Annotated in this window: 48 protein-coding genes and 2 pseudogenes (1 of these 50 running past the window's edge); 11 read left to right on the plus strand and 39 right to left on the minus strand. The window is 48.9% G+C overall.

The window, feature by feature from the left end:
- The 6 genes and pseudogenes from C2M34_RS15985 to pmbA all read right to left on the minus strand — a co-directional run.
- Window positions 1–2,801, minus strand: a pseudogene (locus C2M34_RS15985) (hypothetical protein); the annotation flags it as partial.
- The gene (locus C2M34_RS01290; RefSeq protein WP_105257862.1) at window positions 2,791–3,444 is read right to left on the minus strand and encodes a hypothetical protein; all 654 of its coding nucleotides are present in this window, start codon (window positions 3,442–3,444) and stop codon (window positions 2,791–2,793) included. The gene C2M34_RS01290 and the pseudogene C2M34_RS15985, both read right to left, overlap by 11 nt.
- A complete protein-coding gene (locus tag C2M34_RS01295; RefSeq protein ID WP_105257863.1) occupies window positions 3,441–4,754 on the minus strand; it encodes an HlyD family type I secretion periplasmic adaptor subunit in 1,314 nt (437 codons plus the stop codon). The genes C2M34_RS01290 and C2M34_RS01295 overlap by 4 nt, the downstream gene beginning before the upstream one ends.
- Window positions 4,744–6,915: a type I secretion system permease/ATPase gene (locus C2M34_RS01300; RefSeq protein ID WP_105257864.1), complete on the minus strand. Its 2,172-nt coding sequence runs from the start codon at window positions 6,913–6,915 to the stop codon at window positions 4,744–4,746. The genes C2M34_RS01295 and C2M34_RS01300 overlap by 11 nt, the downstream gene beginning before the upstream one ends.
- A gap of 126 nt (window positions 6,916–7,041) precedes the next feature.
- Complete coding sequence (locus C2M34_RS01305; protein WP_105257865.1) at window positions 7,042–7,458, minus strand: VOC family protein; 417 nt, start codon at window positions 7,456–7,458, stop codon at window positions 7,042–7,044.
- Between the two features lie 136 nt (window positions 7,459–7,594).
- Window positions 7,595–8,944, minus strand: coding sequence for a metalloprotease PmbA (pmbA, locus tag C2M34_RS01310; RefSeq protein ID WP_105214890.1), 1,350 nt, complete (start codon window positions 8,942–8,944; stop codon window positions 7,595–7,597).
- Window positions 8,945–9,135: 191 nt separating this feature from the next.
- Here pmbA and yjgA point away from each other — a divergent pair, with 191 nt between their 5' ends.
- Window positions 9,136–9,648: a ribosome biogenesis factor YjgA gene (yjgA, locus tag C2M34_RS01315; protein ID WP_105200043.1), complete on the plus strand. Its 513-nt coding sequence runs from the start codon at window positions 9,136–9,138 to the stop codon at window positions 9,646–9,648.
- 62 nt (window positions 9,649–9,710) lie between these two features.
- Here yjgA and tldD read toward each other — a convergent pair whose 3' ends face one another.
- The 8 genes from tldD to C2M34_RS01355 are packed head-to-tail and all read right to left on the minus strand — an operon-like array spanning window position 9,711 to window position 20,216.
- A complete protein-coding gene (gene tldD, locus C2M34_RS01320) occupies window positions 9,711–11,150 on the minus strand; it encodes a metalloprotease TldD (RefSeq protein WP_105200042.1) in 1,440 nt (479 codons plus the stop codon).
- On the minus strand, window positions 11,147–11,974 hold the full coding sequence (locus C2M34_RS01325; RefSeq protein ID WP_442792774.1) for a carbon-nitrogen hydrolase family protein: 828 nt from the start codon (window positions 11,972–11,974) through the stop codon (window positions 11,147–11,149). The genes tldD and C2M34_RS01325 overlap by 4 nt, the downstream gene beginning before the upstream one ends.
- On the minus strand, window positions 11,974–15,822 hold the full coding sequence (locus C2M34_RS01330) for a YhdP family protein (protein ID WP_105257867.1): 3,849 nt from the start codon (window positions 15,820–15,822) through the stop codon (window positions 11,974–11,976). The genes C2M34_RS01325 and C2M34_RS01330 overlap by 1 nt, the downstream gene beginning before the upstream one ends.
- Complete coding sequence (gene rng, locus C2M34_RS01335; RefSeq protein WP_105257868.1) at window positions 15,822–17,294, minus strand: ribonuclease G; 1,473 nt, start codon at window positions 17,292–17,294, stop codon at window positions 15,822–15,824. The genes C2M34_RS01330 and rng overlap by 1 nt, the downstream gene beginning before the upstream one ends.
- Before the next feature lies 1 nt (window position 17,295).
- Window positions 17,296–17,853, minus strand: a complete 558-nt coding sequence (locus tag C2M34_RS01340; RefSeq protein WP_199878760.1) for a Maf family protein — start codon at window positions 17,851–17,853, stop codon at window positions 17,296–17,298.
- A gap of 2 nt (window positions 17,854–17,855) precedes the next feature.
- A complete protein-coding gene (gene mreD / locus C2M34_RS01345) occupies window positions 17,856–18,332 on the minus strand; it encodes a rod shape-determining protein MreD (protein ID WP_105200037.1) in 477 nt (158 codons plus the stop codon).
- Window positions 18,325–19,173 (minus strand): rod shape-determining protein MreC, encoded by an 849-nt coding sequence (gene mreC, locus C2M34_RS01350; protein WP_105200036.1) that lies wholly within the window; start codon window positions 19,171–19,173, stop codon window positions 18,325–18,327. The genes mreD and mreC overlap by 8 nt, the downstream gene beginning before the upstream one ends.
- A complete protein-coding gene (locus tag C2M34_RS01355; RefSeq protein WP_105200035.1) occupies window positions 19,173–20,216 on the minus strand; it encodes a rod shape-determining protein in 1,044 nt (347 codons plus the stop codon). Before C2M34_RS01355 ends, mreC begins: the two co-directional genes overlap by 1 nt.
- 377 nt (window positions 20,217–20,593) lie before the next feature.
- Between C2M34_RS01355 and C2M34_RS01365 the strand changes: the two genes are divergently transcribed.
- Window positions 20,594–21,502 carry a 1-aminocyclopropane-1-carboxylate deaminase/D-cysteine desulfhydrase gene (locus C2M34_RS01365; protein ID WP_105257871.1) on the plus strand — a complete coding sequence of 303 codons (909 nt, stop codon included), beginning with the start codon at window positions 20,594–20,596 and terminating at the stop codon, window positions 21,500–21,502.
- Here C2M34_RS01365 and C2M34_RS01370 read toward each other — a convergent pair.
- The 3 genes from C2M34_RS01370 to C2M34_RS01380 form a co-directional block, all read right to left on the minus strand.
- A complete protein-coding gene (locus C2M34_RS01370; RefSeq protein ID WP_105257872.1) occupies window positions 21,486–23,069 on the minus strand; it encodes an EAL domain-containing protein in 1,584 nt (527 codons plus the stop codon). The genes C2M34_RS01365 and C2M34_RS01370 overlap by 17 nt on opposite strands.
- A gap of 197 nt (window positions 23,070–23,266) precedes the next feature.
- Complete coding sequence (ssb, locus tag C2M34_RS01375; protein ID WP_105214913.1) at window positions 23,267–23,950, minus strand: single-stranded DNA-binding protein; 684 nt, start codon at window positions 23,948–23,950, stop codon at window positions 23,267–23,269.
- A 19-nt stretch (window positions 23,951–23,969) separates the two neighbouring features.
- Window positions 23,970–25,337 (minus strand): MFS transporter, encoded by a 1,368-nt coding sequence (locus C2M34_RS01380; protein ID WP_105257873.1) that lies wholly within the window; start codon window positions 25,335–25,337, stop codon window positions 23,970–23,972.
- A 208-nt stretch (window positions 25,338–25,545) separates the two neighbouring features.
- Between C2M34_RS01380 and uvrA the strand changes: the two genes are divergently transcribed.
- Both uvrA and C2M34_RS01395 read left to right on the plus strand, forming a co-directional pair.
- On the plus strand, window positions 25,546–28,371 hold the full coding sequence (uvrA, locus tag C2M34_RS01385; RefSeq protein ID WP_105214917.1) for an excinuclease ABC subunit UvrA: 2,826 nt from the start codon (window positions 25,546–25,548) through the stop codon (window positions 28,369–28,371).
- A 50-nt stretch (window positions 28,372–28,421) separates the two neighbouring features.
- Window positions 28,422–29,369, plus strand: a complete 948-nt coding sequence (locus tag C2M34_RS01395) for a hypothetical protein (protein ID WP_158681375.1) — start codon at window positions 28,422–28,424, stop codon at window positions 29,367–29,369.
- Here the strand turns inward: C2M34_RS01395 and C2M34_RS01400 are convergent.
- Complete coding sequence (locus C2M34_RS01400; RefSeq protein WP_105257876.1) at window positions 29,366–29,770, minus strand: acyl-CoA thioesterase; 405 nt, start codon at window positions 29,768–29,770, stop codon at window positions 29,366–29,368. The two genes, C2M34_RS01395 and C2M34_RS01400, sit on opposite strands and share 4 nt — an antisense overlap.
- A 28-nt stretch (window positions 29,771–29,798) precedes the next feature.
- Between C2M34_RS01400 and C2M34_RS01405 the strand changes: the two genes are divergently transcribed.
- Window positions 29,799–30,503, plus strand: a complete 705-nt coding sequence (locus tag C2M34_RS01405; protein WP_105257877.1) for a 2OG-Fe(II) oxygenase — start codon at window positions 29,799–29,801, stop codon at window positions 30,501–30,503.
- 57 nt (window positions 30,504–30,560) lie between these two features.
- Here the strand turns inward: C2M34_RS01405 and C2M34_RS01410 are convergent, their stop codons facing one another.
- From C2M34_RS01410 to C2M34_RS01425, 4 genes and pseudogenes are all read right to left on the minus strand, one after another.
- Window positions 30,561–31,799, minus strand: coding sequence for a cysteine desulfurase-like protein (locus tag C2M34_RS01410; RefSeq protein ID WP_105257878.1), 1,239 nt, complete (start codon window positions 31,797–31,799; stop codon window positions 30,561–30,563).
- Window positions 31,800–31,808: 9 nt separating this feature from the next.
- Window positions 31,809–32,441 (minus strand): 2OG-Fe dioxygenase family protein, encoded by a 633-nt coding sequence (locus C2M34_RS01415; RefSeq protein WP_105257879.1) that lies wholly within the window; start codon window positions 32,439–32,441, stop codon window positions 31,809–31,811.
- A 233-nt stretch (window positions 32,442–32,674) separates the two neighbouring features.
- Window positions 32,675–35,271: pseudogene (acnB, locus tag C2M34_RS01420) on the minus strand (bifunctional aconitate hydratase 2/2-methylisocitrate dehydratase).
- 259 nt (window positions 35,272–35,530) lie between these two features.
- A complete protein-coding gene (locus tag C2M34_RS01425; protein ID WP_105200018.1) occupies window positions 35,531–36,586 on the minus strand; it encodes an OmpA family protein in 1,056 nt (351 codons plus the stop codon).
- A 671-nt stretch (window positions 36,587–37,257) separates the two neighbouring features.
- Between C2M34_RS01425 and trmA the strand changes: the two genes are divergently transcribed.
- Window positions 37,258–38,355, plus strand: coding sequence for a tRNA (uridine(54)-C5)-methyltransferase TrmA (trmA, locus tag C2M34_RS01430; protein WP_105257880.1), 1,098 nt, complete (start codon window positions 37,258–37,260; stop codon window positions 38,353–38,355).
- 52 nt (window positions 38,356–38,407) lie between these two features.
- Here trmA and C2M34_RS01435 read toward each other — a convergent pair whose 3' ends face one another.
- From C2M34_RS01435 to ccoG, 4 genes are read right to left on the minus strand one after another with little or no spacing between them, the layout of a single operon-like run.
- Window positions 38,408–39,040 carry a thiol:disulfide interchange protein DsbA/DsbL gene (locus tag C2M34_RS01435; RefSeq protein WP_105200017.1) on the minus strand — a complete coding sequence of 211 codons (633 nt, stop codon included), beginning with the start codon at window positions 39,038–39,040 and terminating at the stop codon, window positions 38,408–38,410.
- Window positions 39,041–39,056: 16 nt separating this feature from the next.
- Entirely contained in the window at window positions 39,057–39,677 is a 621-nt protein-coding gene (locus C2M34_RS01440) for a thiol:disulfide interchange protein DsbA/DsbL (protein ID WP_105200016.1), read from the minus strand.
- Between the two features lie 34 nt (window positions 39,678–39,711).
- Window positions 39,712–40,689, minus strand: a complete 978-nt coding sequence (locus C2M34_RS01445) for a serine/threonine protein kinase (RefSeq protein WP_105200015.1) — start codon at window positions 40,687–40,689, stop codon at window positions 39,712–39,714.
- Window position 40,690: 1 nt separating this feature from the next.
- Window positions 40,691–42,124: a cytochrome c oxidase accessory protein CcoG gene (ccoG, locus tag C2M34_RS01450; RefSeq protein ID WP_105200014.1), complete on the minus strand. Its 1,434-nt coding sequence runs from the start codon at window positions 42,122–42,124 to the stop codon at window positions 40,691–40,693.
- 213 nt (window positions 42,125–42,337) lie between these two features.
- Between ccoG and C2M34_RS01455 the strand changes: the two genes are divergently transcribed.
- On the plus strand, window positions 42,338–42,679 hold the full coding sequence (locus C2M34_RS01455; protein ID WP_105200013.1) for a hypothetical protein: 342 nt from the start codon (window positions 42,338–42,340) through the stop codon (window positions 42,677–42,679).
- A 6-nt stretch (window positions 42,680–42,685) separates the two neighbouring features.
- Complete coding sequence (locus tag C2M34_RS01460) at window positions 42,686–42,883, plus strand: hypothetical protein (protein ID WP_105214933.1); 198 nt, start codon at window positions 42,686–42,688, stop codon at window positions 42,881–42,883.
- Window positions 42,884–42,917: 34 nt separating this feature from the next.
- Here the strand turns inward: C2M34_RS01460 and C2M34_RS01465 are convergent, their stop codons facing one another.
- Genes C2M34_RS01465 through gspC form a run of 13 tightly spaced genes read right to left on the minus strand, consistent with a single transcriptional unit; the run spans window position 42,918 to window position 54,916 of the window.
- On the minus strand, window positions 42,918–43,523 hold the full coding sequence (locus tag C2M34_RS01465) for a UPF0149 family protein (RefSeq protein ID WP_105257881.1): 606 nt from the start codon (window positions 43,521–43,523) through the stop codon (window positions 42,918–42,920).
- Complete coding sequence (locus C2M34_RS01470) at window positions 43,523–44,287, minus strand: type II secretion system protein N (RefSeq protein WP_105200010.1); 765 nt, start codon at window positions 44,285–44,287, stop codon at window positions 43,523–43,525. Before C2M34_RS01470 ends, C2M34_RS01465 begins: the two co-directional genes overlap by 1 nt.
- 2 nt (window positions 44,288–44,289) lie before the next feature.
- On the minus strand, window positions 44,290–44,760 hold the full coding sequence (gene gspM / locus C2M34_RS01475; RefSeq protein ID WP_105200009.1) for a type II secretion system protein GspM: 471 nt from the start codon (window positions 44,758–44,760) through the stop codon (window positions 44,290–44,292).
- The gene (gene gspL, locus C2M34_RS01480; RefSeq protein ID WP_158677981.1) at window positions 44,757–45,962 is read right to left on the minus strand and encodes a type II secretion system protein GspL; all 1,206 of its coding nucleotides are present in this window, start codon (window positions 45,960–45,962) and stop codon (window positions 44,757–44,759) included. The genes gspM and gspL overlap by 4 nt, the downstream gene beginning before the upstream one ends.
- Window positions 45,959–46,951, minus strand: a complete 993-nt coding sequence (gene gspK, locus C2M34_RS01485; protein WP_105214939.1) for a type II secretion system minor pseudopilin GspK — start codon at window positions 46,949–46,951, stop codon at window positions 45,959–45,961. The genes gspL and gspK overlap by 4 nt, the downstream gene beginning before the upstream one ends.
- A complete protein-coding gene (gene gspJ / locus C2M34_RS01490; RefSeq protein ID WP_105200291.1) occupies window positions 46,944–47,717 on the minus strand; it encodes a type II secretion system minor pseudopilin GspJ in 774 nt (257 codons plus the stop codon). The genes gspK and gspJ overlap by 8 nt, the downstream gene beginning before the upstream one ends.
- Window positions 47,717–48,124 carry a type II secretion system minor pseudopilin GspI gene (gene gspI / locus C2M34_RS01495; RefSeq protein ID WP_233997926.1) on the minus strand — a complete coding sequence of 136 codons (408 nt, stop codon included), beginning with the start codon at window positions 48,122–48,124 and terminating at the stop codon, window positions 47,717–47,719. Before gspI ends, gspJ begins: the two co-directional genes overlap by 1 nt.
- Entirely contained in the window at window positions 48,121–48,705 is a 585-nt protein-coding gene (gspH, locus tag C2M34_RS01500; RefSeq protein ID WP_105200006.1) for a type II secretion system minor pseudopilin GspH, read from the minus strand. Before gspH ends, gspI begins: the two co-directional genes overlap by 4 nt.
- 2 nt (window positions 48,706–48,707) lie before the next feature.
- Entirely contained in the window at window positions 48,708–49,130 is a 423-nt protein-coding gene (gene gspG / locus C2M34_RS01505; protein WP_105200005.1) for a type II secretion system major pseudopilin GspG, read from the minus strand.
- 44 nt (window positions 49,131–49,174) lie between these two features.
- The gene (gspF, locus tag C2M34_RS01510) at window positions 49,175–50,407 is read right to left on the minus strand and encodes a type II secretion system inner membrane protein GspF (RefSeq protein ID WP_105257883.1); all 1,233 of its coding nucleotides are present in this window, start codon (window positions 50,405–50,407) and stop codon (window positions 49,175–49,177) included.
- Window positions 50,407–51,903, minus strand: a complete 1,497-nt coding sequence (gene gspE, locus C2M34_RS01515) for a type II secretion system ATPase GspE (RefSeq protein ID WP_325034819.1) — start codon at window positions 51,901–51,903, stop codon at window positions 50,407–50,409. Before gspE ends, gspF begins: the two co-directional genes overlap by 1 nt.
- A gap of 52 nt (window positions 51,904–51,955) precedes the next feature.
- Window positions 51,956–54,022, minus strand: coding sequence for a type II secretion system secretin GspD (gene gspD / locus C2M34_RS01520; RefSeq protein WP_105200002.1), 2,067 nt, complete (start codon window positions 54,020–54,022; stop codon window positions 51,956–51,958).
- Window positions 54,023–54,046: 24 nt separating this feature from the next.
- The gene (gene gspC, locus C2M34_RS01525) at window positions 54,047–54,916 is read right to left on the minus strand and encodes a type II secretion system protein GspC (protein ID WP_233997925.1); all 870 of its coding nucleotides are present in this window, start codon (window positions 54,914–54,916) and stop codon (window positions 54,047–54,049) included.
- A gap of 267 nt (window positions 54,917–55,183) precedes the next feature.
- Here gspC and hslR point away from each other — a divergent pair, with 267 nt between their 5' ends.
- From hslR to C2M34_RS01540, 3 genes are all read left to right on the plus strand, one after another.
- The gene (gene hslR, locus C2M34_RS01530; protein WP_234000064.1) at window positions 55,184–55,585 is read left to right on the plus strand and encodes a ribosome-associated heat shock protein Hsp15; all 402 of its coding nucleotides are present in this window, start codon (window positions 55,184–55,186) and stop codon (window positions 55,583–55,585) included.
- A gap of 8 nt (window positions 55,586–55,593) precedes the next feature.
- Complete coding sequence (hslO, locus tag C2M34_RS01535) at window positions 55,594–56,442, plus strand: Hsp33 family molecular chaperone HslO (protein WP_105214947.1); 849 nt, start codon at window positions 55,594–55,596, stop codon at window positions 56,440–56,442.
- Between the two features lie 271 nt (window positions 56,443–56,713).
- On the plus strand, window positions 56,714–57,671 hold the 5' portion of the coding sequence (locus C2M34_RS01540; RefSeq protein WP_105199998.1) for a phosphoenolpyruvate carboxykinase. 581 nt of this gene lie beyond the right edge of the window; 958 of the gene's 1,539 nt are visible here — the first part of the coding sequence; the start codon lies at window positions 56,714–56,716; the stop codon falls past the right edge of the window.

A 57,671-nucleotide genomic window follows, 5' to 3' on the forward strand; every position in this document is an offset into this window, starting at 1 on the left:
ACAGTGTCGTAATTGTCAATCGTGGTATTGCCATCCCCCTTGGCAAACAGGTAGGTATCATTCCCGGCCTCGCCACGGAGGTAATCACCCTCGCCCGTACCACCGCGCAGCACGTCATCGCCATTGCCACCATACAGGTAATCTTTACCAGCCCCACCATCGAGACTGTCGTTGCCATTACCGCCATAGAGGTAGTCATTACCACTTCCAGAATGCGCTATATCGCGACCATCACCAAGGTGGAGTATATTGTCGTCACTCTTACCAAGAACAATATTGTCATCTCCATCAGCAGTGAAATTACCCTGAGCGTCAATAATTAAACTGTATTCATTTCGAATACTGTCTAGCACTTCTTGTGTTGTTGATGGATCCGTCAATAAATTGATGAGGTAACTTGAGGCGTCCCAGTGGCTATTCTTAATTGATTCAACATTATGAATTATATCTATTAAATCTTTGATAGCCTGACTTCTATCCAAAACCAAAAGCTCTTCAAAGTTTGCTTCAAACTGACTAAAATCGTAAGCAATACCTTCGGGATTAAAAACCACTGTGATCGAATCGAGTAGGGGTTTCAATCTAGTTTGAGCTGCCAAAGAAAAATACGTGCGTTTCTCTAATTCTTGAAAGGCTGCCTCTATGGATTCGTTAACTTGATCTTTTTGACCTGCTTGTATATTTGCGAATAAACTCCACGTTTCAATGGTATCGTACCCAACACGTGAAACTCTGGATTGATATAGCTCTGCATAACGACGACCGTAAAATGCCTCTAACATACTAATTTTAGAGGCAATACCGCCGTCGTGACTCAAGGCAAGATCGTTAAATATAAATTGACTGCTTTGTGTACTGCCATCACTCAAGGTAATAGATTCAAAATAAGATAAATTAATATCAGTGACTTCATAACCAAGGCTATATTTTGTACCTTCTTCGAAATACTCACGGTTATAATAGTCTTGCTGAGCTAGCTCAAGTCTATTCGATTGAAACTCGTATAAGGTATTGCTATTGGACGTTTTATGCCACTCCCACAGCAGCGCTTGGGTAAGTGCTTTTTGTTCATCTCGCGTCGTAGAAGCGCTAAACTGTTGAACAAGCTCAGCTAACTCTGAACTTAAAGTTGCTGACTCTCGTAGACTATGTAACCCGCCTGTGCCCTGCAACTCGGGTAAAGAAGCCAGCTCAGCACTAATTTCAATAGGGTCTTGCGCTTGTTGATAAAATGCTTCCTCGGCGAAGAAAACTGCAGATACCGTATTGGTCGTGCCATCTTCTAGAGTAAAAGTGCTGTTGAAAGCAAGCTGGTTACCATTTTGCAGGGTGCTTAGATTATCAAAGTTGAGGTTTATTGATTGAATTCCCAGCTCTTCAAGTGAATAGAGTTCATCAATTTGGCTAATACCGTCCTGATTAACATCTTGCCAGATCTGCAAGCTGCTGTAGATACTGTCTTGTGCGTCAATAACACCATCCAAATTTTCATCATGCACCTGCAACGCAGCAAAACCATGTTCTGCGCGCTCCCCTGTTTGCGCATCGATGATGGTGTTGTCACCGAATAACTCATGGCCATTATCTATTACGCCATTGTTATTTATATCAAGAACAAGCAGGCCATCCTCAGCAGATACCCAGCCGCTTCCCACACGAATACCATCACCGTTATGGTCAAACATAATGCCCGCATCAGCGCTCACTGTGCTGACGCCATCACCATTTAAATCAAATACAAGTGGATCTCTTCGTGGGCGCGCTGCATCGACGATATCATCGAAGAAATCTTTAAGGCTCTCTAACGCATTATCGGCATGCTCAGGTAAGTTGTTCAAGAAGTCAGAAAGACTAAGCAGATTATCAAGGGTATTTTTCTCGAACTCTTCAAGAGCGTCTTGCACCTTGCCATCTAATTCACCTAGCTTATCGGCTAGTTTTTCAAATTGGTCCTTCAGCCAAGCAGAAAATTGATCTGCCAGCTGATTAGCTTTTTCTCCGAATTGTTCAAATAGTGCATTTGCAGCCTCAGCAATACTATTCGCAACATCAACCAAGTCATCTACAAGATCATCTACAAACTTATCCTGCTCTGCCCCCCAATTATCAGCTACTAAATAAGATCCTAATAAACTAACTCCTAGAGCTATTCCCCCAACCACTACAGCTGGTAAAGCTACCGAAGCTAAAGCGAAACTGGCGAAAGCTCCAAGAGCGAGCCCTACGCCCGTGCTAACAACCGATTTCGCGAACCCAGATACTCCATCATTTGCTGCTTGTATACCTGCGTCAATCACAGCAAATGGAATAGTCTTCGTAATCAACTGAAGTGCTTTTAACCCTTTAACATCAATTTTAAGATGTTCTGCCTGATTTACATTATATTTTTTAAGTGCAGTTTCCGCCCCCTTAAAAGCGCCATCAAAGGATGCTCTAAGGTAATCCATTCCACCTAATAAAGGGGGATCCGCTGGATCATAATCACTATCAGAGCCTATAATGGGAACATCGGGATCGGTGTCGATAATTTCGGAAATAGGTTTTTCAACCGTCCACGTTTCATGGTTTAGTATGTCACCATCTAAGTTATGATATAATCCATCACATTTATTATAAAAAACAATCTCACCATATTCATTATAGCCACCAATTAAATTTGGTACTAGCTCACCTCCAACCTGCCCACCACTTCCGCTCGTATAAACTGAGCCATCATGATTTATCATAAACCGATAGGTCCCTCTAAAACTAACAAAAACAGGCTCAGAAGGGTAGGTTATAAGTAAAGAATTAGCTTCCATAGCACTTTCTCCAAATTATCAATAATGAAATATAAAAAAACCTTAACAATTGATTAAACAACACCCCAGCAAGTACTGGAAAGCCATAACCTATAAAGAATGAGAACCAAAAAAGCATAACTATTCTATTTTCATAGCTTGATATTATTATTCTAGCCCCTTTGGTACCCAAATCGTCATAACTTAAAAAAACACCAGGATTAACATAAAAAAAGCAAAAAGAATAAAAAACAAAAACAAAAAGAATAATCAAACTTAAATAATACTTAAAAATAGATAAAAGGTTATAAAAACCATGATAGAAAGCCCTTGTAAAACCACGAAAAAAGTAATGAAAAAAAAGAGCGAATGACGTAAAAACACTCATCACAAAGGAAACAAAAACCTCCTCCCCAAGACTTAAGCTAAATTCATAATGAAACTTAGAAGAAGGAATATATTCATAAATAAAATCATGTGAAAAATCATAAAAAAAATCAGAAAAACAAACCAAAAAATAACAAGATAATAGGTATAAAAATAAATAAAGACTATGCAAACTATCGTCACTCTCATGCCGCCTAAAATCAACCAACATCAACTTGGCCACTTTCCTATGAAAGTTAACAAATGCACTATATCTAACCGCTTTCTTAGAACTCATCGCTCTCTCGCCCCTTCATCAACATGCTGCACGATAGGCGATAACAAAAATTCAATGATTTTCCTTTGCCCCGTTTTAACCTCGGCAAAGACCGTCATCCCCGCTGATAAGGGGACTTTTCTACCATCCACTTGAATACTTTGTTGTTTTAAGGCAACTTTTACTGGGAAAATAAGGCCTAGTTGCTCATGCTCTACGGCATCGGTGGAGACATCAATAACCTCTCCTTCGATAATGCCGTACCGGGTAAAAGGAAAGCTTTCAATCTTGACTTCCACCGCTTGACCTGGGTAAGTGAAGCCAATGTCTTTATTTAGCAGGCCCGCTTCAACAATCAACTCGTCATCCTCTGGGACAATACGTAAAATCTCTTGAGCAGGAGTGACCACGCCACCGAGCGTTGTTACAACCAAATTTTCAACCGTTCCTGAAACTGGCGCTTCTAAACGCGTTTTACCTTCAAGGAATTCACTCTTTGTTAGCTCCTGAGAAACTTGATGCAAACGTGCAGTGAGTTCATGCTTGTGCGACAAAATACTCTGGAGTTGCTCTGCTTGTTGCTGAGCTAGGTTACTTGCCGCACTTTTTATAGCGGCTTTTAGACGTGCAATGTTTGCACCTTCTATGAGCAACTGCTGCTCCATGGTGATTGCGTCTTGCTTAAGGGCTAGATATTGCTCCCGGGCTACCATTTTTGTACTTTCTAGTTTGGCAAGCGAGTGTGTACGTTCTTGGATCAAAGGCAGTGTGAGTTTCACTTGTTGTTCGGCTAATGTCACCGCTTGTAATTCTGCATTGAGCCTTTGGATTTCGGCATTCAACGCATCAACCTTTTTATCATAGGTGTTTAGCTCGCTGTGTAAGAGAGCTTGTTGCTCAGTATTAAGCCCGTTAACATTTGGTCGTTGACCATTTTGTAAGTACTTAGCAAACAAAGTTAACCGTGAAATTTGTTGTGTAATGTCTGCCTTTTGCTCAGCTAAATTACGCGTATCTGCCGCATTAATGGCCGGGTCTAACTCAATGAGTAACTCACCTTTTTTTACTTTCTGTCCTTCAACAACATGAATGGCCCTGATCACGCCACTCTCTACTGGCTGAATCACTTTAACCTGTTGTTTTGGTGTAACTTTCCCTGTTGCCACGGCAACAATATCTACTTTTCCAATACAAGCCCAAAGAACAGCGATGATAAGTAGCGCCACTAGAGTCCATACAATACTACGAGCAAACTTAGGGGGCGGGGCTGACTGCACCTCTAATGCGGCAGGTAAAAACTCATAGTATGTTTTGCTTAATTCACGACTCATGGCTTGCTACCTTTACTGCTTTTGAAGGTGTGAATTGCATACTATGAAGGTAATGGTAATGACCCCTTTGGGTTAATAACTCACTATGGCTGCCAGCTTCAACGATGCGCCCTTTATCAAGCACGATAATACGGTTTGCTTGTTGAACTGCGCTGAGCCTGTGGGCTATGATAAACACCGTTCTACCTTTAGATATTCGCGCCATATTTTCTTGAATAATTCGTTCTGACTCATAATCTAAAGCACTCGTTGCTTCATCGAAAATAAGAATAGAAGGGTTTGTAAGAAGCGCTCTTGCGATAGCGATGCGTTGGCGCTGCCCTCCTGATAAGGTGGAGCCTTGCTCTCCTACTTGGGTGTCATACGCATGAGGTAACTCCAAGATAAACTCATGCGCACCGGCAAGTTTTGCAGCCGCTATAACCTTGTCGAGAGGCGAACCGGGATCACTCAGTGCAATATTATCTCGTACGCTAGCGTTGAATAAGAAATTCTCCTGAAGCACAACACCCACGTTTTGACGAAGCCAGGTAGGATTAACCAGAGCTAGGTCGACGCCATCAACGAGGACTCTGCCCGATTCGGGAAGGTACAACCTTTGAATTAACTTTGTCAGCGAGCTTTTGCCCGAGCCTGAACGCCCCACTAATCCGATAACTTCTCCAGATTTAACCCGCAAACTAATATCACTGAGTGCAGTAGGACGATTAGGCGCATACCTAAAATTGACATGCTCAAATGTAACGTTGCCAGCTAGTTTGGGCAGTGAGATTTTATTTTGCTCACCACTTTCCTGCGGCGTATTTAGGATATCTCCAAGGCGTTCAACCGATATACGAGCCTGCTGAAAGTCCTGCCACAGGTTCGCAAATCTCATTATTGGCGCAGCAATTCGTTGCGCAAGCAAATTAAAAGCGATGAACTGGCCAATAGTAAGCACACCATCGGTTACAGCAATCGCACCAAAATAAAGAATTAAAATGCTGGTTAACTTTGTAATGAATGAAGAACACTGACCGTATAAATTATTTAGCTGACCAGCTTTAAAAGAAACGGACACATAATCTGCGAGCTTCTCATCCCATTTGTTACGCATTTGCGGCTCAATTGCTAATGACTTAATAGTCTCCACACCATGCACTGACTCGACAAGAAATGAGTGATTTTCAGCGCTACGTTGAAATTTTGCCTCTAGTTTATTCCTTAGCTTTGGTCCTAGAGCAAACGCGACCAAAAAATACAATGGCAAACTACCAACAACGATCCACGTTAAATTGGGAGCGTAATAAAACATGACAGCAAAAAAGACCAAGGTAAAAAACATATCGAGCACAACGGTGAGAGCGGAGCCAGTCATAAAGTCTCGGATTGTGTCTAACTCTTTCACACGCGCAACCGTGTCACCCACGCGCCGTGATTTAAAAAATGAGATGGGGAGACGAAGCATATGATTATAGAGTTGACTTCCTAACTCGACATCAACTCTATTCGTTGTGTGGCTAAACAAGTAGGTACGCAACCCAGTTAGCAATACTTCAAAAATAATGATGAAGAAGAAGCCAATTGCAAGTACATCCAAGGTTGTCATGCCTTTGTGGACCATAACCTTGTCAATCGCAACTTGAAAGAATATAGGTGAAGCCAATGCTAGCAACTGTATAAAAAATGATGCGATTAATACTTCACTAAAAAATCGCTTGTATTTCGCCATAGCTGGAATAAACCAACTAAAACCAAATTTTGCTGAGGGGCTTAATAAACTTTGTCGCGGAGAAAGTAACAAGATTTTTTCCCCAAAGGTATTGGGGAATTCGTCTAAGGAGATCGTACTTTGAGCTGGAGAAGAAAGGGGGTTATGAACAAGAACCTGATCATCAACCACCTTGGCAATTACGACATATTCACCCTTTTTGGTGAATGCGATAGCAGGCAACACATCATTGTTTAATTTAGAGACCTGGCAAGCCACATAATTAGACTTAAAGCCAAGAGAGCGAGCCGCTCTAAGTAGTTGAACATGTATATACTCTTGATTATTTGTTTCAACATTAAAGTCATGAAACAACTGTGCAAAATCAGCTTGTTTTTGATGGTAGCGGGCGATAAGACAAAGCGAAGATAAGCCCGATTCAATGGAAGCTATTTGTGTTGCGTCCTGCATTAACTTTAATTCCGAAATATTCTAGCGTGGATAAAATCTAATGCTCCACGCAGTGCATCCTTGCGATTGGGTTGAATTATTAACGTTTACGAAACAAAAATCAAACAAATTTAAAAGACAAATTCGTTACAGCTCATTATTACGCAGCTCGGGAATATCCGTCAGGTATTGCACAAACTCCACCTCAAAACCCGCCGGATCTAGAAAGTAAACATTGCGACGATAGGGATTATCCATCCCGTCTTTGGCAATAGCAAAGCCCGCCTGCTGCAAGCGCTCTATCACCCCATCGATATCCTGAGTGACATAGGCGAAATGCGCCAAGCCGGGTTGATGCCCTTCCAGATCACGATTAACCCCCTCGCCGTTATCGCTCAGGGCAATGTAGTGGTAGTCATCGCCAAAGTGCAGCCAATTGCGCGGTTTACCGGACCAGGTACCTTCTCCCTTGCTGCGTACCTGCCAGTGCGGGAAGGCGGCGCGATAAAAACGCAGCGACTCATTGATATCCGTGACCACTAAATTTACATGCTCTAAGTACATAGCTCTCTCCTAATTTGGTTTTCATTTTTTAACTTAGGAAAGACTTTAAAACCTCAACTTAAGTTAAGGTAAAGCGCAAAATGAAAAAAAGCGCCCATCAGGCGCTTTAAAGTTATTCGAAGAATAGATGCTTGAGTTACTCGCCGGCTATCTGCATTTGCTCGATAAGCACTGAGCCGGTAAGCACACCACCGCGCGGGTCGATGTCACCACCTATGCCGACTATGCCCTTAAACATGTCTTTCAGGTTACCGGCTATGGTAATTTCACTCACCGGATACTGAATTTCGCCGTTTTCAACCCAGAATCCGGCGGCACCGCGGGAGTAATCTCCGGTCACTGTATTAACGCCCTGGCCCATCAGCTCGGTCACCAATAAACCACGACCCATCTGCTTCAGCAGCGCCTTTAAATCCTGGTGCGTTTGTTCCACCAGCCAGTTATGAATGCCACCGGCGTGACCGGTTGCCGTCATACCCATTTTGCGGGCCGCATAGCTGGCCAGAAGATAGGTTTTTAGCTCACCGCCGTGAATAATTTCACGGTCCTGAGTTTTTACCCCTTCTGAATCAAAGGGTGACGAGGCAAAGCCTTTAAGCAAGTGCGGGCGCTCACTAATATTAACTATATCGCTGAACACCTTAGTATTTAGGCTATCAAGCAAGAAGCTGGATTTGCGATACAGGGCGCCACCACCAATGGCTCCTACCAGGTGGCCAAACAAGGAGTTAGCCACATCGGCACGGAAAATCACCGGTACCTTCATGGTGCCCAGCTTTTGGCTATTTAATCGCGCCAGGGTTTCGCTGGCCGCTTCCAGGCCCACTTCGCTGGCCGCCTTTAAACCGCTTTGTTCACGAGCTATGGTGTAGGCCGAGTCGCGTTGCATTTGCTCCCCTTCCTGACCTATCACCATGGTGCTTATGCTATGGCGGGTACGCGGGAAACCAGCCAGCATGCCATGGCTGTTACCATATACGCGCAGGCCCTGATGGCTGCTAAAACTGGCACCATCGGAATTCACTATGCGCGGGTCGAAGTTTAGCGCCGCGTGCTCCGCTTCCTGACAAATTTCAATGCCTTGTTCCGGCGTTACCTGCCAAGGATGATAAAGGTCCAGATCCGGCGGGCTCATTTCTAACAATTCGGCATCGGCCAAACCATTGCAAGGGTCTTCCGAGGTGTATTTGGCAATTTCAATGGCCTTTTCCACCACGGAACGCAAGGCTTGTGGACTTAGGTCTGCGGTCGATGCCGAGCCCTTTTTATTACCCACATAAACACTCACACCTAAGCCACCATCTTGGTTAAATTCGATGGTCTCGACTTCGCCCAAACGGGTGCTCACCGACAAGCCGCTGGTGCTCGACATCGCCGCTTCGGCCGCCGTGGCGCCGAGCTTTTTGGCCTGCTCTAAGACTTCACTGACGGCCTCTTTTACTTCGTCGATTTGCTGGTAAATCGCCGCAGATTCGTTTTCTTGCATAATTCGTTTCGCTCTTGAATCTAATGACCCTAGCCTACCACAAAGCCTCTCACTAATTTAGCGTCAGTTACGCTTTGTTGTTTGTTTCTGCCTTACAGGCGGTGCTGCCGCGATTTTATCTGCGCAATTTTCCGACCACTTAGCCAAACGAATTGGTATAATAACGACAAAGTGCATTATTCGAGACCAGTATGGCCAAAAAACCGCAACCCGAAGAAGAGATTATTTACGTATCTAAAAGCGAGCTTAAGCGCGATGCCATGGAATACCATGAGCTAGGCATAGAGATTGCCAACCTGTCTAAAAAGCAACGCGAGAAGCTTCCGCTTAGTCCCGACTTGGAAGCGGCGATGGACCTGGCCGATCGTTTAAAGGATAAAAAGGACGCCTACCGTCGACACTTAAACTATATTGCCAAAACCCTGCGCAGCACCACTAATGTCGAAGACATTCACCAGGCAATGGCCATTATCACCAATAAGAACAACCAGAAAGACGTGATCATCAATCATATCGAGCAAACTCGTGATGATCTTATCGCCCAGGGCGACGCCGGTCTTAATCCCTTGCTGGAGACCTACCCGCAACTGGAACGCCAACGTATGCGCCAGCTTATTCGCCAGGCGGCGAAAGAGGTTAAGCAGGAAAAACCGGGCAAGGCCTTCAAAGAGCTATTTCAGATCCTTAAAGATCTGATGCTTTAGAGCCGACGTCTTAAAACACAAAAAAGGCAGCCGTGGCTGCCTTTTTTCGTTGTTTACCTACCTTAGGCGGTACCGCCCACGGTAAGCTGGTCAATTTTCAGCGACGGCTGACCCACGCCAACCGGTACACTTTGACCGTCCTTACCACACACGCCCACACCCTTATCCAGCTCAAGGTCGTTGCCGACCATGGAGATTTGCTTCATTACCTCTGGGCCGTTACCTATCAGGGTCGCGCCCTTAATCGGCGTGGTGATCTTACCGTTTTCGATCAAATAGGCTTCGGAAGCCGAGAACACAAACTTACCCGAGGTAATGTCTACCTGACCGCCGCCGAAGTTAGGCGCATAGATGCCCTTATCGACCGAGGAGATAATATCCGCCTGTGAATGTTCACCGGCCAACATATAGGTGTTGGTCATACGCGGCATAGGCAGGTGAGCATAAGACTCACGACGACCATTACCGGTAGGTGCCACCCCCATCAGCTTGGCGTTATGCTTATCCTGCATATAGCCCTTAAGGATACCGTTCTCAATCAGCACGTTATAACCGGCAGGCGTACCTTCATCATCGATATTTAATGAACCGCGACGATCGGCCATGGTGCCGTCATCAACCACGGTACAAAGTTCGGAGGCCACCTGTTGACCTATCTTACCGCTAAAGGCCGATGCCCCTTTACGGTTGAAGTCACCTTCCAGGCCATGACCTACCGCTTCATGCAGTAGCACGCCCGGCCAACCTGCGCCCAATACCACTGGCATGGTGCCCGCCGGAGCATCTATGGCTTCAAGGTTTACTCGCGCCATGCGCACCGCATCCTCGGCGTAGTGCATCCAGCGTGGCTTACCTTCGACCAGCTCTTTAAAGTAATGAAAATCTGTGCGACCACCGCCGCCGGCACCGCCGCGCTCACGGCGGTCGCCCTTGGTCAGCAATACGGAGCAATTCAAGCGCACCAGTGGGCGAATATCCGTAGCAAAGGTACCATCACTGGCGGCAATCAAAACCTCTTCATAAACCGCCGACATGGAGCTGACCACCTGCTCAACCTCTGGAGCCAATTGACGGATATAGTCTTCCACTTCATGCAGCAGGGCCACCTTGTCCGCGTCCTTCATGCTTTGAATGGGCTGCATGGGCTCAAACTGGCGCTTTACATCCTGCTCGCTAAAGACTTGTACCTTGCCATCCTGACCAGCATCGGCAATGCTGCGCGCGGCCATAGCGGCATTATTAATGGCCTCAAGATTGATAGCATCGGAATAGGAAAAGCCGGTTTTCTCGCCGCTGATGGCGCGCACGCCAACACCACGCTCAATGTTGTAGCTGCCTTCTTTTACCAGGCCATCTTCCAATACCCAGGACTCGTTATAGCTGGACTGGAAATACAGGTCGGCATAATCCACCTTGTGCTGGTGAATATAGGCCAGGGCTTTGGCGAGATCATCACGGTCAATATGACTCTGGGTTAAGAGATTGTGCTCTACTTGGCTCATAAAATTACTTTTCTCGCTTGGCGGTGAGCGGCCATCGGCATGCGCTCACGGCATTGATTTAATTCGTTGCTGTCGAGGGCGGCGCTTATCCACCCTTGGCCATGATCTAGCTCGGCGAGGATCTCGCCCCAGGGCGACACTATCACACTGTGACCATAGGTTTCGCGGCCATTATCATGGCTTAGCTCGGTGCCATTACGGCCATATAAACCGGCGGCCACCACATAGGCCTGGCTTTCGATGGCGCGGGCCCGCAGCAGGGTATGCCAGTGGGCACGCCCGGTGGGCACGGTAAAGGCACTGGGAACAAGCAGCACATCAGCGCCTTGTTGCACTTGCGCCCGATATAATTCACTAAAGCGCATATCATAACACACACTGAGTCCCAGCCGGGCAAAAGGCGTGTCGGCCACGACGACTTGCTCGCCAGGCTGGGTATGCTTGGACTCGCGATAATTGCCCGTGCTGTCGGCAACGGTCACATCGAAAAGGTGAATTTTATTGTACTGGGCGCGCTCGACGCCTTGGTTGTCGATAAGCAAGGAAGCGGCATAATAGCGACCACTGGTGCTCATCACGGGCAGGGTACCGGCGGCCAGCCAAATATTTTCCTCACGGCATAGCTGTGCCAGACGTTGACGCCAGGCTTGATGCTGCTCGGCCACGGCCAGCACCTGCTCGCTTTGTTTGGCAAAGCACAGCCAGCTTTCAGGTAAGCACACCAGAGCGGGACGCTGCGGCGGCAGTTCGGCTATCAAGGCCTGTACCGCGGCAAAGTTCACTTCCGGGTCGCTTTGAGCACACACTTGCAAGGCATGAATAATCACTGTGGTTGTGGCTCCAGATCGCCCTCTTCTGGCGGTTCATTTTGCGCCGCCTGAGGCAAGGTCACTTCACGACTCTTACGGTCAAGCTCAATCACCTCAGGGTCACTCATGGGGCCACTGATCTTAAACTTAATCTCGGAGATCACCCGCGCCGAGTGGATCACCTTGTCCAGCGCTAAAGCTGCTAGGCCCGTTACCGGGTTCACCATCCAGGCCACAATCACCGGCAGGCTGGAGGTTACCTGCGGCGCCACCGACAAATCGTAATTAAGAGTCTGGTTATTCAGATCGGCATACCCTTGAATACTTAAATCTGCCGGCACACCATCCATTTTTGTGTCCTTGGTATAGGCAATACCGCTGGCCAGCTGCATGCTTCCTTCCATGCTGTTGTAGAAAAAGCCCTTGGCGAAAACATCGCGAAAATCCAGTTTCAGTTTACGCACCAGTGAGTCCAAGCTCAGCAATGAGAATACCCGGGCACCGCCGTCGCTGATCTCGCTTAAATGTCCTTCCCCTAGACGCCATTCGATATTGCCACCCAAACTGGCGATATCGAAATCATAGGGCGCTGCTCGCCAGTGCAAGGCAAAATCCATGCTGGCGTTAGAGTCCTGAACCGTGGAGGTAATATCGAATTCATCGAACAGCTCGCCGATATCATCGCTTTTAAACTCTCCTTGCAGCGCCGTTTGCCCGTCTCGCCAGATACCATCGGCACGTAAGGTATGCTCGCCCTTATCGACTAGGATATTTTTAATATTAAGTTGCTGGCCATCCCCTTCAAAAGCCATGCTTACCTTATCCAGCTGGTATTGATTCAGGCGACAGTCGTCGCAGTCAAAGCGCACCGCCGGTAGACGGGCTAGCCAGCTAAGGTCTTCCTCAGGCAGCTCAAGCGCTTGCTCTGCCAATGCATTTTCCAGCTCGTTCTGGGGCTTTTGTTCCGTAGGCACATTGGCTCGTAAGTAATCGGCTTGAATATGAATATCGCGCTGCTGCTCCCCCGTAGGGATATCAACACGCGCTCTTAATTCCTTGGCGTTCAGCTTTAAATCCATGGCACCTGGCGTTGGAGTCAGAGTAAATTCCAGCTCGTTGAAGGGCACTGGGCCCAACTGCGCCTGGCCTATCTGCCCAACTACCTTATTGAATTTGGGCATTACCGAGTTGCCGCTCGCAGGGCGACTCGAAACATTGATAATATTGTCGATAACAGGTTGCCAGGCCAACACATCCGCCTTGGGCAGGTTTACCGTGACATCAAAGCCCTGCTGATTCAGGCCAAGGTTTTGCTCACCGACTATCAGGTGAGCGCTGCTCATCTGCCCACTGCCATTATCTAAGATGCCATTGAAATACAGCTGACCATCGAGCTCAGCCATAATTAAGTTAGAAATATCATCGCCTTGGATCAGCGCATTAAGGGGTAATACCTCTTGTGCCTGTTTGTTATAGGGTGCCGGTAGGCTGCTGGTGATGCCGATCAGATCGCTTTGTACATGGGCCTCATAATTAAAGCCTTGCGCCCCGAATTTCAGTTGAAGCTGAGCATTCAGCGGCGTTTTTCCTTGCAACTGAGGCGCCAGCAAGCCATTTAGGTGCTGCTCTAGCTTGACAGTATCCGCCTCCAGGCTCAGCTCAATATTGGTGTTATAGCTGTCACCTTCCTGCGCCCCTAACAGGCTGATGGTGAGCGGCATGCCCTGCCAACTGGCACTGGCCTCTTTAATCTCAATGTGATCATTGGCAAAGCTCAAACGACCACGTAAGTCTTCGAGGTTTAAACCGGGCTGAGCCAGATACACAGGGTTGCCGGCAAATTCCACATCGCCCTTTGCCAGCACACCACCGTCCTTAAGGTCGATTTGCAGCTGTAACTGTCCGGCAATACTGCCCTTTGCCTGAATCACATCAAATACGGTCGCCAGTGGCTTAGCCAATGGCGTATCGGCAAAAAACGGCTGTAATTCTGGGGCGTCGACCTGCTCGTCAATATCGATAAACAGGGTATCGGCATTGAGCAAGTCTTCTAGGTAGACATGCACGCTGCTGTCCAGGCTTAAATTTAATAACTCCCCTTCCCGGCTGTAGATATCCATGCGCTGATTATCAAAGTTCAGGCTCACACCTATCTCGTCAAGGGCTGGCCACTGGGGGGCGAAGGCGAATTTGGCGTTGTCGACTTCGGCCTTAACAACAAAGCGGCCCTGATTTTCTGTATAGGGAAACTCGGCAATCGGCCCCTGCATCAGCACCTGAGCAAAGCGCATGTCACCACCCTTAATGGCGCCATTGAGGTAGTCGATCAAATTTTTGTGCATATAGGGCACGGGAAAATAAGCCCCGGCGCTGGCGGCGCTGCCACCGCTGATCTCAGCATAGAGGTCAAGATTAGGCTGAGCCTCTAGGTGCAAGGCAAATTCGCTCACCAGTTGCAGGTCGTCATTGTTTAAGCGCACATTATCGCTTTCAATCGACCAATAATCGCCATGGTTATAAAAGGCAATTTCCGCCACCAGTTGTTGATAGGCCAGCGGCTGACTAAAGGTGTCGCCGGTAAGCAGGTGATTATCACTCCCCTGTACGCTTAGCAGGCCTTTTTCATTGGTAATATGCGCTGTGGCACTGAGGTCTTGCGCCCCAGGAATACCATAAATGCCGGACCAGCCGAGATGCTCGGCGGCAAACCATAAGCGCCATTTATCGGCGTTTTGCCAATGGAAATAACCTTCATTGATAAAGCCTTGCGGCTGAATGGAAAGCAAGCCTTGTAGGGCCTCGCCCTTGGCCAAACGAGCAAAGGTGGAGACCATGGAGATATCCAAATCCTGCACCCAGACCTGTTGCTCATCGCTAAACAAGGCATCGAAAATCAGCGGTGACCATTGGAACTGCTCGTCGCTAAGCTGCAGTCCGGATGTACGCACTCGCCAGCCCTTGGCTTGCGGGTGAATTCGTACCATGCCTTGCTGCAATTCAAGGTATTCATCCTGCTCGCCATTACGCCAGGATAACTTGCTCGGATGGGTTAACAGCTGCACATCGGTCAGGCGCCCACCGGCAAAATGCAACCAAGACTCAATGTTTAAATCCGACTGCAGCTCTTTAAGTTCGGGGTGCAGATAGTCGTTTAACCAGCCGGAAACATCCAGACCTTGAGCCTGCACATAAAGATCCCCATACACCCCGGCCAGGGTTTCACCGGATAGCTTAAGCCGTGCTTCCAAAGAGTTCTGTTCAATGCCGGGCAGGCTTACCTGCCCCTCGGCATAATGCCCGTCGATGCGGTTTTCCCACACCAAATTTTCTAACAAGATTCTATGATTACGATTATCCAGGCTGATGATATTAAGCTCGCTCTCCTCTATGGCAAAATGCCCTGAGGCGCCGAGGAAGAGGCTCTCGATCAGCGCTTGCTGCTGTGAGTTATTATTGCTTTGCTGATTGGCAAACAGTTGCCGAGCGTCAATTTTGGCCTTAAAGCCATTAAGCACAAAATAGTTAGAGCGTAACTGTCTGTGCAGCAGGGATTGCCACAAATTGATATGGAGGCGGGTTTGCGCCACGCTGACGCTGATGGGGGCTTGGGCGTTATCGGCAAAGCCCACTTCGTTAACCACCAGGGCCGGGCCATTGCCCTGCCAACTGGCACTAAGCGAACCTATGGAGATATCGGCGTTAAGCTGCTCGCCAAGAAACTGCTCGACCTCGACACGGTAATCGTTGGCATAAGGCAAGCTGTATTTTAGCAGCGACACAAGCACGGCCAACAGCACTAAAATTATGGCGCTGAGTTGCCAAATTTTTGTGACGCAAAAAAAGCAAACCGACCTGGCGTTCACTACATCATCACCACATCGAACTGCTCTTGGCTATACAGGTTTTCGGTTTGAATAATCACTTGTTTACCAATAAAGAGTTCTAGCTCGGCAAGATTGTGATATTCATCGTTTATCAGCGCTTCACTGACGGCCGCTGAGGCGTACACCATAAATTTGTCGGCATCATAGGCGCGGTTGACGCGCACAATCTCACGGAGGATTTCATAACAGACGGTTTCCACCGTTTTCAACGAGCCCCGACCGGCACAGGATGGACACACACCGCAGAGAATATGCTCCAGGCTTTCCCGAGTGCGTTTGCGGGTCATTTCCACCAGCCCCAGTGCCGATAAGCCATTGATATTGGCCTTGGCTCTATCCTTAGACAACGCCTGCTCTAAAGAGTGCAATACCCGCCTTTTGTGCTCATCGGAGATCATATCGATAAAGTCGATAATTATGATGCCGCCCAGATTACGCAGTCGCAACTGACGCGCAATGGCACTGGTGGCTTCGATATTGGTGTTGAAAATCGTTTCTTCGAGATTGCGATGACCGACAAAGGCGCCGGTATTCACATCCACCGTGGTCATGGCCTCGGTCTGATCGATAATAAGATATCCGCCGGACTTCAGCTCTACCTTGCGGTGCAGTGCCTTTTGAATTTCGTTTTCGACATCAAAAAGATCAAAAATGGGGCGCTCACCTGGGTAGTATTCCAGCACTTTATGAAGGTGCGGCACAAACTCTTCGGTAAAGCTCACCAGCTCCTGATAAGTCAGCTTGGAGTCGACGCGAATGCGCTCCATATCCTCGCCAACGTAATCACGCAGGGTACGAAACGCCAGCTTTAAGTCTTCGTGCAATATGCTTTCTTTACGCGTCTTTTTACGCTTATCGACTATTTTCAACCACAGCTTTTTAAGGAATTCGGCATCGTGCTTAAGCTCGTGCTCGCTCGCCCCTTCGGCGGCGGTGCGCACAATAAAGCCACCGTTTTCATCATTATACTGAGCCACTATGTCTTTTAAACGCTGGCGCTCCTCATCGCTTTCGATGCGTTGGCTGACGCCCACGTGTGTGGCGTCCGGCATAAACACCAGATAACGTGAAGGAATGGTGATGTCCGTGGTTAATCGGGCACCCTTGGTGCCGATAGGGTCTTTAACCACCTGCACCATAATATGCTGGCCCTGACGTACCAACTCGCGAATATCCTGCACCTTTTTCACCGGCTGCTCGTCGAGGCCGTCTTCAAAGGAGGCGCTGTTGACTATGTCAGAAGCGTGTAAAAATGCTGCTTTGTCTAGGCCGATATCGACGAAGGCTGCCTGCATACCGGGCAATACGCGACTCACCTTACCGAGATAAATATTACCGACGATACCGAGATTGCCGATGCGCTCAACCTGGATCTCTTGCAGCACGCCATTTTCTATTAAGGCGACGCGACTCTCACTGGGAGTCACATTGATAAGTAATTCTGAGCTCATGCTAAAATTCAGCTAGTAATTTTTGTGTCTCATACAAAGGTAACCCCATCACCGCAAAATAGCTACCGCTAAGGTGGGTGACAAAAGCGCCCGCACGCCCTTGAATGCCGTAGCCTCCGGCCTTGTCATAGGGTTCACCGCTGTGCCAGTAGGCGGCTATTTCCGCCTCGCTCAGGGTCTTGAAAGTGACCTGAGTGCTGACCACCACACTGCTTGTATGCTCTGTGTCTGCCAAAGCCACCGCGGTCAAAACCTCATGGCTGCGGCCACTGAGCAGCCGCATCATGGCAGCAAAATCATCAAAATCATGGGGCTTACCCATGATTTGTTCGCCGCACACCACTACTGTGTCACTGCCAAGCACAGGACGGTCATGATAGCCCAGGGCAACGCCGGTCTCCGCCTTAAGACGAGCCAGACGCTCCACCAGCGCCAGAGCGCTTTCACCGGCCAAGGGACGTTCGTCCGCATCCACGGAAAACTGTTCAAATTCAACGCCCAATTGCGCTAAAAGATCGCGGCGCCGGGGCGACTGCGAAGCAAGATAAATTGGCTTCATGATTAACGGATCCGAAAATGACGGCGGTATTTACGCAGCAACAGGAACAACCAGGGCCAACAAATGGCACCGGTTAACACCGGCCACAGGTATTGCGGCGAAAAGTAAACATCCAAAAGAAAGTGATGGAGCCAGAACTGCAGCAGATGATGCAAGGCCAGGAACACGGCTACTAATAAGCCTTGCTGCCAAATGGAAAAATTACGCAGCTTTTGATAATTACTGGCAGTAATGTAAATGGTCACCGCATAAGTCAGCGAATGCACTCCAAGCGGAGAGCCTGTGGCCAAATCAATGATCAAGCCGGTTAGCCAGGCGGTGCCTATATTGACGCGATGCGGCAAGGCTAATGACCAATACATTAAGACCAAAAGCACCCAGTCGGGACGAAACGCTTCCATGGAAATCGGTAAGGGCATTAGCGCCATTACCAAGGAGAAAAAGACGCTTAAGATAATGAGCCCATATTGCTTACTCATCGATCTTTACCTCTTGCATCTGGGGTGAATCGGTTAACACCAGCAATAGTCGAATACGATCGAGCTGCGCCACCGGCTGCGCGTAGATTTGCGCAAAGGGGCGACCCTCATCACGATTGATATGGGTGACCACGGCAACCGGATAACCTTCGGGAAAACGCTCGCCAAGCCCAGAGCTTAATAACACATCACCGATACGAATATCCAAGCTATGAGGCACATGAGAAAGTTTAACACTGGAGATCTTACCCATGCCTTCAACCACTGTGCGCACATTGTTGCGCAGCACCCGCACCGGCGTGGCATGAGTGGTATCTGTAAGCAACAAGACGCGACTGGTACTGGCGCCGACCTGGATCACCTGGCCGACCACACCCAACTCATCTATTACCGCCAAGCCTTCACGCAGGCCATCCGAAGTTCCTTTATTGATCACCACCTGGTGACTGTAAGGATTCGAGTGCACGGATAAAACCTGGGCCACCAGCTTACCTTGCTGCTGCCTCGGGTTTGAGCCTAATAAAGCACGCAGCTTTTCGTTTTCCTGCACCAAAAAGGCATATTGCTGCAGCTGTTCACTTTGCAACAATTGCTTGTTTTTCAGGGCTTCGTTTTCCTTTAGCAGTTGTTCACGAGAGGTCAGGTTTTTAGCGCTGGTCGAAAGCAGCTCATAGGGAAGATTGGCCAGGTATAACAAGGGGCTGACCAGGGTATTAAGCGAGGTACGTACTGCTGTGCCGCCACTGGTGTAGCGATCACCAAGAATAAGAATAACACTAAGCACAACTGCGATGGTTAATCGCAGTTGCATTGAAATAGTGCGACCAAATAATAAATTCATTAGTCGTAGCTAAATACGTCACCACCATGCATGTCGATCATTTCCAGGGCCTTACCGCCCCCACGCGCAACACAAGTAAGTGGGTCGTCGGCTACCACAACCGGAATACCGGTTTCTTCCATTAGTAAGCGATCCAGGTCTTTCAGTAGTGCGCCACCGCCGGTCAATACCATGCCGTGAGCAGAAATATCCGATGCCAACTCTGGCGGCGATTGCTCCAGCGCCACCATTACCGCACTTACTATGCCCATCAATGGCTCTTGCAAGGCTTCGAGGATCTCGTGTGAGTTCAGAGTAAATGAACGCGGTACACCTTCGGCCAAGTTACGGCCACGTACTTCCATTTCTCTTACTTCGTCGGTCTTAAATGCCGAACCTATCTCGTGCTTGATCTGCTCCGCCGTGGCTTCACCGATCAGGCTACCGAAGTTACGACGTACGTAGTTGATAATGGCTTCATCAAACTTATCACCACCGATACGCACCGATGAAGAATACACCACACCGTTCAGTGAGATAATGGCCACTTCTGTGGTACCACCACCGATATCGACCACCATGGAACCCGTTGCTTCAGATACCGGCAGACCGGCACCAATGGCTGCCGCCATCGGCTCTTCGATAAGATACACCTCACGAGCACCAGCACCCATGGCCGACTCGCGAATGGCGCGCTTTTCAACCTGAGTGGCACCACAAGGCACACAAATTAGAACGCGTGGGCTTGGGCGCAAGAAATTGTTGTTGTGCACTTGCTTAATAAAGTGCTGCAGCATTTTTTCGGTAACATAAAAATCGGCAATAACACCGTCTTTCATAGGGCGAATGGCTTTAATGTTGCCCGGGGTACGACCCAGCATTTGCTTGGCTTCCGTCCCTACCGAAGCCACACTTTTAGGTCCACCAGCACGCTCTTGACGAATGGCTACTACTGAAGGCTCGTTAAGGACGATACCTTCTTCTTTAACGTAAATCAGGGTATTCGCTGTCCCCAAATCGATCGATAGATCGTTGGAGAAAAGACCACGGAGTTTCTTGAACATGGGACTGGTTGACCTTTGAAAATTCTTATTATCTGAAAGCTTGGGACACTTTACCAATGCAACTGCGTCGCGGCAACATAAAGCTTGCATTGGTCTCTAAAAAACAGCACATTGAGCGCCGTAAATGCAAAACTTTGATGACATCTGTCGACATACGCATAAAGTAGTACATTTAAAAACTTACCCGCGGCAAGCCTAGTATAACCCCTTATCTCGCCACCGCTGGCGCTCATTGTCCACCTCTGTGCTTAACAGTCGCTGACTCGGTGGGTAAAAGTACTGGATTCCAGCTTGAAGCTGGCTTTTACCCTAGTCGCAACGGATAATAACGCAGCGCCATCATTGCACATACTCACAGCAAATAAACACGGTTAACCATGAATCTGGTCGAAAATACAATCCCCGAATCTCCCCTGCAGCAAATCCAGGATGCGCTGCTAACAAAACACTGTGTGCGCTTGAGTATTAAACGTGACGATTTGCTGCACCCCATTATCCATGGCAACAAATGGCGCAAGTTAAAGTACAACCTGGTCGCCTTTGCCCAATCCGGTAAATCCGAGCTGCTGACCTTTGGTGGCGCCTTTTCCAACCACCTGTATGCCAGTGCCGCCGCCGGCAAAATATTCCGCATACCAACGCGCGCTATAGTGCGGGGCCCGCAGCTGGATGAGCATAATCCGACGCTGCGTTTTGCCAAGGCCTGCGGCATGCAGTTGCATCCGGTTACCCGTATCGAGTATCGCCAGCGCAATAGCCCGGAGTATCTAGAGCAATTACATCAGCGCTTTACCAAGGCTTTTATCCTTCCCGAAGGTGGCACCAATACCGCCGCCTTAAGGGGAGTCGAAGAACTGGCCCACAGCCTGCCGGAACATCAGTTCTTAGCGTGTGCCACCGGCAGTGGCGGCACCCTGGCGGGACTGCTATCCGGGCATACACAAACCCAGGTGTTGGGCATAGCTGTATTGAAAAATGCCGAATACCTACAACAAGAAATCACACGGCTTCAGCCACAGCCCAACTGCGAATGGCGTCTGCTTTGTGACCATCATGACGGCGGCTATGGTCGCTTTAGCCCCGAACTATGGCGCTTTTGCCAATGGTTCGAACACACTCACAAGGTCCCACTGGAGCCCATCTACAGCGGCAAAATGATCTATGCCCTCTGGCAACTGATCGAACAGGGTTATTTTCCCGGCGGCAGCCATATCATTGCCATCCATACCGGTGGCTTACAGGGTAAGGAAGGCCTTAGGTATCGCGGCCTTATTGGGGCAAGTTAAAGGCACTGAGTTGGTTAATGGTGCCGGTGAAGTAAAAGCCCTGCGCTCCTTGCACACCCAGTTGTTTTAGCACTTCGGCCTGTTGATGGCGCTCAATGCCGACCGCAAAAACCACTATCCCCAAGCGCTGTGCATTGGCGACATAAGATAAAACCCGACGCTGAATATGCCTGTCCGTATCCACATGGCTGATCAATTCACTGGCTAATTTAACGGCCTTAATCGGTACATTAAGGGTGTTTATGGCGTCGGTGGGCCACTTGCTTAGCTGGTCGACAATGATTCCGCGCTGGCACGCTGTTGTGCTTTTTAAGCGCTTTGCTATCAGCCTGGGTTGCTTGGCCAGCAGCGCTGCCGGACACTCCAGGCACACCCTGGGGTGGGCTTCTAAAAACTCCCCTAACCGCCGCCATACATCATCATCAAGCCAGGAGCTGGGGTGAATATTTAAACTGATATCGGCCTGCAGCTGCTCGCTCTTAAGCATGGTTTCAAGACGCTTCAGTACGGCAATATCAACGCTGCGCGCAGCACTTTCAGGCGTGCTGTGACTTAGTAAATATTCGGGAGAAATCAGCCCTAGCTGTGGATGGCGAATTCGCAGCAGGGTTTCGTGATGCATAATCTCCTCATTATATAAGTCGAATACAGGCTGGAAGAAACATACAAACTGCTCGTTATTAATGGCATCAACCAAAGAGCAGGACTTGGCGGCCAGCAGCATGGAGTGATTATGACTAAAGGGAATGCGGTAGCAATGCTTGTGCTCACTCTGACACGCCAGTGCCAATGCCGATTGGCATAGCTGATAGACCACCGCCTGATCGGCACCACTGCGATAGTTACACAGGCCGACTTTAACCTCATCGCGACGCAAATCAGGCAATAGGCTACGGCAACACTTAAGCGCCATGGCACTAAAGCTTTGCAAATGAGTTTCCAGCTGTTTATAGGCCACTTCTTTAACCGTAATGGCGAAGCAGCCGGAATTAAGAATTTTAACCGATACCCTTTGTTGATGCTGTAACTGCTCCTGCAACAGGGTCTCGAATAAGCTCACGACCCCGGATGCTACCGAGCTTAAGCGCTGGCAATAAACAATAGCAAAAACACTTTGATAAAGCTGGTTGACCCCCAGCATATTGGCACTGACCGGATGGCTATCCTGGTCTTCGTCCTCTTTTTTCTGCCCTCCGTAGCAGCTGAATGCCCGCGCCGCACGCCATTCGGTCCTGCGCAGCCACTGTACCGTGCGCCATAAAAAAATAAGCAACAAAACATTAATGGCAATAAACCAATGGCTATGCTGCTGCCACAAGGGCTGACTATAAACAGTGAGCGCCCCTGAGCTCAGGGCCAGATTAAATTGTACCGGCATCACAAAACTCCCCGTTTGCGCCTTACTTGATAAACCATAAGGCGCCAGAGCCGTGGAGAGCACCTGCTCGTTAACACTGCCCAATTGCTCAAGCCGCGTTTCCAGTTGTTGTATTTGCGATTGCCGCTCCTGCATCAAGCCCCACACCAAAATGGCGTTGATCAGCACCATCATCAGCGCGCCAAGCATGCAAGTTAAGCCAAGCTTTTGATACTTAGTGAAAATGGACAAATCCAAGGTCTATTAGTCATCTTTACTCATGACTAAAGTGTTGTCCATGTGCTGGGGAAGCTCAAGTGTGAGCCCATAAAAAAGCCCCGTATTACGGGGCCTTCAGAAGAAACTATCTAGATTTCAATAAGCTCAGTTAAGCAAGCTTATTTACCTTAGAACGGAATATCGTCATCGAAGTCGATTGGCGGTTCCATTGGGTTAGCAGCGCCGCCTTGAGGGGCATTTTGTGGCTTAGGAGCGAAACCGCCCTGTTGGCCGCCCTGCTGGTTGCCATAACCACCGCCTTGTTGGCCACCTTGCTGGCCACCTTGTTGTGGAGCAGCTTGCTGCATGCCTTGGTTACCCTGCGGTGCATAACCCTGCTGCTGTGATTGACCATAGCCACCACTTTGCTGACCGCCTTGTTGGCTCTGCGCCTGGCCGCCACCGAAGCCGCCCTGCTGCTGGCCACCTTGGTAACCGCCTTGACCGCCGCCTGGGTTTTCACCGCGACCGCCGAGCATCTGCATTTTACCGTCGAAACCGTCAACCACGATTTCCGTGGTGTACTTTTCCTGACCGCTTTGATCTGTCCATTTACGGGTTTGCAATTTACCTTCGATATAAACCTGCGAGCCTTTACGTAGATACTCACCGGCTACCTCGGCCAGCTTGCCGAACAACACCACGCGGTGCCACTCGGTACGCTCTTGCATCTGACCCGTGTTTTTATCCTTCCAGCTGTCGCTGGTCGCGATGCTAATGTTAGCAACGCCATTGCCGTTAGGCATGTAGCGAACTTCAGGGTCTTGACCCAGGTTGCCCACTAAAATCACTTTATTAATACCGCGCGCCATGGATATATGCTCCTACTTTTTACGCTGAGGCGACTAGCTGTTGCGCCGCCTGTAAATCAAATTTCTTCTCGTCTACCTTGAGGTAGCTACGGTTTTCATCACATACCACCGTGGCTTCAAGCACTCCCGGCAGCTCTACCAATTGCGCCGCTAATTGTTCTGCATCATGTTCGCTGCCTACTGCACTTAGCAAACTGATAATTTTACTGCGCGGCGGTACTCGCATTTTTACAGCAATGACAAACCATATTAACCCAACCAAGGCGGCAGCCGCAAACACCATCTCGGGGGTACCGCGCTGAGCCACAAATCCGCCAAGAATACCGCCCAAAAAGGCACCGATAAACTGGGATGATGAGAACACGCCCATGGCCGAGCCCTTCTGATTGGCTGGCGACAGTCGTGATACCAGGGCCGGCATGGTCGCCTCTAGAAAGTTAAAGGCGATAAAATACAACATCATACACAAGGCTATCATATAGACAGAGTTGGCTCCGAAAACCAAGCCCAGCATGCTGACAACCAGCATAATTATGGCCACCAAAAACAGGGGTTTTTCCTTTTGCTTAGCCACAGCCACTATCATCATAGGCACCATAAGCACAAAAGATAAAATAAATACCGGAATATACAATTGCCAATGCTGGGCCGCGGGTAAACCGTCGTTAATAAGCTGAGGTGGCAAGGAAACAAAAATGGTGGTCAGGGTCAGGTGCAAAAACAGCACCCCCAAATCCAAACGCGCCAGATCCGGGTGGCGCACCAGTTTACCCACATCCCGCAGGGTCACAGTGGTTTCCCCCTTGGGAGCCCGATTAACCGCACTGGGTACCAGCCACACAACTATGGCCATTCCCACCAGCGCCAGAGCTGCCGTTAACCAAAAGATACCTGAGACGCCAAAGCTGGCCGCCACCATGGGCCCAAGCAACATGGCAATCGCAAAGCTCATGCCTATGCTCATGCCAATCACCGCCATCACCTTGGGACGCTGCTCGTCGCGGCTTAGATCCGCAGCCAAGGCCAACAAGGCACTGGCAATGGCGCCCATGCCCTGTAGTGCTCGACCTAGCGTCAGCATATACATGGACTCGGCCAAAGCGGCTATCACAGAGCCCAGGGTAAAGACGATTAATCCTGCGATAATAATACGTTTACGACCGAAACGGTCAGAGAGCCAGCCCATGGGGATTTGCAGCAGCGCCTGAGTCAAACCGTAGGCACCAATGGCAAGTCCGATCCACAAGGGCGAAAAACCACTGAGATCCTGACCATAAATGGCCAGCACCGGCATCAACATAAAGAGGCCAAGCATACGAAAGGCAAACACGCTCGCCAACGACAGCGCGGCGCGCTTTTCAACACTGTTTAACTGGGATGCAGACATGACGGATTACTAATCGGCTGATAACAAATTCTATCTTGGCCGGCGATGATAGCATAATCGCCTGCCATTGGGACATGCCTAGCCGCGAATTTAGCCCTTGCCAAGATGCAAGCCATCGGCTCGGTTTAAGGACAAGAAAGCATCGCTAAGTAATGGCAAACTATGCGATACTTACAGGTTAATAAGCAGCTCGGGAAACAGGCGAAGAATGGATAATATCGAAGTTCGCGGTGCGCGCACCCATAACCTTAAAAACATCAATCTAACCATACCTCGGGATAAGTTGATCGTCATTACCGGATTATCGGGCTCGGGCAAATCGTCCCTCGCCTTCGACACCCTGTATGCCGAAGGGCAAAGGCGTTATGTGGAATCCTTATCGGCCTACGCGCGCCAGTTTTTATCGCTGATGGAAAAGCCCGATGTAGATCATATTGAAGGCCTGTCGCCGGCTATTTCCATCGAGCAGAAGTCGACCTCCCATAACCCACGTTCAACCGTGGGCACCATCACCGAGATATACGATTACCTGCGTTTGCTGTTTGCCCGTGTCGGCGAGCCACGCTGTCCAACCCATCACCTGCCGTTGGCGGCGCAAACCATCAGCCAGATGGTGGATCACGTCCTAGCCCTGCCCGAGGGCAGCAAGCTGATGCTGCTGGCACCCGTGGTAAAAAACCGTAAGGGTGAGCATGTTAAGCTGCTCGAGCAACTGGCGGCACAAGGCTATATCCGCGCTCGCATCGATGGTGAAGTCTGTGACCTATCCGATCCTCCGCCGTTAGAGCTACATAAAAAGCACACCATAGAAGTGGTGGTTGACCGCTTAAAGGTGAAAGAAGGGCAGCAACAACGTTTAGCCGAGTCCTTCGAAACCGCGCTGGAGCTCTCCGGTGGCGTTGCTCAGGTGGCCGCCATGGATGATTCCCTCGAAGAAGAGCTGGTGTTCTCCGCCAACTTTGCCTGCCCAAGCTGTGGCTATGCCATGAGCGAACTTGAGCCAAGATTATTTTCCTTCAATAACCCGGCCGGTGCCTGTCAAACCTGTGATGGCCTGGGTGTACGCCAGTATTTCGACCCCCACCGCGTGGTTCATAACCCCGAGCTAAGCCTCGCCGGTGGTGCCATTAAGGGCTGGGACAAGCGCAGCTTCTACTATTTCCAAATGCTGCAATCTGTGGCCGAGCATTATCAATTTGATTTGGATACGCCCTTCCAAAATTTAAGTGATGAGGCCAAAAAGGTGGTGCTGGAGGGTTCTGGCAAGGACAAGGTCGCCTTCCATTATCGTAACGACCGCGGCGATCTAATCACCCGCAATCATGAATTCGAGGGCGTGCTCAATAATATGCAGCGCCGCTACCATGAGACCGAGTCCAATTCGGTGCGTGAGGAGCTGGCCAAGTATCAAACCTCACAGGCTTGCCCCAGTTGTAGCGGCTCACGCTTACGTCAGGAAGCACGTAACGTCTTTATCGACGAGACTAACCTGCCTAAGGTGACCCTGATGAGCATAGGCCAGGCCTTCGACTATTTCGACAGCCTGGAATTCAGCGGCCAAAAAGCACAGATTGCCGATAAGATCCTTAAAGAAATTCGCGACCGCTTATCCTTCTTAGTCAATGTCGGCCTAAATTATTTATCCCTGGAGCGCAGTGCCGATACCCTCTCCGGGGGCGAAGCCCAGCGCATTCGTTTGGCCAGCCAGATAGGTGCCGGCCTGGTAGGGGTTATGTATGTGTTGGACGAGCCTTCTATCGGCTTGCACCAGCGCGATAACGACCGCCTGCTGCAAACCCTGACGCGCCTGCGCGACCTCGGCAATACTGTCTTGGTGGTGGAGCACGATGAAGACGCCATTCGCGCCGCTGACTACATTATCGATATCGGTCCGGGCGCCGGGGTTCATGGAGGCCACGTAGTGGCCGAAGGCTCGCGCGACGACATCATGAACAATCCGGACTCATTGACGGGCCAATACCTCAGCGGCGTCAAAGAAATCGCCGTGCCCAAGGAGCGCCACCCTACTAACGAGAAATGGCTAGAGCTGTTTGGCGCTACCGGCAATAACCTCAAGAATGTCGACTTGCGCATCCCATTCGGTTTAATGACCTGTATTACCGGTGTCTCCGGTTCGGGTAAGTCGACCCTGGTTAACGACACCTTGTTTAAGGTGGCACACACTGTACTCAACGGCGCCACAGCGGTTGAGCCGGCGCCGCATAAAGAAATCACCGGCCTGGATCATTTCGATAAGGTTATCGATATCGACCAAAGCCCTATCGGCCGTACGCCACGCTCAAACCCAGCCACCTATACGGGTATTTTCACCGCCATACGTGAACTTTTTGCCGGTACTCAAGAGTCACGCTCGCGTGGCTACAAGGTGGGTCGCTTTAGCTTTAACGTTAAGGGCGGACGCTGTGAGGCCTGTCAGGGCGATGGCGTGATCAAGGTGGAAATGCACTTCCTGCCGGATGTGTATGTGCCTTGCGATGTGTGTCAGGGCAAACGCTATAACCGCGAAACATTAGAGGTGCTCTACAAGGGTAAAAACATCCATCAGGTGCTGGAAATGACGGTGGAAGACGCGCGCGAATTTTTCGATGCCATTCCTGCTATCAATCGTAAGCTGCAAACTCTGATGGATGTAGGCCTGTCCTATATTCGTCTGGGACAGGCGGCAACCACCTTATCCGGCGGTGAGGCGCAGCGTGTGAAACTGGCCCGAGAGCTGTCCAAGCGCGACACGGGTAAAACCCTGTATATCTTGGATGAGCCCACTACCGGCCTGCACTTCCATGATATTCAGCAACTGCTGACGGTATTGCACCGCCTGCGCGACCACGGCAATACCATAGTGGTGATTGAGCATAACCTGGATGTGATCAAAACCGCCGACTGGATTGTTGATTTGGGGCCGGAAGGCGGCAGCGGTGGCGGTGAAATTCTCGTCGCCGGTACCCCGGAAGAAGTAGCTGCGCATGAGCGCTCCCATACCGGGCACTATCTCAAGCCATTGTTGGCAAAATAAGCAATTAGGGGGTAAAGTCTGAATAAATAAAGAAAATATTCAGGCTTATCATGACGGCCCCCTTATTACGCCTCAAAGCAAAAACAGCCCGAACTACGAGAAACCTTACACTAGGCTTTGCAAGGTTTTGGCAAGCATTGACCCTGGCACAACGCCTGTACGCGGTCGCTTTGTTGCTCTCTCCCGTCAGTATCTGGCTGACAACGGCATGCACAGTGGCGGCTTTAACCATTGAGTTCTGGCCGCGCTTTCTTCAGCTTTTTCACTCACTTCCCGGTAAAGCCATTCTCTTACTGTTTTACGGTACCATAGCCAATTTTGTGCTGGCGAATGCAGCTGGCACGGTAAATGAAGTCACCGGCGTGGCGGCAAGCCATTTCGACTATACCCATAACTTTGCTATCTTGCTGTACCTGCCCAGTTGGATGTTAGCGCTTTCGGTTATCGCCTTGCTTCTTCTCCAGCTGGTGCTTCCCCTTTACATCTTGGTATTACTCTTACTCAGACCTTTCCAGCGCTTTGGCTTGCACTTTTTGGACAGCACGAAACGACCCATTCAAACCGCCATCGCCCGCTTTGTTTTATGTGTTATTGTCACGGCCAACCTAGTGGTAACCTCAGGGGATTTCGACAATGCGGGTGATGTCATAGATCAGGTCAGTGCGAGCTTTGAAAAAGAGATGAGTAAGGAGCAAGAACCCAATGCAGAACAAACACAAGAGGCACCGGCGACCATGCACCTTGAAGCAAACATTGCCGAGCCGGGCAAGGATTCCGACAAATGGATAAAAATCCTGGTTGCCCAGTTTGCCTACAATTGGGAGGCAGACAGCTTCTCACGCTGCGAAAAAAGTAAAAACAGTAAGGTGGTTGAGCTCAATGATTATGAAATTGTTGAGCTCTTCGAGGACGAGCAAGCCGAGTATGGCATCCGCTTTGAAACAAAACGGTGTGTGTCTCCGGCTTTCCCTGCCACAACCACCATCAACAGCCCCTAGCCCTCTTGCACGGCCTCGAGATGCTGGCTAAGTTGCGACTTTTCGTCTTCGCTTAAGGCTTGTGACGCTTTGTTTTCAAAGTTATAACGCACCATCACCGTCTTACCCTCGGCACAACACTGCCCATGCTGCCAAGCTTGTTGTTTGATCACAAAAGAGCTGGAGCCGATGCGCTCGATCATGGTTTTCACTTCCACTTCCTGGCCATAGAAAAGCTCGCCCAAAAAGGTCACTTCCACCTTAGCAACAATCAAGCGCCATTGATGTGGATTAAGATCTGGGGTAAAGATTTTAAAAATAGGCGTGCGGGCGGCTTCAAACCACACCGGTAGTACTGTATTGTTAATGTGCCCGAGGACATCCGTTTCACTAAATCTGGGCTGAACTTTTTCAATAAGCATAATAATTCCAATAGGTAAGGTTGCAGTCATGACAGACTTCATTGGCGTTTATGATAACGCGCTTAGTGACACTTTTTGTAGTCAGTTTATCGACCTGTTCGAGCAGAGCCCGCATTTGAAGCAGGGTACCACCTCTGGCGGCATAGATTTAAGTAAAAAAGACAGTAAAGACCTTTACCTCAATGCTCACCCAGAGTACCAGCAGCACTTGCAGCATATTCAGCAGGTCACCGCACAACACGTGATGCGCTATGTTGAAGAACATCTATTTATGATGATTGGCGCCTTTGGTCTGCAGGTCTTCCACCCAAAAACCGGTAAACCGGTGGCGCTGAACCAGGACAACTTTGAAGAGGTGGCCAAACCGCAACTGGGTACCTTGATGCAACAGCTGTTTCGTTTAGGCAGTATTCAAGCGCAGAAATACGAGATCAATAAGGGCGGGTATCCTTACTGGCACAGTGAGGTCTATCCACAAACCGGCCATAACGAAGCCTTACACCGCGTCCTGCTGTTTATGTTCTACTTGAACGATGTCAGCGAAGGCGGCGAAACCGAGTTTTACTATCAAAAGCGTAAAATCGCTCCAAAACGCGGCACCATGGTGGTCGCACCGGCCTACTTTACCCATACCCACCGCGGTAATAAGCCCTTGTCGAATGACAAGTACATTCTTACCTCTTGGGTGTTGTTTAATCGCGCCGAGCAAATCTACGGCCAAGCACAAAAATAACCCACCGCCCAAGATCAATAAAGGCTGCCTAGGCAGCCTTTTTAACAGAGCGCAGCGCTATGAGCCGAGTAGCTCGCCGAACAGGGTAAATAATCGGTCAATTTCTTCGATGCTGTTGTAGTGCATACAACCGATACGTACCACACCACCCTTGTCCATTACACCTAATTGCTCACACAAGCCCTGGGCATAGAAGTTACCGTCCCATACACAGACATGCTGCTTGCCTAAGAACTCGGATACCTGACGTGGCTCTAAGCCATCAAAGGTAAGGGCAAAGGTCGGCGTACGCTCGGCCAAACGCTCCATATCATCAATACCGAATAGCGAGATCTGCGGAAATTCTTTTAGCCGTGTAAGGAAGTGCTTGCTTAATGCCATTTCGTGCTCTTTGCTGTTGGCAAATGCCGCTTCAAGACGCTGACGACGCGGCAGTTGCGCATCCAGGCCGCTCAAAGAGGCGATATAGTCAACAGCGGCAACCACACCGGCCAGGCCTTCGAAGCTCTGCGTACCCGTTTCCCAACGACCCGGTACTACATCTTTCGCCGGCTCTACCTTGTATGGGGTGAAGTTTTCCAAATGCTCACGCTTACCATAAACAATGCCTACATGGGGGCCGAAGAACTTATAGGCCGAGCAGGCAAGGAAATCACAATCCAGTGCCTGCACATCCACCAGCTCATGTGGAGCATAGTGAACCGCATCCACATACACCAAGGCGCCATGCTGATGCGCCAACTCGATAATGCGCTTCACATCATTGATTGAGCCCGTGGTGTTCGACGCATAGGTTACGGCGACCAGCTTGGTATTGGCGTTAAGCAATGACTCGAAGTGCGCCATATCCAGGGTGCAATCCGCTTCGTTAATACGCAGCGCATGCACAGTGGCTCCTTTATCCTCGGCGGCCTGTCGCCACGAAGACACATTGGAGAAGTGATCCGCATTGGTCACTATGATCTCGTCGCCACTTTGCCAGCCGCGTGAAATAGCGCGACTAAAACTAAAGGTCAAACTGGTCATGTTAGCGCCGAAGACGATTTGCTCCGAGCTTGGGCTGTTAAGCAGGTCGGCTATGGCCTGACGCGCTTGGCTCATCACAGCCACGGTTTTATCGCTGGAGAAAAATGCGCCGCCCAGGTTTGAATTATAAAAACCCAGGTAAGCCGACATGGCATCTAATACTGATTGGGGTACTTGCGCACCACCGGGGCCATCAAAAAAGATTGGCGACTCGCCATTTACTTGCTGCATTAGTGCCGGAAACTGGCTACGTAGAGAGACTAGATTCATCATCATTCCTTACGCAGTCAGTACAAAACAATCAAGGTAGCCGATCTTCGACTCATCCAGCTTGTTCATGGGGGTGGCGTTGTGCCACACCTGGCGATCGTCGATAAGTGCGAACATGCCGTCTTTGATTTCCATCTTGAAACACGGCTTGGCTTCTTTGTGCTCATACACCAATAACTCACCACCGGCGATGTTTTCATGGGATACACCGCATATACAGACGTGGTCGAAGCCATCCTGATGAATGCCTTCAGGTGCCGGCGGCGTATCGCTGTCGATGGCCAACATACGGAACTGGTGAATTTCAATATCACGATCGGCGTCGATACCTGTCATGGCAATAAACTCGGCCACAATGCGCTTCATGCCTTCGCTGCTCAGCAAGTCTGCGTCGAGGTTTTCGTAGGTACGCTCAACATTGCCCTGGAAGGTATTGATGGAATCATCTTGTACAAAGGCTTTAGTAGGCTGAAGGGTGAGTTCACCCTGTTGCACCTTGATCACTGAATAACGACGCTTACGGAAGGCACCATCGGCATAGGGATTATCGGGAAGATGGTCAAAAGAAGGCTTTACCGCGTCAATATGAGACTGGTCAATGAAACGAAGTTGCAGAAGGTTCTGGTTATTTAACGAAGTCATAAAGATCCTGCCTTGATAAGAAAATTGGCGGGGATTTTAAGCTATTTCCGTCGCAGGTTTGATTTCATTTAGCGACAATTTCAATGTCAAATTGAATAAAAAAATCTTCAATCTTTAATTTGAAGAATTAAAAATTGAAAATATGAAAAATTAAGAAAATCCATATTCTATTTTAACTAAATTTAAACATAAAAAAGCCCGCTTAGTAAGCGGGCTTTTATCACATATGCAAATTACACGGCTTGCTGGATAATCACGTTATCCGCTTTCTTCGTGTACTGAGGCATCTTGTGGAAGTTCAAGTAACGGTAAGTATCACCGCTGTTGCGTTGATCTTCTCCGCGTATTCTTGATATTCCGCAGCTGTAGGTAGTTTACCTAGAATTGCTGCTACCGCTGCAAGCTCGGCAGACGCTAGGAATACGTTTGCACCTGTACCTAGACGGTTAGGGAAGTTACGAGTAGAGGTAGAAACAACCGTTGCCTTATCAGCAACACGTGCCTGGTTACCCATACACAATGAACATCCTGGAGTTTCGATACGCGCGCCTACACGACCGAAGATACCGTAGTAACCTTCGTCGGTAAGTTGGTCTTTATCCATCTTAGTAGGTGGTGCAACCCAAAGTTGGGTTGGTAGACGACCACCGAAGTTGTCTAGCAGCTTACCAGCGGCACGGAAGTGGCCGATGTTAGTCATACATGAACCGATGAATACTTCGTCGATCTTCTCACCAGTTACGTCTGAAAGTAGACGTGCGTCATCTGGGTCATTAGGAGCACAAAGAATTGGCTCTTTGATTTCCGCCAGGTCGATTTCAATTACGTGCGCGTATTCAGCGTCTTTGTCGGCTTCCATAAGCTCTGGGTTAGCCAACCACTCTTGCATCGCGTTGATACGACGCTCGATAGTACGTACATCACCGTAGCCTTCAGCGATCATCCACTTAAGCATAACGATGTTTGACTCTAGGTACTCAGAGATAGACTCTTTGCTTAGCTTAACGGTACAACCTGCGGCTGAACGCTCGGCAGAGGCATCTGACAGCTCGAACGCTTGCTCAACGGTTAGGTGCTCAACACCTTCGATCTCTAGTACGCGACCAGAGAATTCGTTGATCTTACCCTTCTTCTCAACGGTAAGCAGGCCTTGCTTGATGCCGTAGTAAGGAATTGCGTGTACTAGGTCACGTAGTGTGATACCCGGCTGCATTTCGCCTTTGAAACGTACCAATACCGACTCAGGCATATCCAGTGGCATAACACCGGTCGCCGCTGCAAACGCAACCGCACCAGAACCCGCTGGGAATGAAATACCTAGTGGGAAACGAGTATGCGAGTCACCACCTGTACCTACGGTATCAGGAAGAAGCATACGGTTTAGCCATGAGTGGATTACACCGTCACCTGGACGTAGCGATACACCGCCACGGTTCATGATGAAATCAGGTAGTGTGTGGTGCGTGTTTACGTCGATAGGCTTAGGATACGCAGACGTGTGACAGAAAGACTGCATAGTTAGGTCAGCAGAGAAACCAAGACAGGCAAGGTCTTTCAGTTCGTCACGAGTCATAGGACCTGTGGTATCTTGCGAACCAACAGTGGTCATCTTAGGCTCACAGTATTGACCAGGGCGGACGCCAGGCATGTTACATGCTTTACCAACCATCTTCTGAGCCAGGGTGAAGCCCTTACCAGAATCGGTAACAAGAGCTGGCTTACGGAAGATGTCTTCGGCTTCCATACCCAATGAGGTACGAGCCTTATCGGTCAAACCACGACCAATGATCAATGGAATACGGCCACCGGCACGTACTTCATCAAGGATCACGTCTGACTTCATCTTGAACGTAGAGATAACTTCATCGGTACCGTGACGCTTAACCACACCTTCATACGGGTAGATATCGATTTGATCACCCATATTCATGTCGTCAACGTTCAACTCGATAGGTAGTGCACCTGAGTCTTCCATGGTGTTGAAGAAGATAGGAGCGATCTTACCGCCTAGACATACACCGCCAACGCGCTTGTTTGGTACGTGAGGAATATCATCACCCATGAACCAAAGTACCGAGTTAGTTGCCGACTTACGTGATGAGCCAGTACCTACAACATCACCTACGTACGCTAGTGGTAAACCTTTGGTTTTAAGCTCTTCAAGTTGGGCGATTGGACCGATTTCACCGGCTTTATCAGGGTTGATACCGTCACGCTCGTTCTTAAGCATAGCCAGTGCGTGTAGTGGGATATCCGGGCGAGACCAGGCATCTGGAGCAGGTGAAAGGTCATCTGTGTTAGTTTCACCGGTTACCTTGAAAACGGTTACAGAGATCTTCTCTGGCACAGCCGGCTTCTCAAGGAACCACTCGGCGTTTGCCCAAGACTCGATAACTTGCTTAGCAAATTCGTTACCCGCTTTGGCTTTTTCTTCTACGTCGTAGAAGGCATCAAACATAAGCAGGGTGTGCGATAGGCCTTTTACTGCGAACGGTGCAAGTTCAGCATCGTCTAACAGATCAATCATAGGCTCGATGTTATAGCCACCTAGCATGGTGCCAAGTAGCTCGGCCGCTTTTTCTTTATTGATTAGTGGCGACTGCGCTTCACCTTTTGCAACGGCGGCTAGGAAGCCCGCTTTTACATAGGCGGCGTCATCTACGCCAGGCGGTACACGGTTAACTAGAAGGTCTAGGATAAACTCTTCTTCACCGGCAGGTGGATTCTTGATTAATTCGATCAGGTCAGCAGTTTGCTGAGCATCTAATGGTGCAGGCACAATACCTTGGGCTGCACGCTCTTCAACATGTTTACGATATTCTTGAAGCACAATTATGCCCTCTTGGTGACGTGAAAGTAGCAGACTTCGACGCGTCCATACTACTTATAGAATTTTGACACGATAACAATTATAAAGGCTTTAAAGATAGAAGAAAATTGGCGTCGCCGCCTAGAGGCAAAATAGTCAATATAAATACAATGAATGTAAGGGCTTTAAAACTATAGGCTGGTGAATGTTGAGTAATAATTATTTGCAAAAAGCCCGGCATCAGCCGGGCTTTTCATCATAGGTTGGTAGTAACCTACTATTAGTTACGTTTGATGCTTACACGCTCAGTAACTGAGATGTGCGCTTCAACGCGACGGTTTTCAGCGTGAGCTTCTTTGGTGTTTTCAGTGTTCAATAAACGCTCTTCACCTAGGCCTACAGTTTCTACGCGAGAAGCTGAGATACCATCATTGATTAGTTGCTTAGCAACACCGTCTGCACGCTTTTTAGAAAGCTTTTTGTTGTAACCTGCATCGCCTACTGCTGAAGCGTGACCTTCAAGTAGTACGTTTGTTTGCGGGTACTTAGTCATGAATTCAGCAACTTTTTGGATATCATCCAAGTAACGCTGGTTAACGTCAGAGTTATCGTGTGGGAAACGTACTAACAAGCTAACCTTGTCGCCTTTTTCCATGTAACGAGTACAACCCGACGCATCTACTGCATCTTCCATAGGTGTGTTTGCACACTTATCGTTGGCATCAAGTACGCCGTCTTTGTCTGTGTCTTTTGGCTCTGGCTTAGGAGCAACAACTACTGGTGCTGGCTCAACTTTCTTAGGCTCAGGCTTGTCACCAAAGTGGTAGCTAACACCTAGCTTAAGACCGAAATCAGAATGGTTCTGGTTAAGACCTTCGTAATAGTTGGCTTCACCGAAGAATGCCCAGTTGTAACGGAAGTGGCTACGGAAACCAAAACCTAGGTTAGCTGCATTGAAGTCATCGTATACGTCAAATTTCTTTGCACCTAGTACACCGTAGAAAGTGTCGTTGAAGTGGTACAATACATCAGCACCGTAACGCTCACCTGTTTTGTGGTTGTCTGAATTTTCTTTATCAAGCTCAAGGGCTGCAAATTCTAGACGAGCTGTCCAGTATTCGTTAAAGCGGTAACCTACTTCGATACCTGAACCGAAAGACTCACCTAGTGCAACATTCGCAGGGTTTGCGCCCTTGATGTTGTCCCAGTCAGCCCAGAAGTAATCACCAAACACACCAATGTGAATACCTTCGTGAGGGTTTTTCTGTTCTTCAGCAACAACAGCTTGTGATGCCATTGCCAAAACGATAGCAGCAGAAAGTGATTTGATTTTCATTGTTTCCATCCCATTTTACGATTATCGATTATGCGCACCAAGGTAAATTAGTCCTTAATGCGCCAAGTAAAAGGTCCATCTTGTGCCTCTTACTTAGTTATATTCCGATGATTCATTAATCTATCAGCCGACATTTCTTGCTTTTATCGCAGGTGCTATACAGCACCAGGTCTAGATCCGCGCTAACAGGTTTCAACACATCTACATTGTAGTCTAATTAAGCAAGTTCGCGCCTTAACTTAATCAGGTACGCTATATTAAAGCATTATGTTCCTGAATATAAGATGATTTTAGTATTAAAGTAGTAAAGTTTCTGCCACTTTGCAAATTACAACACAGCAGAAAAAGCCCTCTGAACCAGCCCTGGCAAGATATTGTGGTTTAATTAACCCACATCTTTAAACTTACGGGAGCTAGGCTGAAAAATACTCACCGCATCTGCAATAAAACCCTGCATCCATCCAACCTCTTTACCAAGGTTTCTTTATTACCCGAATCGCGACATGTAGTTTTTCCCGGCGCAATAGCTAAATTTTATAATGGCCCTGGCACTCATAACCCGAGCAATGCATCGAGCTGTAGAAAAAACAAACAAGAATATGGCACTTGTTACTGGACAATTGAACGCAGCTACCTACAATAGCGGCGCACATAAATTAGTAGAGGTTTGCATGCCAGTAATAGAAATCGACGCGTCCGGGTACAACCAGCAATTAGCAGAAAAAGAAGAGCGTATTATTGCGCAATTTTCTCGCTTTGGTGTCAATAAGTTAGAAGTGTTTGCCTCGACCCCGAAACATTACCGGCAACGTGCGGAATTTCGTGTCTGGCATGATGGCGATGACCTCTACCACATTATGTTCGATCAACAGAGTAAAGAAAAAGTCCGCGTCGAGCGCTTCGACCCGGGTGCCGAGCTGATCAATGAACTGATGAGTGCCATGATCGCCGAGTTAAAAGATAACGAGCTGATGCGTCGTAAGCTGTTCCAAATCGATTATCTGACCACTTTAAGCGGCAACGCCTTAATCAGCCTGCTCTATCACAAACAGTTAGATGAGCAGTGGTTGCAAGCGGCACAGGAGCTACAAGCACGACTGCAACAACGCTTTAATGTCGAGCTTATCGGCCGTGCCCGCAAACAAAAGCAGGTACTGGCCACGGATTATGTGATTGAGCAACTTGAAGTAAATGGCCGCACTTATACCTATCAGCAGGTGGAAAACAGCTTTACCCAACCCAATGCCAAGGTAAATGAGTCTATGCTGGCCTGGGCTCAGGATATCTGTGCCCCCTTGAGCAATGATTTGCTCGAGCTCTACTGTGGTAATGGCAACTTTTCAATCGCCCTAGCGGGTTCCTTTAATCGCGTGCTGGCGACGGAAATTTCCAAGTCATCGGTACACTCGGCGCAATATAATATTGCCGCCAATAAGGTTGAAAACCTGGATATCATCCGCATGAGCAGCGAAGAATTTACGCAGGCAATGCGTAAAGAACGCACCTTTACCCGCTTAGGTAACATAGACCTACACAGCTATGATTGCCAAACCATCTTGGTCGATCCGCCACGAGCCGGTATGGATGAACTCACCTGTAAGCTTACCAGCGAGTACGACAACATCATCTATATTTCCTGCAACCCGGAGACCCTGGAGCGCGATCTGGAGATACTGACGCAAACCCACGAAATAGCCCGCTTTGCTATCTTTGATCAGTTCCCCTACACCCATCATGTTGAATCCGGGGTCTACCTAAAGCGCAAATAAGAACATAAAAAAACCGCATCAAAAGATGCGGTTTTTTTATCATTGGCCGTACTTACTTCTTGGCCAAGTAATTGATTAGCGCCGCGATATCATCTGGCTCGGTAACGCCAGAATCACGACCTAAGATCAAACGATACTTACCGTTAACGATAAAGGTAGGTACGCCTTTCAGGGCACCCTTCTCTTTATAGTATTCTTGGTCGCGCTGCATCTTTGAGGCTTTAGTGCGTACCGCAAAGCCTTCGAATAACTTGTCGAACTTTTGTGCATCCACGCCATTGGCAACAAACACGTCTCTTACGTCGGCCATTTCGTTAAACTGCGAACGTTTATTGTGAATGTGGTTAAAGATGGCAGCAACCAAAAGCTCTTTTTCAGGTAACACACTGGCCGTTGCCAAGGCTTGCGACAACATGTCCTGGTTTTCTGCGGTGCGACCACCCATAAAGTTTACATGGCTGCGCTTAAAGCTCACACCTTCGTTTAGCTTAGGCTTAACGTCTCTTAGTAAACCTTCATAAGCATTACAGGCAGGGCAGTAGAAAGAGAAGAATTCTTTTACTTCCGGCTTACGGCTAGCACGCTCAGAAACGACTTCATAGTGAGTACCTTCTTCAAACTGTGCTGCCACTGCTGTCAAAGGTAATGCCAGCGCCATTAGCGCTAGGGCAATAAACTTCTTCATACCTTTATTCTCCGTGTTATTTTTCTAATAAATGGTTAACGAGCTCATTAAGCTCTTGCTGCGACTTCACAGTGTGTACATGCACCTTGTATTTGTCGTTAACAATAATGGTAGGCACGCCCGTTAGAGCGCCGGCCTTGGTATACGTTTCTTGCGCTTCCAGAGCGGCCTTTTCACCGGCCAATACCGGCATGCTGCTTGCTAACATGCTATAACGCTCGGCGCCAATGCCCTGCTCCGCCAATAATTTTTCTACCGCTTGCTGCGATTGCAGTGGCTCGCGTTGCAGATGAATACTCTTGAAGATGGCCTCAGATACCTGTTCGCCTTTACCTTCTTGCTGAGCGATTAGATACGCCGTAGTTAGGCGATTTTGCGCAGCCTTATCCAAACGTAAAAAGTTTACATGGCTTTTAATAAAGGGCACATCCTTTGGCAAGGCATCTTTAAGCGCACCGACCGCCGGCTCAAGACGATAGCAATGAGGGCAGTAAAAAGAAAAGAACTCGGTTACCTTGTCACTTTCAGAGGCCTTAGTATCAAGCACTTGGTAATGCTCGCCGGCCTTAAAGTCGGCTGCCCAAGAGGCCAGAGGTAAACAAAGTAGTAATAACGAACCTGTTAGTGTTTTTATCATAATCGTCTCTTTTAAATTCAATTTGGCTGCGCGCTTATGGCATCAATTTCAACGCTGGCTCATCCAGCGCCGCCAGTTGCTCTTTTAATGCCAGAGTTTGCTGCTCCCAGTATTTGTCTTGTGCGAACCAAGAAAAGTTCCGCTCAAATGCCGGGTCTTGCCAACGTTTGGCAATCCAGCCCATATAATGCACCATGCGCATCGCCCGCAGCGGCTCTATTAAACGCAACTGGCCATGCTCAAAATGGGCAAACTCCTCATAGGCATTCACCAGGGTATCAAGCTGGACCAGCTGATTTTGCCGATCGCCACTGAGCATCATCCATAAATCCTGCATTGCTGGGCCCTGACGGCTATCATCAAGGTCAACAAAGGTTAGCATATCATCGCCGGACCAGAGAATGTTGCCAGCGTGGCAGTCTCCATGCAAGCGTATAGTAGCAACACTCTGGTATAAGCGGCTAGCTTTGTCGATAACCTGATCGAGCACGGTGTAAAAAGGTAAAGACATTGCCTCACTTACCAAGTTACTGTGCTGCAAATGAACCTTGGCTTGATATAGATATTCATCACAGCCTAGCACAGGCCGCGTGGTAAAAGGTTTTGCCGCCGCCACCTTGTGCATGCGGCCAATTAAACGGCCAAGCTGTTCTAGCTGGTCGAGATTATCCATCTCAAACTGGCGGCCACCAACGCTGGGGAACAGCGTAAAGCGATAGCCTTGATGCTCAAACAGTGTCTGACCATCAATACGCAACGGCGCCACCACAGGTACCTCGGCTTCTTGCAGCTCGGCACTGAAGCTATGCTCTTCGAGGATCTGCTCATTACTCCAGCGCTCAGGGCGATAGAATTTTGCCACATAGCGGCGCTGATCCTCAGCTATAAACTGATAAACACGGTTTTCGTAGCTATTAAGCGCCAAGAGCCCAGACTCAGCATAGATGCCCACACCATCGAGGGCATCTAAAATGGTATCCGGGGTTAAGGAAGCAAAACTAAATTCACTCACCTTAACGACCCTTAAAGAAATTACTGCTTTGCTTAATTTGCGTCTCGGGATCGGTCACCGGGTAAAGCACAAAATTAAACTCTGTCATCGGCTTTTTCAGATCGTAAGGGTCGATAATCACAGACAAGGGCAGATCGTGAGAGCGTCCCGGTGCGACGCTAAACTCAAGTTGACCAATCACCTGATAATGCTCCAGCCCCTCAACCTCAACTCGGAACTGCTGCGCTACCTGAGCCTTATTCAATACCTTCAATGTGTAGGTGTTTTCTACCAAGCCATCAACATTGATACGGAACAACTGGTTACGGTCACGAATAATATCGAGATCCATAGGCACCCGCATGGCTATATTAGCCGCCAGCGCGCCGATAAGGATAAAGAGAATAATAGAGTAACCAATTAACTTACCGCGCACCGGCTTGGTTTTCTCGGCGGAAGCCTCCAGGTTACGTTCCGTGGTATAGGAGATCAGGCCACGAGGATAATTCATCTTGTCCATAACGCCGTCACAGGCATCAATACAGGCGCCACAGTTAATGCACTCGTACTGCAAGCCGTTACGAATATCTATACCGGTAGGACACACCTGTACACAGAGGTTACAGTCGATACAGTCGCCCAACCCCAACTCTATAGGATCTTGCTTGCGCCCACGCGGACCGCGGTTTTCGCCGCGCTTGGCATCATAACTTACGGTAAAGGTGTCTTTGTCGAACATGGCCGACTGGAAGCGCGAATAAGGGCAAATATGCAAACACATAATTTCCCGCATCCAGCCCGCATTACCATAGGTACAAAGGGCAAATACGACAATATTCAACAGCGCATAGCCGCCCACAGAAAAGGTCACAAAGTCGAACACCAGCTCACGCATGGGCGTAAAGTAGCCGACAAAGGTAATGGCGGTATACAAGGAGAAAAGCAACCAGCTGCCATGTTTGGCCGTTTTGCGCCAAAACTTATCAAAGTCCATGGGACGCTGATCCAGCTTTTTACGCTGGTTGGCGGTGCCTTCAAACTTCTCTTCAAACCAGATAAAGATAAAGGTCCACACCGTTTGCGGACAGGTATAACCACACCAGACACGGCCGTAGAAGGTGGTCACCAGAAACAGCGCAAAGGCGGCAATCATAAAAATAAAAGCGAGTATGGTTAAGTCTTGCGGCCAAAAGGTCAGGGCAAAAATACTGAACTGCTGATTACCTATATCGAATAAAACCGCTTGCTGGCCGTTGTAGTTAATCCAAGGCAACAACATAAAGGCGAGCATACCGACTAAGCCAATACGCTGTCTTAGCAACTGGTGTAATCCGGTGACGGCTCGGACATAAATACGGTTACGGGGATTAAATCTATCGTACTCGGCCCCGCTGGGCTTTTCGATTTTCACGTCACTGGGTATGTTTTTTACCTTGATCCGCTGCTCTTTTTCCATCTTAGTTCCTCAACGCCAGGGATTTAGGAATGGGCAAACTTACCTAATTGGTTATTAGGTTTGTCGTTTCGGGCAAGTATATCAATTCGGCCACCAAAATGATGTAACCAGAAGATTATATTTAACCCTAAGCGCCTTAATAGGCTTGCTTTTAAAACCCAGAGTTTACTACACTATCAGCGTCCCCGTTGCCACCTAGATCAAGGTTTACTCATGAAGAAGTTATTACTGTTGGTCGTTATTCTGTTAGCACTGCTAAGTGTTGATCATCCTTTGATAAAAAATCCCCGTGACAAAATTCTTGGCTCTGTGGTGTCGGATTTAAGTGATTCCACTCAGGTACAACGGGAAGTGAAGGCAAAACATGCCCTAGCTGAGGTCCGCTCTCAACTTAAATTAAACAAAGATCAGGACGCCCATCTCGCCGACATTTTTAAAACGGTTCGCGGCATGCATGACTGGGAGAGAAAATACTGTAAAAACAGAGAACTCAATCAGTATTTTTATGGTGACGATTTACTGCAGACCTGCACCATTATTGCGGCCACCCACTAGTAAGCTATGGACTTTTCGGCACTCAATAAAAAGCAAGGTGATTCTTTTGCCGAGCACAAGCGTCTGCTGCAGCAACTGAGCAAGGGCAAAACCGTGTTATGCAAGCACTGCCAAGGTGCCATCAGCCTGCAACTCGCCGAACCCGGCTATGCCAGAGCCCGTTGCACCAAGGGCTGCACCGACCTGCTATTGCAACTCGGCTAAGCTCACCCAAGAAGACATAGCGAAAATGGCGGGGTTAGGTTTCCCAGTGCGGCTCATCATCGAATAAACCACTTTGCACCGCAGTAAGCTCAATCAGTTCGGCAAATCCCAGACTAAAATCAGCCATCATATCGACCAGAGCATCGTTAAATGCCTGCTCATCCTGACCAGAGTTTGCCGCATGTATGCTGAATTGCTCAGCATCGGCAAATAATCCAAGTACAGTGACCGCCTGAGCAAGCATATCTTTACTTTCTTCGGGGCACGATGGGGCACTTAGCAAGGGTTCAAGGTAATAGCTGACACCCAGCACAAAGCCTTGTGCCCATTGATGCAACTCGGCATCGGCAGCTAGATTATCCCGCCAGCGCTGTGCAACTGCGACATTGCTAGTAAGCTTAAAACCGGTCTCATACACCTGCTCACTTATATCCTGATGCAGACTCAGCAGTGCAAATAAAACACTTTCATCGCAATCGGCGGCATGGCCACCAAGCACCTCTTGCAACCATTGCTCTTCCTCTATGGGAGCAGGAGCACAGATAAGTGCAAAAAGATAACCCTGAACCTGAGCCAAGGGCATAGCATTACCAGCCTCCCTCAGGTAGTCACGCAAAGAGGTTAGCGCTTGCTCACTCATTAGAAATCGATCCGATAGCGACCGTCGGCTCCCTGCGCTCCCAGGAACTGCACCGCATCATGTACATCCTTAGGCAGGCTGGCATCCGGTTTAATAAAGCCTTTAACGCTAAACTGACCACGGTCGTTAAAGCTGGCATCAACCTGTAAACCCAGACGGTTTTCCTTGGTAACCGTCACCTTAGCAGCACTATTTACGCAGCTAAGCTCACCTTCCAGCTCACCAATGCTAAACCAACCGTTACGACCCTTCACGCTGATATCCGCAGAGCTGATGGTGCCGGCTAGCGCTTGGCAATGAGGCTCACCGAGTTGGTAGTTATCCAGTTCAACAAACACCCGCCCCTTGGCCTCTGTAGGTATGGGTAGACGCACTCGCTGTAAAACTTGCTCAAGAGAAAGTCGTGCCTGGGTATCGTGAAGCTGCAGCTGCTTGTTAAACAGGCCATAGACTAATTGACCCTGGGCCGAAATTTCATTGGTATTGCGCTTATTACCTAGCACCAGATCCATATTCAACTGCGCCTGCAACAGCGCCAGCGGCTTAACCTGCCATTTCACCTGGCTGACATACTGGCCCTGATAACGCGCCCCGTGCACCTGGCCTTGCCAGACCGTGCCCGTGGCCGGACCCAACTGTAAGCCAGGTGGTAAATCTTTTTTAAACCAGTCCAAGGCCACCGAAGCGGGCAGCAGGGCAATGGCGAAAACCAGCAAAAAAACAACAAATACAACGGCTAGACCGCTGATTTTCTTCACAGACATAGTTACTCCAGAACGATACGACTAACACGGACATGGCCCGGTTTTGGATCTAAAGACAGCTCGATATTACTAATGGTCACGCCATGGTTTTTGACTATGTCGTCCAACCAAGACAAGAGTTGATTAAAGGGCACACTATCAATATTTAAACGCAAACCTTCACCACTGGGCTGCATGCGAGCGATCTCAATTTGATAGCGTGAACGGGTGCTGTTCACCACCTGGGTGACATTACCACTGGAGACAGCTTTTACGGAGCCGCCCTGGGCCTTTATTTGCACCACACTTTGCTGCACAAATTGCAGCAATTCTTGCTGTTTGCTCAGCTCTTGTTTGGCCTCAGCAACGGCGTTATTTAACGGCCGATAGATCACCATAACAAAGAAAAAGATGATAAAAATAACGCCGGCGATGCTTAGCAAGCGCTGCTCTTGTGGCTTCAATGATTGCCAATAATTCGTTAATGCGCTCATTGTTCGCCCCTTATGCGTAATTCACCCACCACGGTTTCGCCGTCATTGTTTAATGACCCCTGGTCGACACTGAAACCGCGCTGTTCCAAGCGCGCCTTTACTTGTGCAAAACTTTGGAAGTCTTTGGCTCTGGCGCCAACCCGTAATTCATTGCGGCGCTGATCAAAACGCAGCGTTTGCGTTACAAACTCATTGCTTTGCTGCACGATATCGGCAAAATCCTGCAACATCATCAGAAATTCAGCGCCGCCGCCCTGACTCTGGCCGCCCAGTGCGGTATTAATCTGGTTACGGATAAGATGCGGACGCACCTTGGTGCCGGGGAAAGCCGACTCATAACTGCTCACTACCTGCTCTTTCACCGACTCGGCCTGAGAAGAATAGTGATACCACTGTCCCCCCTTGACGCCCAGCATAAAGACCAGAGCCACACCCGCGGCAACCATGGCCGGACGCCATACCTTAATCCAACCACTGCTTTTTTTCTTGTAGGCAAAGGTGCCTTGGCGCAAATTGATAGGTGAGATGGCCTTGGCGAACATGGCTAAAGGCAATTCAAACTTATCTTCGTGGCTATAGGTTTCAATTCCCAATTCGCCACTGGGTAATGGACTGTATAAGTCTAAGGTCTCGATGCCTGCCGAGATTAAATAGGCCGCTGCCCAATCCGGCTCCAGCTGAGCGCCTTGCCACTGGCTGGAACGCACCAAAAAACTGTCATCATTAATGGCAATAGCGCTGGCTCTTTGCGGTGCAGGCTCGGGTAGCAAGAGGGCATCAACATACACATTCACTACGGCAATATCGGCTTCAGCAAATAGCTCCAGCCAGTTTTGCAGCCACTGCTTATTAACCAGGGCGATATTAATAAAATGATTATCCGCCTCGCTGTAGGCATTGCCATGGGCGATAAACAGGCTGTCGATATCGACCGTCACCTGCTCTTCCACCATAAAGGGTAAGGCCTGAGCCAGCTTGCGATTCCACTTCGCGGGCAATTTCACGCTTTGCAGTTGCACCTGAGCGCAGGGCACTACTAAGGTGCAATCGCGATTGCGCGCCTTGTCCGTGAGTCCGGATAAAGCGGTTGCCTCGGCCAGGTGGCCGCTGGCGATAATTTCGTCCTCTGCGGGATTATATACCAGCCAATGAATAGGCTGATCTGGGCGCTCGCCCACGTGGATCAGTAAGGATTCTCTCACTGCAGGCCTCCAAATTTTCGCGCCATAATGGAAATTTCTTTATTATTTATTTGTAATAGCGAGGTCATAGTAAACTCAAACTCGACAAAAGTTGCGGTTGTTTGCAATTGAAAATACGAACTTTTCAGCACAAACCGACCATCGTCCTCTTTAACATCACGGCCCCCCTGCTGGGTTACCTCGTTAACAAAGTCGCTCAGCGAATCAAAGCCTTTTTCCGGGCGTGCACTGATCACCGACTGCGCCGATGACTCGTCCAACCCTTCAATCATAGCAGCCAGAAGCAAGGCTTGATCTTCGGTAATGGTATTTACATTCAATGCAAACACCTCACTGCCGGGGATCACGCAAACATAAGGAGCCAATTTACGCATCGCCAGCGGGTTAAACCCTTTTACCAGGCGTAACTCGGAAAAATCGGCAAAGAAGTTATTGGCGGTTAAATAAGGCACATCCCGGGATAAATACTCGTCTTCCTCGGCGCCGGAACGCATGGTAATACTGTCTTCATCCACCCAGTCAAACACGCTGTCGGCCATAGCCTCTTCAGACTCATCACTTGGCAAATCATCGATTTCCTTTAATAAGGCTAGCAGAGCCTGATGAGCCGGGTTAGATTTTACATAGCCGCCGTTTTGCGTTTGAGGCTCAGCCCGTAGCGCATTAAGATTTAAACAGGCTTGCAAGTCTTTAATTTCCCCAGCAATGGTGCCATTTTCCACAGGAAACGGCGTATTAGCTGCCAAAGCCCAGCTCTGTTTCAGGTGCATTTTGTCCGGCTCTTCTTCGATACTTTCGCGCAGCACCTTTTGCGCTAGGGCCTCCGCCGCATAGGCATACCATTTAGCCTGACGAAAATCGTTAAGATTCGATGACTTTTGCACCTGAACCATAAGATTCATACTCATCTGCGCGGCAATGGTTGCGGCTAGGGCAACAATAAATAAAACAATGATAAGGGCCGCCCCGCCTTGATGACGATTAACCATGATTAGGGCTCCCCGTCGAACCGCCGCCACCCGAGTTGTTGCCGCCTTGATTATTATTTCCACCTTGGTTACCGCCCTGGGAACCAGCTGAACCACCGCCTGAATTATTTCCTGAACCGCCTTGCTGCACCGGGATATCGGCGCCCTGACCTGCCAGTAAAAATAGGCGACGAATTGGGTCGCCTTCTTTTAAGGTCAGATCCACGGCAACGGCCTTAGGTAACAGTTCCTGCTGCCATTGCTCCTGCCACTTTTGCGCCTGGCCGTTAAAAAACTCAAACCTAAAATCTTCCACATCATTTAACAGCACCTGCACTCTAGGCTCACTGCTGTCTAACTGATCGACATAAAGACTATACAAACGCTCTAAACGCCCTTCTTGCACCCGATAGGCTACGGCTTGTAGTTCACTGCGCGGCAACAAGTAGCCCGGGTTGGTCCAGCCGTTGCGTATAAAGGCAATGCCATCTAGTTCACTGCCAAATAAAAAGCGCTCGTGTAACAGGTATTTTTCCTGAAAATCGCCAGCCTCATTGCGCACCTTGCGCTTACTTATCTGACTAAAATCCTGTTCCATCACCCGAAAAACCGTCTGCAAACGTGATAGGTTATCCAATGTCTCTTCCGACATTTCCTTGGTTCGGGTGCTGACCTCAAAAATCTGGTGGGTTGCGCCGATAATAAAGGCCATTACGGCCAAGGCTACAAGCACCTCAACCAGGGTAAAAGCACGTTGGCGAGACACATTAGCAAAGCGGCTACGCATCATGTTTTACTCGCCTCTTTATCTATATAGGTCGCGAGCTCATAGGCAAATTGTTCGCGCTCTTCATCGGTAAATACGGATATCACAACTTTCACAAAGCTGCTGTTGGCGGTGCGTATCACTTCCTGTTGCCAATACCAGGTTACTCCGGCCAACTCGGTTTTGCCCTTGGCACCATTTTTGGCATCCCACTTATCTCCTTGGGCGCGAATTTCAACCAACTGGTTTTCCGCGACCCAGGAGCCATAGGTTTGTTCTTGAATGGCGCCTAAATGATTAATATGTTCGCCACTGATCTGCATGGCAGCGATCCCGGCCATGGCACAAATACTGAGCGCCACTAAAACTTCGATAAGGGTAAAGCCAGCGCTGCGCTTACCTGAGCGAGATCTATGCTGAGCCATCATTGCAGCTCTTCTTGGTAAAGGCTAACCGGCGCCATAAATTCCCCTTCGATAATAAAGGGAGCCAGATCTTCGTCCGCATCCTGCAAGGCAAGACGTAGTTGAAACGGGCTGATTTCGCCTGAGGATAGGATCATCACTTGGGGGATCTGCATTTTTTGCAGTTCAAGAAAGTCATCGTCATCGGCTCCCAATAGTTTTTGCCAATCCACTTCATTCAGCAGACTATCCTGCGCCCAAGGGAGATCTTCTTGATTCAGGGTCAGGGAAAAGTCGGACTCCAGCTTTTTGCCTTTCAGCACACCATCGCTGTCATCCAATGCTTGCCATTTTTGCTCACCATAAACCATAAACTCATAACCATTTTCGTCATCTACAAATAAACCGAGCTGACGCTGATTAAGGATGGCGTATTCGGACGCAAAGTTAATGCTGGTTTGCAAGGCAAAGGCCGTTTGCTCTAACTCGTCGTGGCGTGAATCATCAATGCTATAAACTATCAGGTTGGCGCTAAACGCAATAATTGCCAGCACCACCAGAATTTCGATTAGGGTAAAACCGGATCGATGATTCACCGCCTTCATGCTTAGCGCTCTTCTTCGTCCCAGTTACCGATATCGTCTTCGGTACCTGCTTCGCCGTCAGGGCCCATAGAAAATACATCAATCTTACCGATTTCACCCGGATAGATTAGCTGGTAGGGGTTACCCCAAGGGTCCAGTGGCAATTCATTGATAAAACCACCTTCAGGGAAACGCTTTGGAATTGGCTCTATGCTGGTTTTGGTCACGAGTGCTTCCAAACCCTGCTCTGTAGTTGGGTAGGTATTAACACGCAACTTGTACATGCTTAGCGCATCTTCAATTTGCTGAATGTCCAACTGCGCCTTATCAAGATCGGCTTCTTCTTTTTGTCCCATGATATTCGGGGCTACAATCGACATGATCATGCCTATGATGACCAATACCACCATCACTTCAAGTAATGAAAAACCAGACTGCTTTCTCATTGTTCGTACCTCTAAATTTACTGAAATCTGTATTTACTTGGCCACTATAAGCCAATTGCCTTGTTCATTGCCATGATTGGCTGCAATATTGCCATTACGATAAATAGCACAATTAGTGCCATGCTCGCTATCATTGCCGGCTCTAAGAGTTTTAATGACACATTCACCATGGTCTCAAACTCGCGGTCCTGGTTGTCTGCAGCACGCTCAAGCATTTGCTCCAACTCACCGGACTTTTCACCGCTGGCAATCATGTGCAGCATCATGGGTGGGAAAAGTTTAGACTGTTCCAAAGAAGCACGCAGGCTGGCACCTTCACTGACCCGAGTAGCAGCCTCGGCCACCGCCTGTTTGATCTTATCGTTCTCTAATACCTGACCGGAAATCTTCATGCCTTCAAGCAAGGGCACAGAACTGGAAGAAAGGATACTTAGGGTACGGGCAAAACGCGCTGTATTCAGGCCACGACTGACCTTGCCTAAACCAGGCATGGACAATAACCGGGAATGGTACCAAAAACGAATATTGGGGCGCTTCAACGCCTGCTTAATAGCGACCACCACGGCTATCACCACGACCAGGGTAATAAACCAGTAGTTTTGTACAAAGGCACTGGCCGCCATTACCCATTCTGTGGTCCAGGGGAGAGCCTGTTTGGATTTCTCAAACGTCTTTAGGATCTCGGGAACGACAGTACCAAGCAAGATAGAAACTATGGTAATGGCGAACACCACAAGTATGGTGGGGTACACCATGGCCTGCACTATCTGCGAACGCATATACTGGCGCTGCTCGGTATAATCCGCTAGGCGATTTAACACCTGATCCAAATGCCCGGATCTTTCCCCTGCCGCCACCATAGAACGATAGAGGTTATCGAAAACATGAGGAAATTCCGCCAGGCCATCGGCCAGGGTGTAACCCTCGACCACCTTGGAGCGTACCGCCATCAGCATCTTCTTGAGGCGAGGCTTTTCACACTGTTCGGCCACCGCCATCACCGCGGCTTCTACCGGCAGTGCAGATTGGATCAGGGTCGCCAACTGGCGGGTGATCAAGGCCAGATCTGAGGTCGCGATTTTCGCCTTAAACAGACCGCTAAACAGGCCGGTTTTTGCGGCACTGGCCTTCTCCTGCGAGGCTGCCAGCTCAACGGCTAAAGGCATCAAGCCCTTATCACGTAATTGTTGACGTATCTGTTTTGCCGTATCGGCCTCTAAAATGCCCTTTTTTTCTTTGCCTTTGCCATCCAGAGCTCGATATTCAAACGCCGCCACTATTGCTCCTCACGGGTAACCCGTAATACTTCTTCGAGAGTGGTTTTGCCTGCCAGCACACGGGTACACCCATCGCCACGAATACTCGGACTATGCTGACGAATGTATTTCTCAACCGCTTGCTCGCCCTTACCATTGTGAATAAGTTCGCGAATATGGTCGTTCACGATCAACAGCTCATGAATACCGGTTCGGCCCTTATAGCCATTGTAGTTACATTCTTCACAACCCACGGCGCGGTAGATGATTGGCGCCGATTCAGCACTAACGCCGAGCATCTGACACTCATTGGCATCGGCCTGATGCGGCTGCTTACAAGATTTACACAGGGTACGTACCAGACGCTGCGACAAGACCCCAAGTAAAGATGAAGAAAGTAAGAAGGACTCAACGCCCATATCTTCCATTCGGGTAATGGCACCAGCGGCGGTGTTGGTGTGCAGGGTCGATAATACCAGGTGACCGGTTAAAGATGCCTGCACGGCGATCTGTGCCGTTTCCAAGTCACGGATCTCACCGACCATCACCACATCCGGATCCTGACGTAAAATAGCCCGTAAGCCGCGGGCAAAGGTCATATCCACCTTAGGGTTCACCTGAGTCTGGCCTATGCCAGGAATTTCATATTCGATCGGATCTTCAACGGTTAAGATATTACGATCTCTACTGTTGATTTCGCTCATACCGGCATACAAGGTCGTACTCTTACCCGAGCCCGTAGGACCGGTCACCAGGATAATGCCGTGAGGCTTGCGGATAAGTTCGGCAAACAGCTCCTGATTGTGCTGCGTCATGCCTAAGTCTTGTAAGTTAAGGCGGGCGTTGTTTTTGTCCAACAAACGCAGTACCACACGCTCACCAAAGCTCGATGGCATGGTCGATACCCGCACATCAACGGCGCGGCCGGCAATTCTTAAACTAATACGACCGTCTTGCGGTACCCGCTTTTCGGCGATATCCAGCTTGGCCATAACCTTGATACGCGACACTAAAAGCGACGACAATTTGCGGTTGGGTTTAAGCACTTCTTTAAGCACGCCATCGACACGAAAACGTATCACCAGATCCTGCTCAAAGGTTTCTATATGTATATCCGAGGCGCCTTCTTTAATGGCTTCGCCGAGCATGGCATTGATCAACTTGATGATAGGCGCATCATCGTCACCCGCCAAGAGATCTTCGGTTTGCGGCAGCTCTTCGGCAAGAGAGAAAAGATCCGCCTCGTTGCCGATATCTTCCATGATCTGCTGGGTTTCGGAGCTGTCTCTTTGGTAAGAGGCTTCCAATAGCAGCTCAAATTTATCTTCTGCGAGCTTTTCCACTACGAAGCCGCGTCCCGCGAAACGGCGCACTTCCAACATCACCTGCGCGTCTAGCTCATTGGCGTAGTACAACACCAATTTTTGGTCCTTGTCGACCAACAAAACCTGGAAACGGCGAGCATAGGCAAAAGGCAGTCGCAACGGCGCTGCGGCAAGCACTTCCGATACTTCCATCAGCTCTTCGTCGCTTACCGGCAGCTCAGGAGAGGCATCATTGGCCACTTGCTCAGTCATTGTTACGCTCAGCCTTATTCTGTTCTCTTAGGTACTCTTCATACGTAGGAGGCAATACCAGGGCGTCGTCCCACTCCGGCAGCATAGGCACCTTCTCGAATGGCATAAGGTCGATACCATCGTCATCCTGCTTTAACTGCTCGCCACGGATAAAGTTATACTTGCTGTGGCTAAGACGGTTCATGCTTTCGCTGTCGCGAAGAATCGTCGGGCGAATAAAGACAATCAGGTTACGCTTACGCTTGGCCGTACTAGTGGACTTAAACAGGTGACCCAGCACTGGAATATCACCCAGCAATGGTACCTTAGAAACACTTTCTTGTACGTCTTCGTCAATCAAGCCACCTAACACCACCATGCCGCCGTCATCGGCTAAAACGGTTGTGGTAATGGCACGCTTGTTGATGGAGATATCCACCGCGGTAGAGCCGGCAACGTTCGATACTTCCTGCTCAATTGTAAGTTGTACCGCCGAGCCATCGTTGATTTGCGGCGTTACTTTCAGTTTCACACCCACTTCCTGACGCTCAACGGTCTGGAATGGGTTATCGTTGTTACTGCCAGTCGATGAACCTGTGATAATTGGCACTTCCTGACCCACGATCATCGAAGCTTCTTCGTTATCCATGGTGGTGATCGAAGGCGTTGCTAGAATGTTCGAGTTAGTATCATTTGATACCGCCTGAACAATAGCGCCCCAGTCGTTGCGGACAATACCCATGGCCAGACCATTGATACCGCCTAACAACGCGGCTAATGGACCTAAGTCACCTTCTTGAGTACGTTCGATTGGTGTTACCGTGCCATTTTCAGAGCCGATAACATTATCAATAATGGTTTCATCACGAGCCTGCTCTGCGGCCACGGCCAATGAACCCACCGGTACTGTGGTGCCGTTATTAAACTGCAGCATGCCGCCTTCTTCGGTGATCCACTGCAGGCCAAAATTAATGCCGTCGCCTTCCGATACTTCAACGATAATGGCTTCGACCAATACCTGAGCACGGCGGATATCCAAACGCTCTATCACTTTCTCAAGCGAGCGCATCATATCCGGCTGGGCGGTAATAACCAGTGAGTTGGAGTCACTATGAGCTTCGATGCTGATATCGCTGCGAGAGCGACGCGATGTTCGTTGAGTGGCAGCGGCGCCCTGTTGTTCTTCGGTCAGTGATTTACTTACACCCTGTAGTACTGTGACCAAGTCTTCGGCCTTAGCGTAGTTAAGATAAAACACCTTGGTATTACCCGTGCTTTCCAACTCGTTATCAAGACGTTTCACTAATTCGATGGCACGAGTACGGGCCTGGCCTTCACCACTGACGATCACGCTGTTGGTACGCTCATCGGCGACCACGCGAGGGATCAAAAACTCAGGCACACTGCCCTTGCCGGTATCTTTAAAAATATTATCGACTACCGATACCACATCCGCGGCGGTGGCATGTTTCAGGCGAACGATATCAACGCTCTTATCACCGGCTTGGTCAACCAGGCGAATGATCTCTACGAGACGGTTAACCGACTCGGCATGGCCGGTCAGCATCATTACGTTTGATGGGTTAAAGTTGGTTACATGGCCGCCGTCTTTTTGATCGCTGAACTGACGAATAAGCGGGCCGAGCTCTTGCACAGTTACGTTTTTAACTCGTACTACGCGGGTCACCAGCATATCGCCGCCGTAACCGTCTTCTTCGCCGATCACAGGCACATTCGTCTTTTTCGCGTCTGAGCTTTTTTCAACCTTAAGAATACCGTTAGGCATTTCTACCGCGGCAAAACCGTGCACTTCCAGCACGTTAAGGAAGAATTGATAATACAATTCTTCGTCCATCAATTCATAACTGCGGACATTGATTTTACCGCGCACATTGGGATCTATGATTACGGTTTTATTCAGGTTTTTACCGACGATATTAATAAATTCATTAATATCCGTGCCTTTAAAATTTGCCGCATACTCAACTGCATACAGGTTTAAACTAATACCAGCGGCAAAAAAGAGCGCACCATATTTGGCCAGCCCTTTTAAAACTTTTGTGCGAAATTTCGCGCCCATTATTCTTCTCTCCACACTTTGTGATTATTGCAGGCTAAATTGCACGTCGATAAGCTGGCCATTACGGTTGACCGTAATCGCCGCTTCTGTACTTGAACGAAGCTCCTGCAAAGCCGCCATTGCTTGTTTCATATCGGTGAGTTGATAGCCATTAATCGCAACAGCAATATCATTATTCTCTAAGCCCATCTGCTTAAACAGCAGGGGATCTTTACCCGGACTTAACTTGTAACCCTGCAACTGTCCCTGGTTGCGCACCGGACTAACACGAATATAATCCGTCAGCTTGCCAGGATCCGCCAATACCTCTTCGCGTTTTTGTTGTAACTCTGCTTTGAGTTCGGGATCGGCGGTGACATTCACGCTTTGCTTAGCCTGTTGTCGGCTTGGTCCGGATTTTTCTGGCTCCTTGCTGGCCGGAACCGGCATACTGACCGTTTTGGTAAAACTGACGCCATCGAGCATCAGGGTTTCAAAACGACCATTAACGTCCAAAATGGCGCGATCGGGCAAAACTTTAGCCAGTTTTGCTCGGGTGCCCTTGATCACATCATCTATGCCGTAGGTTTCCTGGCTACCCTGGGATTCGATAATGGCCAAGCCAGCACTATTATCATCGGTGGCCGCCACAACCCCGGTAAGGTTGATGCTTAAACGTGTCTCAGGAGCATCGCTGGTCACTTCTTGCTTGGGCTGCTCCTGCACTACCGCTGCAGCATCACCAAATAATTTAACTGCCTTAATAGCGGCAATATTGACGCCATTTTTTGCCGTCGACGAGGCCGTCGCCGGCGGCATGACCGCCGTAACTTGCGGTTGTGGCCACAGTAACCACACCAACGAAGCCGCTAAATAGCCACAATATATTGTCGTAGCCAGCACTATAGCAGTCACAATCTTCGTCTGTGGAAGCTGTTTAAGCCTTTGTTGTAGTTGGGCTAAATCCAAAACTGTTCACTATTATCATTCTGTTAACTAACGCCACATAGTACATTCATCACCTGCGTTCAACAAGCGCGTACTGTAGCAATATGTAAAATCGGGCAAGGACTATATAAGCTAAGTAAGGCATCTGTATTACAATCTTGCCAACTTTTTTTACACTTGCTTATATGTTAACTTTGCCCCTCTATATATGGGCTTGCAATAAGGCCAAACATCGTGACCAAAACCCCCGAACAAAAACCCGACCCGGTACGCTTAGATAAGTGGCTTTGGGCGGTGCGTTTATATAAGACCCGCGCCCTGGCTCGCGAGATGGTGCAAGGCGGCCGAGTACATTACAATGGACAACGCTGTAAACCCAGCAAACAGGTTGAGGTAGGTGCGCAAATTCGTCTCGCTCAGGGCTTCGATGAAAAGCAAATTACGGTAATTAAATTACTTGAAAAACGCGTTGCCGCCCCCATTGCTGTGACTTGCTATGAGGAAACAGAGCAAAGTAAGCAAAAACGCGAAGAAAACGCGCAAGCCCGGAAAAATAACGCCTTCTTTGCACCGCATCCAGATCACAAGCCGGATAAAAAACAGCGCCGTGAACTGATCAAGTTTAAAGCCAGATAGAGAAACACATGCAGCAAGATCTACTATATCGTTATATTTTTGAACAACTCGACGTGCGCGGCGAGTTAGTGCAAGTAAGTGACGCTTTCACCCAAATGGTGGTAGGACGCGACTACCCTGACCCGGTTAAAAAACTCTTGGGCGAGCTGTTTGTAACGACTTCTTTACTCACAGCAACCTTAAAGTTTCAAGGCCATATTAATGTGCAAATCCAGGGCGATGGCCCGGTTAAATTTGCCGCAATAAATGGTGACCATGAACAAAATATGCGCGGTGTAGCCCGTATGCAGGGTGAAATAAAAAGCGACAACCTGCTTGAGTTGATGGGTAAGGGTCATATGATCATCACCATCACTCCTATCAAAGGCGAGCGCTACCAGGGCATAGTGCCGTTAGAGCATGACACCTTGGCAAAATGCGTTGAGCAGTATTTTGCCCAGTCGGAGCAGCTGCGCACGCGTCTGTGGTTTGCCACCGATGTCACCGAAGGCCAAGAGCGCGCCGCAGGTTTATTTTTGCAGGTATTGCCTGTGCATCAAGGGGAGAAATCGGAAGCCGATTTCAGCCATTTAGAAACACTGAGCGACACGGTTACTAACGATGAGCTGCTCAACCTCGATGCCCATACAGTGCTAACGCGCCTTTATCACGAAGACAACCCCCAGTTGTTCGAGCCGCAGCCGATTCGCTTTAAATGTACCTGTAGCCGTGAAAAAACCATGGATGCCCTAGTCAATATAGGCCAGGAAGAGTTGCTCGCCGACGTCCATCAAAATGGCGAGATAGTGATCAGCTGTCATTATTGCCTGACTGATTACCGCTTTAACGAAGAGCAGATTAAAGCGATTTTTAATTAATATAGGCCTAAACGAAGGCGATAAAAAACTCGGGTTATTAACGCCCGAGTTTTTTTGTGAATAAAAATGACACCGGTATCATAAGAACATGCATTTTTCATGACACCGGTATCACTGTAATTATTCATGTTTTTTCACCTAAAACGGGCATTTTTAGCGACTTCAAAGCTCGTATATGCACAAACCATCTGTTACTATAATTTGCATATCAAAGCACTCTCACACCGCTTTAGATTAACCGTTCAATCTCTCACAACTTTTAGGTAAAAACATGACTTCAAGCGCTACTCGTTTTGTTGATCTTACAACTGCAGAACTAATCGAGCAGGCAATTCGCCGTGGTGAAGGTTCTCTTGCTGCTAACGGAGCTTTCGTGGCTAAAACTGGTCGTCGTACCGGCCGCTCTCCTAACGATCGTTTTATCGTAAAAGAGTCTAGCACCGAGAACGATATCCAATGGGGTAACGTTAACCGTCCTTTCGATGCTGATAAATTCAACGCCCTTTGGGAGCGAGTTGAGAATCATGTATCGCAAAACGACCACTTCGTTTCTCACCTTGAAGTAGGTGCGGATCCAGAGCACTACTTACCAATCGTTGTAACCACTGAAACTGCTTGGCACCATGTTTTCGCTAAAAACATGTTCATCCAGCCGGAGCACTTCAACAAGGCCAACATGCCACAGTGGCAAATCCTAAATGTACCTTCGTTTGTATGTGAGCCAGAGCGTGACGGTACAAACAGTGACGGAACGGTCATCATCAACTTCGCAGAGCGTAAAGTACTACTTGCTGGTATGCACTACGCGGGCGAAATGAAAAAATCTATGTTCTCAGTACAGAACTTCCTACTTCCAGCTAAAGGCGTGCTACCTATGCACTGCTCTGCAAACGTAGGCGAAGCAGGCGACACTGCCCTGTTCTTCGGTCTATCTGGTACTGGTAAAACAACTCTTTCTGCGGATCCAAGCCGTTTCCTAATCGGTGATGACGAGCACGGCTGGGCACCTGGCAGCGTATTTAACATCGAAGGCGGTTGTTACGCGAAATGTATCGACCTGTCTCAGAAGAACGAGCCTGTGATCTGGGATGCTATCCGCTTCGGCACCATCCTTGAGAACGTTGTTCTGGATGACACACGTACTCCTGATTACACAGATTCATCACTTACGCAGAATACTCGTGCCGCGTACCCACTTGAGCACGTAGCCAAGCGTAAAGAAGAAAACC

This window comes from Pseudoalteromonas sp. T1lg88, assembly GCF_002964765.1.
Classification (GTDB): Bacteria; Pseudomonadota; Gammaproteobacteria; order Enterobacterales; family Alteromonadaceae; genus Pseudoalteromonas.

Excerpts from the sequence above, each read along its gene's own strand:
- C2M34_RS01290 (WP_105257862.1), bottom strand. The coding sequence starts at position 3,444 with ATGAGTTCTAAGAAAGCGGTTAGATATAGTGCATTTGTTAACTTTCAT.
- C2M34_RS01295 (WP_105257863.1), bottom strand. The coding sequence starts at position 4,754 with ATGAGTCGTGAATTAAGCAAAACATACTATGAGTTTTTACCTGCCGCA.
- C2M34_RS01300 (WP_105257864.1), bottom strand. The coding sequence starts at position 6,915 with ATGCAGGACGCAACACAAATAGCTTCCATTGAATCGGGCTTATCTTCG.
- C2M34_RS01305 (WP_105257865.1), bottom strand. The coding sequence starts at position 7,458 with ATGTACTTAGAGCATGTAAATTTAGTGGTCACGGATATCAATGAGTCG.
- pmbA (WP_105214890.1), bottom strand. The coding sequence starts at position 8,944 with ATGCAAGAAAACGAATCTGCGGCGATTTACCAGCAAATCGACGAAGTA.
- yjgA (WP_105200043.1), top strand. The coding sequence starts at position 9,136 with ATGGCCAAAAAACCGCAACCCGAAGAAGAGATTATTTACGTATCTAAA.
- tldD (WP_105200042.1), bottom strand. The coding sequence starts at position 11,150 with ATGAGCCAAGTAGAGCACAATCTCTTAACCCAGAGTCATATTGACCGT.
- rng (WP_105257868.1), bottom strand. The coding sequence starts at position 17,294 with ATGAGCTCAGAATTACTTATCAATGTGACTCCCAGTGAGAGTCGCGTC.
- C2M34_RS01340 (WP_199878760.1), bottom strand. The coding sequence starts at position 17,853 with ATGAAGCCAATTTATCTTGCTTCGCAGTCGCCCCGGCGCCGCGATCTT.
- mreD (WP_105200037.1), bottom strand. The coding sequence starts at position 18,332 with ATGAGTAAGCAATATGGGCTCATTATCTTAAGCGTCTTTTTCTCCTTG.
- mreC (WP_105200036.1), bottom strand. The coding sequence starts at position 19,173 with ATGAATTTATTATTTGGTCGCACTATTTCAATGCAACTGCGATTAACC.
- C2M34_RS01355 (WP_105200035.1), bottom strand. The coding sequence starts at position 20,216 with ATGTTCAAGAAACTCCGTGGTCTTTTCTCCAACGATCTATCGATCGAT.
- C2M34_RS01365 (WP_105257871.1), top strand. The coding sequence starts at position 20,594 with ATGAATCTGGTCGAAAATACAATCCCCGAATCTCCCCTGCAGCAAATC.
- C2M34_RS01370 (WP_105257872.1), bottom strand. The coding sequence starts at position 23,069 with ATGCTTGGCGCGCTGATGATGGTGCTGATCAACGCCATTTTGGTGTGG.
- ssb (WP_105214913.1), bottom strand. The coding sequence starts at position 23,950 with ATGGCGCGCGGTATTAATAAAGTGATTTTAGTGGGCAACCTGGGTCAA.
- C2M34_RS01380 (WP_105257873.1), bottom strand. The coding sequence starts at position 25,337 with ATGTCTGCATCCCAGTTAAACAGTGTTGAAAAGCGCGCCGCGCTGTCG.
- uvrA (WP_105214917.1), top strand. The coding sequence starts at position 25,546 with ATGGATAATATCGAAGTTCGCGGTGCGCGCACCCATAACCTTAAAAAC.
- C2M34_RS01395 (WP_158681375.1), top strand. The coding sequence starts at position 28,422 with ATGACGGCCCCCTTATTACGCCTCAAAGCAAAAACAGCCCGAACTACG.
- C2M34_RS01400 (WP_105257876.1), bottom strand. The coding sequence starts at position 29,770 with ATGCTTATTGAAAAAGTTCAGCCCAGATTTAGTGAAACGGATGTCCTC.
- C2M34_RS01405 (WP_105257877.1), top strand. The coding sequence starts at position 29,799 with ATGACAGACTTCATTGGCGTTTATGATAACGCGCTTAGTGACACTTTT.
- C2M34_RS01410 (WP_105257878.1), bottom strand. The coding sequence starts at position 31,799 with ATGAATCTAGTCTCTCTACGTAGCCAGTTTCCGGCACTAATGCAGCAA.
- C2M34_RS01415 (WP_105257879.1), bottom strand. The coding sequence starts at position 32,441 with ATGACTTCGTTAAATAACCAGAACCTTCTGCAACTTCGTTTCATTGAC.
- C2M34_RS01425 (WP_105200018.1), bottom strand. The coding sequence starts at position 36,586 with ATGAAAATCAAATCACTTTCTGCTGCTATCGTTTTGGCAATGGCATCA.
- trmA (WP_105257880.1), top strand. The coding sequence starts at position 37,258 with ATGCCAGTAATAGAAATCGACGCGTCCGGGTACAACCAGCAATTAGCA.
- C2M34_RS01435 (WP_105200017.1), bottom strand. The coding sequence starts at position 39,040 with ATGAAGAAGTTTATTGCCCTAGCGCTAATGGCGCTGGCATTACCTTTG.
- C2M34_RS01440 (WP_105200016.1), bottom strand. The coding sequence starts at position 39,677 with ATGATAAAAACACTAACAGGTTCGTTATTACTACTTTGTTTACCTCTG.
- ccoG (WP_105200014.1), bottom strand. The coding sequence starts at position 42,124 with ATGGAAAAAGAGCAGCGGATCAAGGTAAAAAACATACCCAGTGACGTG.
- C2M34_RS01455 (WP_105200013.1), top strand. The coding sequence starts at position 42,338 with ATGAAGAAGTTATTACTGTTGGTCGTTATTCTGTTAGCACTGCTAAGT.
- C2M34_RS01460 (WP_105214933.1), top strand. The coding sequence starts at position 42,686 with ATGGACTTTTCGGCACTCAATAAAAAGCAAGGTGATTCTTTTGCCGAG.
- C2M34_RS01465 (WP_105257881.1), bottom strand. The coding sequence starts at position 43,523 with ATGAGTGAGCAAGCGCTAACCTCTTTGCGTGACTACCTGAGGGAGGCT.
- C2M34_RS01470 (WP_105200010.1), bottom strand. The coding sequence starts at position 44,287 with ATGTCTGTGAAGAAAATCAGCGGTCTAGCCGTTGTATTTGTTGTTTTT.
- gspM (WP_105200009.1), bottom strand. The coding sequence starts at position 44,760 with ATGAGCGCATTAACGAATTATTGGCAATCATTGAAGCCACAAGAGCAG.
- gspK (WP_105214939.1), bottom strand. The coding sequence starts at position 46,951 with ATGGTTAATCGTCATCAAGGCGGGGCGGCCCTTATCATTGTTTTATTT.
- gspJ (WP_105200291.1), bottom strand. The coding sequence starts at position 47,717 with ATGCGTAGCCGCTTTGCTAATGTGTCTCGCCAACGTGCTTTTACCCTG.
- gspI (WP_233997926.1), bottom strand. The coding sequence starts at position 48,124 with ATGATGGCTCAGCATAGATCTCGCTCAGGTAAGCGCAGCGCTGGCTTT.
- gspH (WP_105200006.1), bottom strand. The coding sequence starts at position 48,705 with ATGAAGGCGGTGAATCATCGATCCGGTTTTACCCTAATCGAAATTCTG.
- gspG (WP_105200005.1), bottom strand. The coding sequence starts at position 49,130 with ATGAGAAAGCAGTCTGGTTTTTCATTACTTGAAGTGATGGTGGTATTG.
- gspE (WP_325034819.1), bottom strand. The coding sequence starts at position 51,903 with ATGGAAGTATCGGAAGTGCTTGCCGCAGCGCCGTTGCGACTGCCTTTT.
- gspD (WP_105200002.1), bottom strand. The coding sequence starts at position 54,022 with ATGGGCGCGAAATTTCGCACAAAAGTTTTAAAAGGGCTGGCCAAATAT.
- hslO (WP_105214947.1), top strand. The coding sequence starts at position 55,594 with ATGCAGCAAGATCTACTATATCGTTATATTTTTGAACAACTCGACGTG.